We start from the raw sequence: 57,352 nt of genomic DNA, 5'->3' as shown, positions 1-57,352 counted from the left end.
TTGGTCACTTTGGTGGCATTGGCTATGCTTTGGCTGGTTTGGTTGGTAAGGGATTTAAGGGCAGCAAGTCTACAGAGGACCTTAAGTTCCCTAAGCGCCTTATCTTCTTGCGTGACACCACGGTTTCTATTTCTATCACCATGATGGTGCTGTTTGTAGTTATTACCGGCATCGCCGTTGCTAAGGGTATTCTTACCGCAGATCCCACTCAGTTTGCACACCTCAATGACCTGCTTAACGTTGGTACTGAGACTCACGTTAACTGGATTGTATGGGCTTTAACCGCAGGCATGAGCTTTGCCGGTGGCGTGTACATCATCTTGTCTGGCGTTCGTCTGATCGTGGGCGAGATAGTTCCTGCATTTAAGGGCATTGCCGAGAAGCTCGTTCCTGGTGCTATTCCTGCTATCGACTGCCCCGTTGCATATCCCTATGCTCCTAACGCAGTAATCATTGGTTTCTTGACCTCTTTTGTTGCGGGCATCGTTGGCCTTTTGGTGCTTACCGGCATCAACGGTGCTATTCCCGTAGCACTCATTCTTCCGGGTGTTGTACCTCACTTCTTCTGTGGCGCAACCGCAGGTGTCTTTGGCAACGCAGAAGGTGGCCTCAAGGGCTGCGTAGCCGGTGCTTTTGTACATGGTCTTCTCATCACTTTCTTGCCTGCAATTTGCATGCCTGTATTTACGGCGCTTGGCTTTACCTCCGCCACCTTCTCTGATGCCGACTTCTCTTGGATGGGCATTTTGTTTGGCAACGTAGCACAAAGCGTTCAGGGCACGGCGTTGATGATTATCTGCATTGCCGTATTCTGTGCGCCCATTGTGTATAACTTTGTTGCACCTAAGAAGGATGCTGCTCAGTAAGACAAGAACGCTGCTCAGTCAAAGAAAGATGCTGTTCAGCAGGAAAAATTGTTTGATGGTTCTATAATGAGTTAGCACGTTTGCCGGGGCACGCGGTCCCGGCAAACGATGTATTGTGTTGCACGTCTGCTCACACAAAGGAGTGAAGCATGAAGGTATCTAAGATTATGTGCGCCTGCGGTTCCGGTTTGGGCTCAAGCCTTATGGTAGAAATGAACATTCAGGATGTTCTTAAGAAGATGGGTATTGAAGGCATTTCTGTATCCCACTCCACTACCTCCGATGTAAAGCCTGGCGCTGCAGATTTGTTTGTTGTTGGTCGCGATCTGGCAGACTTTATCAAGGATGTTCCTGAGGAGCAGATTATTGTGCTGCAGAACATCATTGACAAGAACGAGCTGGAAGAGAAGCTTCGCGAGAAGAACATCGAGGCGTAAGCACACGGTCGCCCACAGCCAGTCTTGTAGTACACATGCGCTGTAGGGCACGTTCCTACGGCGCATTTATTTTGGAGATGTGCATGGATCAAAAAGAGTTTGATGAGCTTTCATTGTTTTGCGTAAAGCTTCGTAGAGATATTCTTCAGATGCTTATGGCCGTTGGTTCCGGCCATCTAGGCGGTTCTATGTCTATTGTTGAGCTTATGAGTGTGTTGTATGGCAAGCATTTGAGGTACGATGCGTCCAATCCGAGCTGGGAGGATCGTGACCGCGTCGTGCTTTCTAAAGGCCACGCTGGTCCCGCTTGGTATGCTACCTTGGCCGAGAAGGGATTTTTTGACACAGAGATGCTCCTTACCCTTAATCAGGGTGGGACCAAGCTGCCTTCTCATCCAGACCGCATCAAAACACCCGGTGTAGATATGACCACCGGCTCTCTTGGGCAGGGTACATCTACTGCAGCTGGTATTGCCACTGCTCTGCGCATGAAGGGCTCTGACAGGCGCGTATACCTCATTGTGGGGGACGGCGAGCTTAATGAAGGTCAGTGCTGGGAAGCCTTCCAATATATTGCAGCCAATAAGCTTAACAACTGCATTGTTATTGTCGATTGGAACAAGCGCCAGCTTGATGGGGCACTTGAAGAGGTCATACCGTCCTTTGACATTGCAAAGAAGCTGGAAGCCTTTGGGTTTGCAACACAGCAGGTTAATGGCCAGGATCTAAATGCTGTGGATGAAGCACTTACCCGTGCCGAGAATATCACAGGGTCGGCTGTAGCCATTGTTTTGGATACCGTTAAGGGTGCAGGCATTCCGTTTTTTGAGACCTATGCAGGTAACCACTCTGTGAAGTTTGCTGTTCCTGAGGTGAAACATGCTGCAGAAGAAGCGCTGGCTCAATACAAAAAAATTCTAGAGGGGAGTGAGGCCTAATGTTTAGTCTGGTTACAGATCGTGGTATGAACTCTCCTGAACTGAGAGCGGTTGTAGTAAATACACTGCAAGATCTTATGAAGACCAACGACGCTGTTGTGGCGCTTGAGGCAGATCTTGGCGGCGCCTCTGGCTTTACTAAGATTGCACAGTCAAATCCCAACCGCTTTGTTCAGTGCGGTATTTCTGAGGCCAATATGGTGGGTGTTGCCGCGGGCATGAGTACGCTTGGTTTTAAGCCTTTTATGCATTCGTTTGGCCCATTTGTATCTCGTCGCGTGTTTGACCAGGTGTTTTTATCGGGCGGATATGCGCATAACACGATTAATATTTACGGTTCTGATCCTGGATTTTGTGCCGGCACCAATGGCGGCACCCATACCACGTGGGAAGATGTTGCACTCATGCGTACCATTCCCGGCGCGGTGGTATGCGATGCCGCAGATGCAACGCAGCTGGATTGGATTATCCGCAGGTTTGCAGAGCTTGAGGGCGTGCATTATGTTCGCGCAAACCGCAAGGCAGTGCGCGATGTGTACGAGGCTGGTTCTACCTTTGAGCTGGGCAAGGGCAACATTGTGCGTAAAGGCAGCGATGTGCTTATCATTGCTGCAGGCCAGCTGGTAAGCGAAGCTCTGGACGTTGCGGAGACACTGGAGCAACAGGGCATTTCTGCAGAGGTTGTAGACATGTTTTGCATCAAGCCTTTGGATGAGAAGCTCGTGCTAAGTGAGGCTGCTGGCAAAAAAGCGGTGGTTACTTTTGAAAACCACGGAGTTATTGGTGGTTTGGGTGATGCTGTTGCGGCAGTCCTAGCAGAAAATGGCGTGGCTGTGCCCTTTAAACGTCATGGTGTGGTAGAGAGCTTTGGCCAAGTTGGCAGCCCTGATTACCTACAGAAGACGTTTAAGCTGACAGCAAATGATTTGCTCGATACCATTACGACCCTACTTGCATAGCTAGCTGTAGGAGCCCTGTTTATCTCATCTTTAATATACGTCTTGGAGTACACGTCCTAGAGTCGGTTGATCTTCCAGCTCTAGGACGTGTTGTATTGGATTGGCTTTAGGTAATGCAACTTTAGCCGTATTAATTCATGCAATCAGTTTTAGAACTCTATGTTATTGATTTTTGCGATTTCATCTGCAAGGCTTTCACTAATTACAATTTCGTCAAGTACTTCGTGCTTTAGAAGCGCGGTAGTGGGCAAAGCCTTTTCTTTATCGGAGGCAACTGCAAAGACACATCCAATATTTTTTAAATCAGATAAACTTAAGCCAATCATTTTATTGGCAATAGGGGATTCAGTGGCATGCATGTCCTTATCAAAGAAAGTGGTAAGAATATCTCCACACGCTCCCTCACGATTGAGATCCTTAAGATCGCCATTGCTTAAATAACCAAGGTCCAAATAATTTTTATTAGTAAAAGGATTGCCAATACCTACAACTGCAATATCTACCTTCTTTGCTTTGGTGAGAATTGTACGCACTAATTCACTGCGTATGAAGGCTTCTTTATCTTCAAGACTATCAGCCACTGCTGGTGCATAAAGGTATTCAGCTCTGCAATTTTGTTTTTGAGCAAGACGAAAGGCAAGAAGGTTTGAGTGAATTTCTATATCAAAAAATCCAGCCCCGCCAATCATGGGAATGACTGAAAGTTGAGGATTATTGTTATAGCTAAAGGCATCAATTACAGCTCGTAAAGAAGTTCCCCATCCAAGACCAATGCTTGAAACAGAAGGGAGCTTTGCCTCCAAAAGACGAGCGCCCAGTTCACCCACTGCCTCTTTAGGATTATTGATATTTCCATTAGTAGATACAATATGTATTTTTGTATGAGTAAACACTGCACTAAGCTTCCGCTTTTTATCAAGCGTGATTTTATCTGGATGTTGGATTCGTATTTCGACAATTCTTTCCTCTTTGGCTTCTGCAAGTAGACTGTTAACAGTAGGTCTAGAAATACCGAGTTCACGAGCAATATCAGTTTTTGTGCGATCTTCCTCATAGAACATCACAGCAATTTTTACGAGCAATTCGTCCCGATTGTACATCCCCCGACGCTCCTTTAAAGAAAATATCTTTTCTATATTTTACAAATGTAAAACCTTACTCCATTTGTAAAAAAATCCTTGTGAATGTAGTAGTTCGATGTTATTGTTTAATCATAACCGATAAAGAGGAGGACAATAATGGCAGTTGGAAAGGTACGTACAGTCTTAGGTGATATTGATCCTGAGCAAATGGGATATACCCTCTCGCACGAGCATATTTTGACGCATCCGCAAGGTGGTGGCGAGAAGGATAACGCCGATCATATTCTGGACAGTTTCCCCAAGGCACTTGAAATGCTAAATATTTTTAAAGCATCTGGTGGAGGCACCATAGTTGAGGCAACTCCTGAAACATGGGGACGTGACGTTCCTGGCTTGTACCTTGCATCTAAAACTACAGGCGTGCATGTGATTGCCTGTACTGGCTACATGAATCAGGACAGCGGTATGACCGAGAGAGAAGATCATCTTACTATTGATGATATTGCTGAGGTTGAGCACAAAGATATCACCGAGGGTATGGATGGTACGTTTGTTAAAGCTGGTTGGGTTAAATGTGGAACTTCTTACTGTCACATCACGCCTAATGAGGAGAAGGCTATTCGTGCTGGAGCACGGGTAGCAAAAGAAACTGGTGTTGTATTGCATTCTCACACCACAACCGGAACCATGGGTCTTGAAATTCTTGACATTCTTAAGGAAGAAAATTTTGATCCTAGCCGTATGATTCTTGCACACATTGATCGTTTCCCTGATCTGTGGTATCACCGTCGTCTTCTTGAGACTGGTTGCAACCTTATTTACGATGGACCTGGTAAAGCGAAGTATTATCCTGATCAACTTCGCGTTGATTTACTTAAGCAGCTCGTAGCTGATGGTTTTGAAGATCAGATTATGCTTTCCAACGACATGGGTCGTCGTTCTCATCATACCGTTTATGGTGGTGGACCTGGCTTTACCTTTATCAAAGAGAAATTTATTCCTCGCCTTATTGATGAAGGTCTTTCCCAAGAAGTTGTGGATAAGTTTATGTATAAGAATCCACAACGCGTTTACGCGATGATTAAATAGGTGGATATAATGCCAAAACTTCAAGCAGCTTTTGATTTGGTTGATCTTGATCAAGCCCTCGCTATTGCTACCACTATTGTAGATGCTGTTGACATCATTGAAGCGGGTACAGTGCTTGTGATTGAAAACGGTTTAGATAGTGTACGTAAATTGCGCGCCATGCTTCCAGAAGCAATCATTCTTGCCGATATCCGCATTATCAAAGCTGGTGGTAAGCTTGCAAAGATGGCTTATGAAGCAGGTGCAGATATTGTCACCATTATGAGTGATGCTACAAAGGATACGTTTGAAGCGGTATTAAATGAGAAGCAAGCTGTGCCTAATCGTGATGTATTCATTGAAATTAATGATAGATATACCGAAGAAGAGCTTGAGTACTGGCTTGAAATTGGCTTTACCAACATTATTTTTCATCGAGCAAGTGAAGTTGTTGCTGAGCACAAAGAGTGGTGTACACGCGATTTCGATGAAATTAATCGTCTAAATCATCTTGGGTTTTCAGTCTATGTGACTGGGGGTATCGAACCTGATGACATCGCGAAGTTTAGCGGTGTTTCGGTTGGTGGTTTTATTGTTGGTCGTTCCATTACACAGAATGAAGACCCCAGTAAAGCTGCCTGTAATTATGCCATACAGCTCAGCGAGAATTTCTCGTGTGAACCATGTGTACTCTAGGTATTTATGAAAAAGCGCTGCCTGCGCAGGATCTCAAGGCCAGTCTTGCGCAGGCACACGATATCGGGTTTTCATTTTGGGAGTTTTCTGTCGATCCCCAGAAAAAATCACGTCTTGACTGGACTGATCAGGAAATATCCCAGCTTTTACAGTTGTGTAATGAAACAAAAATGCCAATTTTTAATATGGTATTGAGTCTTCACCGGGATTTTCCCTTAGGTACAAATAATCAGCAACTGAGAGAATCCGCTGTTGTGATGCTCAAGAAAGCTATTGTACTTGCTTCAAAACTTAATATTCGCACGGTTCAGATTGCGGGCTACCTACAGCTTGAACAGGATGATACAGGTTCAATTACCAATTACATCATGAGCTTGCGAGAATGTATTAATGTTGCTGCTTCACGAGGGATTATCCTTGCGATAGAAAATATGGATAGAGACCTTGTGTCTACAGAGCAAATTCTTACCATCATTCGTGCAGTTGATAGTCCTTATCTGCAGGCATTTCTCGATGTAGGGAATTTTGTTGCAAATGGTCTTGATCCTATTTCTGAACTTCGCCTTGCTTTGCCACACCTTGTAGGTCTGCATCTTAAAGAGACGAAACCAAGGATGTATAGGCGTGTTGAGTATGGTGAGGGAGCAGTTAATTTTAAACGAATATTTCATCATCTAATATGCGCTGGTTACGATGGCTATTTCGGTGCAGAGATGTGGAATGACAACTGCGCAAACAGTATGGATAAGGTGGCTCAGTCTTTTGCTTATTTACAAAATCAACGAATGTAGTAGCTCATATTGCCATGCGTAGCATAGCAAATGCGCTGGCAGTATGTGTTGAAAGGAAAGTACGATGTTGCTTAGAGAACTTCGCACACAGGTATGTCAGGCGAATAAAGAGCTTAAGAATAATGGGCTTGTATTATGGACAAGCGGTAATGTGAGCGCTCGTGATCCTGAAACCGGTTATGTGGTTATTAAACCAAGCGGCGTACTTTTTGATGATCTGACGCCTGAGAAAATCGTGGTAATAGATCTGGAAGGCAAGGTCATTGATGGAGATATGAAGCCTTCTGTTGATACCCTGTCTCATCTTTATATTTATAAGCATCGCAGCGATATTAATGGTGTGGTGCATACCCACTCTCCCTATGCAACAAGTTTTGCAATTACCGGAGAGCCCCTCGAGATTTATACAACAACCTCTGCAGCGGTTTTTGGAGGACCCATTCCTGTATCTGATTTTGCCACGATTGGTGAAGAGGAGATTGGAAAAGAGGTTGTTGAAAAGATTGGTACTTCTACGGCAATTCTGATTAGAAATCATGGTGTGTTTACTATTGGCGAGAACTTTACGAAAGCACTTAAGAATGCTGTTGTACTCGAGGAAACTGCGCAGTCTGTACATTACGCCATGTGCCGACAGAAGATTGAACCCCTAACTTCCGAAACGATTCATAGAGGTTATCAAATCTATGAAGAAACATATGGTCAGCACCCTGTTCGCAATTTGCTCTAGAAAAGAGGTGAAATTATGTTCAAAGAACTCGTTCAAGCTGACGGTGTGGTAGTAAAAGAAGAAGCGGATGATTGGAAAGAAGCGGTACGGCATGCCTGTGCCCCTCTTGTTGCGCATGGATCGGTGCCTTGTGAATATTCAGATGAAGTAGTGAAATCTGTTGAGGAGCTTGGCCCCTATATCTTTTTAGCTCCACACATTGCTATGCCTCATGTGCAACTTGATGGAAAAACAGATCTCGATGTAGCAGTTTTAAAACTCAATCATCCTGTGGTGTATGACGATAACCACGAAGCCCAGCTCTTCGTAGCGTTTTCTGCTCGGGATGGACAATCTCATATAGAGATGATTCAAGAACTTGCAACCTTTCTTATTAAGGAAAAGAACGTTGATGCACTTTTAAAGGCAAAGTGCGAGAGCGATATCTATCAGTACATTAAGACCAATGGTTAAGGAATAACAAATGGAACTCTTAAATGCATTCCTAGATATATTTATCAATCAATTTCTTAGTCAGGCCCCCTTCCTTATGGGAATCATTTGCTTTATTGGCTATATAGCTCTTGGACGCAGTATTCCTACTGCAATTACTGGTTTCATTAAAGCATCTGTGGGCTTTATGATTCTTCAAGCAGGAACTGGTGGTCTCATTACTACCTTTAGTCCTATTCTTGAAGCCTTTAAAAACCGCTTTGGTATTGACGGAGCGGTAATGGATTCTTATGTAGCTCTATCTTCGGCTAATAGTGCCCTGGGAGATAAGATTGCTCTTGTAGGATATGCACTGCTTATTGGATTTGCTTGGAATTTAGTTTTGGTAGTCTTTTCAAAATATACTAAGCTTCGCGCAGTCCAAGTAACTGGTCATATCATGTTTGTCCAAAGTTCTATCTTGCTGTGGATGGTTTACCATACTCTAGGTGGCACTGACTGGCAAAATGTTCTTATTGCAGGTCTACTAATCGGAACATATTGGTCAGTCTTTGCAAATCTCACTTTAGATATCACCAACAAGGTAACCGATAATGCAAATTTTGCTATTGGTCATCAACAAATGCTCGGATTGTGGCTTGCAAGTAAGACCGCACCTATTATAGGTAATAAGCAAAAGTCTGTTGAGAATCTTAAGTTCCCTAGTTGGCTTTCTATGTTCAATGACAATGTGGTTGCTTCCACCCTTTTGATGACATTGTTCTTTGGAGCCATTATGGTGATTATTGGCCCTGATTATTTTGAGACCAAGCTTGCCTTCCCTCTATTTATTTATATGACTACTGCAAAATTTGCTGTCTTCCTTACCATTATTCTTACGGGCGTCAGGATGTTTGTGGCCGAATTGGTAGAATCTTTCCAGGGTATCTCTTCAAAGATTCTCCCTGGCTCTGTTCCTGCAGTAGATATCGCGACAATCTATGGTTTTGGTCACCCCAATGCAACCTTGCTAGGATTTAGTGTTGGTGCTTTAGGTCAGTTAGTCTCTCTGATTCTTCTTATTGTGACTGGCTCTCCTGTGTTCTTAATTCCTGGTTTTATTCCTATGTTCTTCGATAATGCAGGTATTGCAGTGTATGCAAATCACTTCGGTGGAATCCGAGCTGTTGTAATTACGACCTTTATTTCCGGATTAGTGCAGGTAGGTCTTGGATCCTTTACCTATGTGCTTTCGGGAATGTCTGGTGGTGTAATGGCAAACTTTGACTGGGTTACTGTCATTCCAGGCTTCATGCTGGTGATGAAGTATGGACATATCATCGGTACGGTTGTCTTAATTGCGCTCATGTTATTGATTCCTCAAATTCAGTTCCGTAATGAACAAAAAAAGGAAGTACAGGAATCATAACTTTATGTATCTGTAACTGGTGGAGAGGGGATTTATAATGTTAAAAGTTATTGCTGCATGTGGTAATGGTATGGGTTCCAGTCTCATGATTAAAATGAACATTGCTAATGCTTTTAAGGAACTTGGTATCCCTGCCCAGATTGATCATATGAGTGTTGGTGAGGCCAAAACAGCGGTTAATGGCTATGATGTAGTATTTGTTTCTAGGGCACTTGAGTCCAATTTTGATCATGTAACTCGGGCAAAAGTCATTGGGCTTAGGAATCTTTTATCAAAAGATGAGGTTGTGAGCCGCATTAAAGAGGATATCCTTCCTTCTCTCAAAAAAGACTAGGTAATTTTTATAACGTTCTAACCAGCATATACATCGTGTTGTGTTACACAGCTAATGGATGACAAGAGGGTATTGCCAGCTGTAAGCGATGCAATTAAAAATGTAAAGTAAGAATTATACAAATTGCCCTTTACACTGGCAGTCCCTCTCTTGTTGTAACTTTAGTTTTATAGGGTTTGGGGTTTATATACATGTCCAGCAATTATCGCGTTCCTTATAACCGAGTTTCTCGAAAGTTATAGATAGACTTGCAGGTAATTACTGGTTTTATAGGCATCCTCTTGATGTATGAACCACTCTTTTGATTCATATGGTTTAAAAGTTTGAGATAAATATGGGATGTTCAAATGAAATTCATTTGAGTAGTAAGGAATAGTCCAATTTTGCTGTACTACAGCTATTCGTATAGCAATCATTAGAAAACACTGGCATGTGTCTGTCATTTTTATTTTGCAAATTTAGGAGTAAAAAGAGCACCTAATAGACAATCTTTGGGATTTCTTTAGGTGGATTCTAGAGAAAGATTTGTGTTATTGGCAGCTATAAGAGTGATTCTTAATGTTTTTGAAGTCGGAATGTAACATAGGAGAATAGACTATGACAACAAAGTATGACAGTGACGAGTATCTAGCAAAGGTCCATGAATGGTGGTCTGCTGCTAATTATATTTCTGTAGGACAGATTTTTCTTAAAGAAAACCCTCTTCTTACGAGACCTCTTGTTAATACTGACATTAAAAGAAAACCTATTGGCCACTGGGGAACAATTCCTGCAGGAAACTTTGTATACGCACATCTTAACCGTGTTATTAATAAATACAATCTCAATATGTTTTACTTGGTTGGGCCTGGGCATGGTGGGCCTGTTATGAATACCAATGCTTATCTCGATGGCAGTTATACCCAGCTATATCCTGAGCTCACTCGAGATCTTGAAGGTATGCAGAAGTTCTTTAAGCAGTTTTCTTTTCCTGGTGGTATTGGTTCCCATGCGGCTCCTGAAACTCCCGGTTCTATCCATGAGGGTGGAGAGCTAGGTTACTCTTTATCGCATGCAGTGGGTGCTATTCTCGACAATCCAGATCTTATTGCTGTTCCTTTTATTGGTGATGGTGAGTCTGAGACCGGACCTCTTACGACCAGTTGGTTTGCCAATACCTTTATTAATCCGGTAAATGATGGTGCTGTACTTCCTATTATTAATCTCAATGGGGCTAAAATTTCTAATCCTACCATTCTGTCTCGTAAAAGCGATGAGGAGCTTACCGAGTACTATCGCGGCATGGGATGGTATCCATTGTTTGTTGAGGGCGATGATCCTGATAAGATGCATCGCTTAATGGCCAAGACACTTGATCATGCAATTGAGATAATCCGGGATATTCAAATGAATGCACGTGCTCAATCTGCTGACAGTGCTGTTATGGGACATTGGCCAGTGATCGTATTGCGTACGCCTAAAGGGTGGACTGGTCCTGAGAAGGTGGATGGTAAACAGTTGGTTGGAAGTTTCAGAGCCCACCAGATTCCACTTCCTGTAAGTGAGTATGATACTTCTACTATAGATATTCTTGAGACATGGATGAGATCCTACCACCCAGAAAAATTGTTCACTTCTGAGGGACGTTTGCGTGATGATTTGCTCGAGATCGCTCCACCAGATAATCTCAAGATGTCTTTAAATCCTGTAACCAGCGGGCATTCTGGATCTCCTGCTCTTGATCTTCCAGATTGGACTAAGTATTCGCAGAGCATAGAGATTCCTGGAGGGTCTAATGCACAGGATATGATTGAATTTGGTGGATATATACGTGATCTTATTAAGAGTAATCCCTCTTCGTTCCGTATATTTGGGCCCGATGAGACCGCTTCGAATCGTCTTCAAAAAATATTCGAGACCACGAACCGTCAGTGGCTTGAACCTACAAACCCACTAACTGATGAGTTTGTGGCCCCTGCTGGTCGCGTGATTGATAGTCAGCTCTCTGAGCATCAAAATCAAGGCTTCTTAGAGGGTTATGTTCTTACTGGTCGTCATGGTTTCTATGCGAGCTACGAATCCTTTGTAAGAATTACAGATTCTATGCTTACGCAGCATTTTAAGTGGTTACGTAAGTCAAGTGAAATTTCTTGGCGTAAGCCCATTCCTTCTCTAAATATCATTGCTGCTTCAACAGTATTTCAGCAGGATCACAATGGGTATACGCATCAAGATCCTGGTGTAGTGACGCATCTGGCAGAAAAGACTCCAGAGTTTATTCGTGAATATTTTCCTGCAGACACCAATAGTCTTTTAGCAACTATGGATAAGGTTTTTAAATCTGAGCACAAAATTAATGTAATTGTTGCATCTAAGCAGGTGCGTCCACAGTTCTTTACCGTTGCTGAATCTAAAACTCTTGTTGAGACAGGTTATAAGGTTATCGATTGGGCATCAACGGTTGGTGAGAATGAAGCACCTGATGTGGTAATCGTTTCTTGCGGTACCGAACCTACGATTGAAGCTTTAGCTACAGTGAATGTGCTTCATGATCAATACCCTGAGATGAAGATTCGCTTCGTAAATGTGGTTGATCTCTTAAAACTTCGTCACCCGGATGTAGATCCTCGTGGCATTGATGATGAGACCTTCAACCATATCTTCACGGTGGATAAACCTATTATCTTTGCTTTCCATGCATATGAAGGTTTGATCCGAGACATTTTTTATAAGCGTACTAATCGTAATCTGCATATTCACGGTTATCGTGAAGAAGGAGATATTACGACTCCTTTTGATATGCGTGTGATGAGTGAAATGGATAGATTCCACATGGCGCGTGAAGCTGCAATACTTGTTTATGGTAATGAGGCCCAGGCTTTTGTTGACAAACTTGAGACTACTCTTGCTTATCATACTCAGTATACGCAGGAGTATGGCTCTGATATTCCTGAAGTTGAGAATTGGAAATGGACTCCACTTACAGCTTCAAAGTAAATATTCATTGTTGTAAGTGCGGGTATTCATAAGGCTGAGATCGGCAAAAAAGAGACTAAGACTTCTTAGGGAACTTTAGCTGCATAAAGTTCCCTTTAAGCTTTAGCTTAAAAACATCACTGTTGAAGTGGTGGATATAAAAAGGGAGCATGGACAAAACCCCGCGCCCAAACCGCCCTGCTCGCTTAAAGTGTGACGATAAACGAAATCGTTTGGCCCTTGTACGAGACGGAAATCTTGCCGTGAAGGATGTCTACGAGGTTGCTTGCCATGGAAAGCCCAATGCCAAACCCTGAAACCTCGCTACTTCTCGAAGGATCTTCTCGATAGAAGCGGTCAAAAGAGCGACTGTAATCCATGCCTTTACCTGCGGCGTAGGTGTTGGATACCTTAAGACGCGTGTGCCTGAGCACGGGGCTTTGTAGGGAAACAGAAATTTCGCCGTTTGGATCACAGTACTTGTTTGCGTTGTCAATCAGAATAGTAACCAGCTCATAGAGGGCTTTGTCTTCACCCTGTACGCTAATGTTGGGGTCGATAACAAGCGTGAGCGTTTTGTTGTCTTTTTGGATCAGCGAGGTAAAGTCTCGCGCTACGCGTGAGGTTATATCCGAAAAATCGCAGGTATTGAGCTTGATGTCGGGGTGTTCCTCAAGCTTTGCAAGACTTACCATCCTGTTGATAAGTTCCACCATCCGTTGCGTCTGCTCTTTAGTGGACTTGGTCCATTCCGTTTCTCCCGATATCATTTCTTCCAGTTCGGTGTTGGCTGAAATGATGGCCAGCGGGGTTTTGAGCTCGTGCCCCGCATTGGCAATGAAAGTCTTTTGTTTCTCGGCATTTTTAACGTACGGCTTGATGGCAATACCGGAGAAAATCGAAATTACAATCAGGAAAAAGATGATGCTGTAAAGGGTCATATACAGCGAGAGCGTAAGCAGCGTAGACTGGCTTGTTTCAAACAGTGATGCATCAATGAGCACTACAAGCGTCAGAGATCCAACCTGCTTTTTTGGTAGGAATACAGGATGGACTGATAGCGGATGCTGCCAGATTCTTGGTCGGTAGGGATACGTTCGAGAATATCGGGAAGAGCATTGTTTTTGATAGATGGGTCGTGTGACACATCAGATGAGACTATTTCGTTGTCTTCGTTGTAGTAAAAGTGAAAGTAGTGAAGATTTGAGGGCGATATCCTGTTGAGGTGGATATCGTTGAGGTGCTGTTCAATTTTGGAGCTGCTGGCTCGAGAGAGAATATCTTCTATAAGAATGTTGCTTACGGAGTCCAGTTCTCCCTGTCCTTGCAGGTAGTTGACCGAGTTAACAACGCCTACAAACGCAACCAGGATGATCGTGACCGCAATGGAAGCAACAACAATAAATTGAAACCGCAGCTTACGAAATATGTGCTTACTCCGTTGGTATCAGTCTGTATGACCTGTTTTCTTCTCCCTCAATGCAGACGTGTGCCTGAATCGATTTGAGCTTTTGACGCAGGTAGGAAATGTAAATGTAGACGTAGCCCTCATCAAATTCTTCATCGTGGAGCCGCGAACAGAGGTGTTGGTAGATCTCTGTAGTTGACAGGTTCTTGTCTGCATTGGTCATGAGAAATTCCAAAAGCAGGCATTCTTTTCCGGAAAGACGCATGGAGTTTTGAGCCTGCATCTCCTGATCTGCCACGTTGAGGGTGAGGTTGCCTAACGATAAGACATTTTGAGCATAGCTCTCAAACCTGCGCTCCAGTGATGCCAAGCGGGCGAGAAGTTCTTTGAGGGAGATGGGTTTGCTCAGATAATCGTCGGCGCCGTTTTCCAGACCAGTTATCTTGTCCTCTAGCTCTCCAAGGGCGGTAAGCATGATGATATAAGTCTTGTTGCCGCGCGCACGAATTTCTGCTACGGCTTCCAAACCGCTTTTGACAGGCATCATGACGTCAAAAATCATCACATCAAAGGCCTCTTCTTGGGCTTTTGTCACGGCGTCCGCGCCATTGAATACGGTAACAACCTGATAGCCATGATGTGTTAAGGCCGTTGCATAAGCGTGAGAAAGTGGCAGCTCGTCTTCGGCGAGAAGTATTTTCATGGGTTACCCCTGGCTTTCCTGAATGAGGTTTCTAATCGTCTGCATGGTGAGGTCACACGAGGCAAGCTCGTCGGCGCAGCGCTTAAGCTCTTTGACAATGCGTTCGGTGTTGTGGATATCGTGCTTGTACTTTAGTTGGTGTTCTAAGCTTGCCCAGCTATCCATCGTAATGGTGCGGAGTTGAATTTCGGCAAAATACGTGCCGGGCACATTTCCCAAGCAATCGGCAGCATCAACGCTTACTTCAACAATGAGGTGATATGAGCGATAGCCGTTGGGTTTTGCTTGAGTAACAAAGTCCTTCTCGTTGTATACAACAACGCCGTCAAGCGGGCGGATAAACTCAACCAACGTATAGATATCATCGACAAAACCGCAGACGATGCGAATGCCAACGCTGTCCTTAATGTCTTTGAGGGCAGATACCTCAGTGGGGGCAAGACCTTTTCGCTGGCATTTGTCCAGCATGCTTGTCTCTGATTTGATGCGACAGTGCAGATGCTCGTAAAGAGAAAAGCCAGTTTCCTCCTCATGCCTGGCGTTTTTAGCTTCGATTTTCTCGACAAGCAAAGACAAAACGTCCTGTAAGACGGGTTCAAAGCTTCCGTATATGCTCATCCAAAGTCTTTCCTAATAAAGCCTTTCGATAGTCCGGAAGTTCTATTTTAGCCTATTGTGACAGCGAGAAAAAACAATAAGGCCGTAAGTCATTGTTAGCCTACGGCCCAAGATAGAGTCGTGTTAGAAATCGCGTTTAGCAAAGCGCTTGGCGAGCCAGCTCCAAACAGCCCATAATGCCCTGTTTACCCTCAAGACTGTTGTGCACAATGTAGCTATCCATATCTTGAAGCTCGGGAGTCTTAATAAACCCACCCAAATAAGGCAACACCTTGTCTCTGGAAAGTTCAATTAAATTTGAATTGTCTGCAACGCCACCACCGATAATGATTTTTTGTGGCGAGTAGCACAGAATGTACGTAGCAAGAGCTTGTGCAAGATACTCTGAAAGCAACTCCACCGTTTCTGGCTCATTTTCCAGATGCTTTGCTCGTGTTGCACCAATGCGCAAGGCAACGCTTGGCCCGGCTACCAGGGCTTCTAGGCAGCTTTTATGGTAGGGACAATTGCTCTGATTCCCAATGGGGTCATCAGGATTTTTAGGAATAAGAATGTGCCCCGCCTCAGGATGAAGCATGCCATGCAAAAGTTGTCCACCGATAAGAACGCCCGCTCCTATTCCGGTGCCAATGGTTAGATATACAACGTTATCGAGATTTTTAGCACAGCCAAACGTTGTCTCACCAAGGCAGGCAACATTAACGTCGGTGTCATACCCACAGGGAACATTGAGCTGTGATGTGAACGTGCCTACAAAATCAAAGTGTTTCCAAGCAACCTTAGGCGAGTCAAGAATCTGACCGTACTGAGGGGAGTTGGGGTTAACGATGGTTGGCCCAAAACAGCCAGCTCCCAGAGCTGAAATATGTTTATCTTTAAACCAGTTTAGTATCTGAGGAATCGTTTCTTCAGGAGTGGTAGTTGGTAGGGAAATAGACTCAACAATAGTGCCGTCCGCATACCCTGTAGCGAGCACCATTTTAGTGCCACCAGCTTCTAAGGCACCAAGAAGTAGCTTATCCATCAGAGCAAATCCTTTCCTTGAGTGTTGCAGTTTTTATTGTACAACGAAACAAATAAGCATGACCTGCTAAGTAGTTCCATCAAACAAAAGATCGTTCAAGGTGTATATCTGATGGCTTTAGCATATTCGTTTAAATTGCAATTTCTCTTCAATTATTACAGAGAAGAGCAATTTTAATGCACTGTTTAATAATTACTGAATAGATGAATCACTTAACCGTTCATACCAAAAAATAGACCATTTAGCGACGTTGTATTTATCTTCTAGAGAGAAGGTTGTTTCATATAATTAAAAGTAATGAAACAAAGATGCACAATGAACGAAACAACCTTCTGAATTAGGAGAGTTAGGTGGCTGGTTTCAGTGACACAGATTTTGATATAACACGTGTGATAGACAAAAACCTTATTGCGCTTAATCTAGAGGCTAAAGATAAGGAAGACATGCTTCGACAGCTTATTTCCTTACTTGATGAGCACGGTAGGTTAAACAACCTCGAGGAATTCTATGCCGATGTACTATGGCGTGAGAAAGAGGGCCAAACGGGAATTGGTCTAGGTGTCGCTATTCCTCACGGAAAGTCTTCAAGCGTTAACCAAACTTCTCTTGCTATTGGAACTACCGCTAATCCCATTGTGTGGGAGTCGATAGATGATAAGCCTGTCTCGATAGTAATTTTATTTGCAGTAACCCAGGCTGATTCAGATACGGTGCATTTAAAGCTTTTGCAGCATGTTGCTAAATTATTGGTATATGAAAGCTTTATTGAAAAGCTTTATGCAGTTAAGACAGCAAATGAAATGCTCGAGCTTTTGCAATCAAATCCTGACGACTATAGCGACTAATACAAAGCTAAGACAAGCAAAGCCAGTGTAACAAGATGGCTGAGAGTTCGTACAAACAAGATGGTTTAGGTCCAGTAGTGAGGAGAGTCAATTATGAAATTGGTAGCTGTGTGTGCCTGTACTTCCGGGATTGCTCATACGTACTTGGCAAAGGGAAAGCTTCAAAAAGCCGCAGAGTCTTTGGGCCATGAAATTCATATCGAAACCCAAGGCACTATTGGAGTTGAGGATGAGCTTACGCCCGAGCAGATCGCAGAGGCGGATGCCGTGATTCTTGCTGTTGATATCAAGGTTGATACATCGCGTTTTAAGGACAAGCGAGTGATGGAGGTGCCTACAGGTTTAGTACTTAAGGCTTCAAAGCAAATCATTAACAAGATCGAGGAAAGTTTGAAGTAAGCACAATGCAATAAAACTCTTGGAAGGGGAGTTGGTATGAAAAAAGTACTGAATGACATCAAAAAACATGTCCTTACCGCAATCTCATACCTTTTACCATTGGTAGTAGCTTCTGGTCTGCTCATTGCAATTGGCAATTTGTGCGGTGGCAGCGTTATGAAGTCACTGGATGATCTTACTGTGCCAAGTGCTCTTACCTCGCTTGGTGTGCTGGGCATGGGGCTTATCCCATCCTTTATTGGCGGCTATATTGCCTACTCCATTGCTGATCGACCTGGTATTGCACCTGGTTTCCTCATGGGTCAAATCGCATCCTTTTTAAACGCAGGCTTTTTGGGCGGTTTAATTGGCGGTTTGGTTGTTGGCTATATTGCTTTAGCTATCGAGAAGAACGTCAAGGTTCCTAAATGGGCAGAAGCTTTGATGCCTATGATGATTGTTCCTACGCTTTCCACCATTCTTGCAGGACTGATCATGTATTTCATCCTTGGTGGTCCTATTATGGCTCTCACTGCTGCGCTTACCGCGTTTATTAAGGGTCTTGATCAAAGTCAGAAGCTTACCTATGGCTTTATCCTGGGATGTATTCAGCATCTTGACTACGGAGGTGCCATCTCTAAGGTTCCCAATTTGATTTGTGATGGCATGATGGCCGATGGCATCTATGGTCCCGAGGCTGTTAAGGTTTTGGGTTCTATGGTTCCTCCTTTTGGCGTGGCCATCGCGCTGCTTCTTTCCAAAGCTGTTAAAAAGCCTATTTTCAAGCTTTCTGAGGTGGAAAACGTTAAAATTGCTTTCCCCATGGGTGTGTGCATGATTACCGAAGGCGTCATTCCCATTGCAATGAATGACCTTATTCGCACCGTTTTTTGTACGGCACTTGGTGATGGTGTCTGTGGTGCCATTGCGTTTTCCATGGGCGTAGAAAGCCAGGTTCCTTCAGGCGGTGTGTTTGTAATTCCGGCAATGGCAAATCCTCTGTGGGCAGTCATTGCACTACTGGCTGGTTCTTGTGTTACCGCGGTTCTTCTCGTTCTTCTCAAGAAGCCCTTAACCGCAGAAGAGCAAAATGACCTGGATCTTCCTGAGGATGACACCGAGCAGGAAGTTGATCTGTCCTCCTTCTCTCTTTCGTAAGAAGTTTTCTGGGGGCGAGGAAAACCCTTGCCCCTTTATTAACGCGTAGCTAGGTAGTAAGAAAGGAAGCGCGATGTATCAATCCATGAAAGGAATGCTTGAAAAAGCAAACCGTGAGGGATATGCAGTAATGGCGATTAACGCCTTTAATCTCGAAACGGCACGTGGAATCATTACTGCGGCGGAGCACATGAATGCCCCAATCATCATTGATTTATTACAAGATCATGTGATGTCGTATTTTGATTGCGACATTCTAACCAAGCCCCTTATTAAGATGGCACAAGATTCTCCTGTTCCCGTGGCTATCAATCTGGATCATGGACATGACATTGCGCATCTCAAGCGTTGTCTTCATGAGGGATTTTCCAGTGTTATGTGCGATGCATCCGCTTTGCCTACCGTAGAAAATATCAAAATTACCCGTACTATCGTTGAACTGGCACAATGCTACGGCGCATCGGTAGAGGCAGAAGTGGGGAATATGGGCGTTTCTGTAGGAGAAAATGCTCATTTTACCGATGCCGACATGTATACGGATCCAGATGTTGCTATTGACTTTATTGCACAAACGGGTGTTGATGCTCTGGCAGTAAGTTACGGATCTACTCATGGTGATTATCCTGAAGGTTATGTTCCCACCTTCCATTTTGATATTGTCAAAAAGATTAAGGATGCAACAGGCGCCGCATTGGTTTTGCACGGTGGTTCAGGCGCGGGTGAAAAAAATATACGTCTGTCTGTTGAAGCTGGTATTAACAAAATTAATGTTGGAACGGACTACATGATTGCCCAGCGTAGTTTTGTTGCTGATGCTCTTTCCAAAAATCCCCAATACGATTGGCCTCAGCTGGTACAGGATAGTTGGGCAGCAGGTGTAGATACGATTAAACGATATATCGAACTTTCTGGTTCTGCTCATAAGGCTTTTTAACCGCTCCGAGCAGCGGTTCTTAACGGCTGTTTTATTGACGATTTACAACGACGGTTACTCACGTTACAGGAGGAATATCGATGCTTCTTAATATGAATCAAATGCTTGACCTTGCTAAAGAAAAGCACTTTGCCGTGGGCGCTTTTAATGTGTCTGAGTCAAATCTTTTTCGCACTGTGGTAGAGGCGGCGGAAGAAAACGACGCTCCCGCAATCATTGCCATTCATCCCACCGAACTTGACTACTGCAAGGATGATTTTATCAAGTATGTGATCGCACGTTGCTCCAACAGTCCGGTTCCCTTTGTGATCCATATGGATCATGGTGACAGTATTCAAAGCATCATGCGTGCAGTGCATTGCGGTTTTACTTCTGTCATGATTGATGGATCTTTACTTCCCTTTGATGAGAATATCGAGAAAACCGCTGAGGTAGTGCGGTATTGTCACATGGTAAACGTTTCTGTAGAAGGCGAGCTTGGTACTATTGGAAATACCGGTACCACTATTGAGGGGGGCATAACTGAAGTCAAGTATACTGATCCAGCCGATGCCGAAACCTTTGTAGAGAAAACCGGTGTTGATACACTTGCCGTTGCTATTGGAACCTGCCACGGCTTGTATCCAAAGGGTGTGACGCCTAAGCTGCGCATGGATGTGCTTGAAGGCATTACTGCCCGTGTAGACATTCCTCTTGTTTTGCATGGCGGCTCTGGTAATCCAGATTCTGAAGTTGCAGAAGCCGTAAAGCTCGGCATCCAAAAGGTTAATATCTCCTCTGATTACAAACATGCCTTTTTTGCTAAGGCTCGTGAGATTCTTTCACAAGAAAATTCTGGTTGGGATCCTAATACGCTTTTCCCTGAGTGCATTGAGGCCGGTAAAGCCGTTATCAAGGAGAAGATGGAGCTCTTTGGATCTGTTGGTGCTGCAAAGTATTATCGCGATGCCAACGTTAAGCAATGGCGTCAAAATTTGAATTAATTTTTTGCGTGCGCAGAGCATACAATATACTTTTAGGAGGCGCTTCCTGCGCCTCCTAGTGGTTAGACTGGTAAAAATGAGGCTCACACATAAGGCCAATATCAGTGGGGAAGTAATTGTGCAACCAAAGGGAAGCGTCATTAATGAAATTTGTTCCTATTATGATCAGCTGAGCAATAGTGAACAAGCCATTGCAGATTTTGTAATGGCCAACAGCAACGAGGTCCCATCCATGACTACTCGTGAGATTGCTTTGGCTACCAAAACCTCTGCGGCAACGGTTTCTCGCTTTGCACGCCGCCTTGGGTATAAGAGTTATCTTGACCTTTGTGTTGCTATTTCTATTGATGAAGAAAGCGGTATGGGTGACAGAACCTCCAATCGCATTTCTATCGATAAACCCCGTGCTGCTCTGGAGACAGTTTTAGTTGCAAAGCATCGTGAGCTTTCGGATACGATTCGTTTGCTTGAGGTAAACGAGCTGGTAAAAGCCGTGGATCTTGTCAAAAAATCCGACACAATTGAGTTTGCTGCGGTAGGAAATTCTGTTCCAGCAGCACAGTCTGCATCATTTTTATTTGCTCAAGTTGGGTTGCGCAGTTCTTGTGCGCCAACCACAGAAGCAATGATGCTATCTACCTTATCTATTACATGTTCTGACCTGCTTATCTTTATTTCTAAATCAGGGCATTCAAAGCGTCTGAACAAGATGATGGATAATGCCATGGAATCCAAGACGCCTACCATTGTTATTACCAACAGGCCGGATTCTCCGCTGGCTAAACGCGCCACCTGTGTGTTGCATGCTGCAACACGTGATAAGATGCTTAATAGCGAAATTCCTTTTTCGCATAATTCTATTAACTTTATTGTTGAGACACTCTTTTTACTGCTCTGTTCCGACATGCCAAATATTAGTAGGCATACTAACCTTATTTGGCAGTCCCTTGGTGAGGATAAGGGGAGCGATAAAGAGCTGATTTAACGGAGCCACTAACAGGCTGCTAAAAAGGATTGCCCTGAGAGCTAATCGATACGTGTGCTAATCAGCAAACCGGTCGAACTATAAAGTGCTTTCCTGCCAAAGCAGGTCGCAGGGGAGCACTTTTTGTATAGGTGTTGCTTCTACGTCTTCCATCAAAGTGAACAGCATTTGACAAGCCTCAAATCCCTCTTGCCTAACGGGTTCCAAAATGGTGGAAATGGATGGCTTGGTAAGGTTACTCCATTCCTGGTTATTTATGCCAAGCAGTCCGATCTTCTCGGGAATGAGATGGTGAAGCGGAGTAAGCGCTTTAAATGTTTTGCCAAGCATCCACTGGTGTGGGGTAAATATAAGCGTTTTCTTAGATGGTGTAATTGCTTGTTGCAACTGCCTGGTAAGCTGCTCTTCTGTAGGGGTAGTGTGTGTAACCTTGATAGACGTGTAGCTAAAATTATGGGCGGAAACGGCATTGATAAAGCCCTGTACACGCTCGGCGCGCGTGCGATTATTGGCGGCAAACAAAGGTGTTTCTGCGCTATCAGCATGAAGGATAATAAAAGAGGTATATCCCGTTTCTATACAGTGGCTTACTGCCGAGTAAACGCCTTCATAGAGGTTTGTTTTAATCCAGGATGCGTTAAAGTCGTAGAGCTGTGTGTCGTAAAACACCACCTTTTTACCTGCGGCTTCTATGCGCTTGTGGACTTTCATAAACTGAGAAGTTGGTTGAACAATAAAACCATCCACGCCAAGAGAGAGCATCTTTTCGACATACATTGATTCAACTTCAGATTGAAAATTCGTGTTGCACAAAATGGTTTGATACCGGTGCTGTGCCGCGACTTCTTCTATGCCATTAATGAGCTGCCCGCTCCACGCATTTGTATTATCAAGAATCAAAACGGCAATAACGCCGGTGCGCGCCTCTTTAGAGGAAAGCATGCGCGATTGTGCGTTGGGCACATAGCCCGTTGCGACAATAGCCTGTTCAATCTTTTTTCGTGTTTTGTCGCTCATACGGTCATATTGCCCATTTATGCAATATGACACCGTAGCTGTGGAAGTCCCAGCAAGCTTTGCTATGTCAGAAATAGTTACTCGGTGACGGGACATGGTACTCCTTTGGACTGAGCCAAAACAACTTGAGCCGATCAAAACAATAGCCCTTAGGATACTAGAAAGGGCAAAGGATTCCATTTACAGAAAATCTAAATTTTATCTTGACTTTTATTCATGATAACGAATCTCAATAAAAACTGCTTGGTTAAACGTTTAACAAAACAAGGTAATAAATATCGCTTTACCTGCGCTTACAGAATAATTCTTGTGCTAAAAAAATCTCAAATCTAGACTGAGAATTACTAAAGAAGGTTCATTTATGCACCGGTAAGCAAAGTCAAGAGCGGTGTGTGAATGAGGGTGAACGGTATAGCAAGAGGAACAAAAAAGGAGGGGACCTTGAGATGAAGATTGTTGCGGTAACAGCTTGCACCGTTGGCATTGCCCACACCTTCATGGCACAAAAGGCCATTGAAGACGAGTGTGAGAAGCGCGGCTTTGAGTACAAGGTAGAAACTCAGGGCGGATATGGTGCTGATAACGAGTTGGATGATGACGATATTGAGTCTGCTGATGGAGTGCTGCTTGCTGTTGACGTAGGCATTGAGGGTGACGAGCGCTTTGACGATAAGCGCGATGAGGGGCGTGTGTTAACCGTTGGTTCTGCCAACGTTATTCGCGACGCCGCTGCTGTTATCGATAGTTTGCTTGAGCAAATTGGTGAGTAAGAGATCACGTTTTATTGGTATTGGTCGTTTTTGTGAGAGGAACAAAATGGCTGAGGGAACAAATGACAAGAACAAGAAGGGGTTGTTCGATAACCTGGGCAAAGAGCTGCTCAAATCCTTTAATACAGGTGTTTCGTATTTTATCCCCATCGTTGTTGTAGGCGGCGTTTTTCTAGCGTTTTCACTGGCATCTGGTAAGGCAGGTGCCGATGGCATGGAGGTTACCAATCCCTTCATGCAAAATCTCAACCTGATTGGTATGGCCGGCATCAAGATGATGATCCCGGTCATGACGGCTTACATTGCATACTCGCTGGCTGGTAAGCCTGCTTTGGCACCGGGCTTTGTGATGGGATATTTGGTCAATAATCCCGTTTCTGTTAATGGCACTGATGTTTCCACGGGCTTTTTGGGCGGTATGATCTTAGCCATCTGTGTTGGCTATTGGGTAAAGTGGATGAAGACCTGGCAGGTGAGTGATGTTATTCGCACCATTATGCCTATCTTGATCATCCCTATTTTGACGTCTTTGGTATGGGGCCTGCTGTATATCTATGTTCTGGCATTGCCGCTTGCCGCATTTATGGGTTGGCTTACTGATCTGCTTACCGGCTTGCAGGGTGGCTCTGCGGTAGTACTTGGCCTGGTTATTGGTCTTATGACCGCCTTTGATATGGGTGGTCCTGTTAATAAGACGGCATCAACCTTTACCTTGGCTCTTATGACCACTGGCGTATATGGTCCTAACGGTGCTTTCCGTGTAGCAGTAGCAATTCCTCCTCTGGCTTGTGGTGTTGCAGCTCTTGTTGCCCGCAACAAGTTTGATGATACTGATCGTCAGATGGGTATTTCTGCAATCTTCATGGGCTGCATTGGTATTACCGAAGGCGCAATCCCCTTTGCGGTAAAGGACCTGGGTCGTACACTTCCTGGCATTATGATTGGCTCTGCTGTTGGCGCTGCTTTGGCTATGATCCAGGGTATCGAGTGCTTTGTTCCTCACGGCGGCTTTATTGTTGCTCTTGCTACCAATAACATTGCCTTGTTCTGCCTTGACATTGTTATCGGTACGCTTGTTGGCGCCGCCATTATGATTGCCATGAAACCTGTTATGCAAAATAAGGATAAGTAATGGTATCCAAGGAAGCGCTTAGGCCCGCTACCTGCGCGCTTCCTTCCCCCTTATGCCGTGCTGAGCGACTCTGCGCAATCCGTCTATTGGGATTTTTACTACAACCGCTAAAGTTCGCTCAGTACGGTTTGTTTACTAAAACGTGCTTACTAAAGCACACCTACTAGTTAAGAATGGAAGTACGTGAATGGAAAAGCTCCCTATCAAGAAGTACGTTGAAGGTATGCTCAAGTTGCAGGATGGCGGCAGCTCGTCCACCATGCTTGGTATTGGGCCTATGTCTCCTAACCTGCTACAGGCATCATTCGAGCTTGCGCAGGAGCATGATTTCCCCCTGATGTTTATTGCAAGTCGTAACCAAGTTGATGCAGATGAGTTTGGTGCTGGCTATGTAAACGGCTGGGATCAGGAGCGTTTTGCTGCGGATATCAAGGAGGTTGCCGATAAGGTCGGCTTTGATGGCATGTACTATCTTTGCCGCGATCACGGTGGCCCCTGGCAGCGCGATGAAGAGCGCAATGCTCATTTGCCCGAAGACGAGGCTATGGCAAAAGCAAAGGCTTCCTATCTAGCAGATATTAAGGCTGGATTTGACCTGCTTATGATTGACCCTACCAAAGATCCTTTTGTTATCGGTAAGGTCATTCCTCTGGATCTTGTTGAGCGCCGCACAGTAGAGCTTATCGAATACTGTGAGGAGCAGCGCAAGGCACTTGGCTTGCCCGAGATTGGTTATGAGGTAGGTACAGAAGAAACCAATGGTGGCTTAACCTCTGCCGATAAGTACGAGGAATTTATCGAGTATCTGCAGGTGGAGTTGGCAAAGCGTGGTCTTCCTATGCCCACCTTTATTGTTGGACAAACGGGTACTCTTACGCGTTACACCGATCAGGTTGGTCATTACGACTTCCAAAATGCACGAGCTCTTTCCAAGATGGCCAAGCGTTATGGCGTAGGCCTTAAAGAGCACAATGCGGACTACATGGATGATGTAACCCTGCTTGAGCATATTCCTGCACGTGTTACTGCCTCCAATGTTGCTCCTCAGTATGGTACAGAAGAGACACGTGCCTATCTTAATCTGTGTGCCGTACAGGACATTCTGGTGAAGGAGGGACTGTGTGACACACCCTCTGACCTTAAAAAGGTTTTGCTTGTAAAGGCAATTAAGACTGAACGTTGGCGTAAATGGATGGTTGGCGAGCAAACCAAACTTCAGGTAGAAGACATTCTTTCCGATGAAGAATTGTCTCTAAAAATTCTGGATATCTCGGGGCACTACGTATTTAATGACGTTGAGGTCAAGGCAGAGATTGAGAAGTTGTACACTAACCTTGAAGCCGCTGGCATTGATGGACAGCGTTATGTAGTAGATCACATTAAGCGTCCTATTCGTCAGTATGTGGAGTGTTTGAACCTCGAATCTTTGACCTCGCGTGTAGTTGCTGCGCTTAAGGACTAGGCTTTCGAGTAGTTCAGTGAAGCTTGAGCGGCTGGCATACGCTGGCCGTTCTTTTTTAGGGAGGTACCTGTGGAAAAGTTTGTAAGCTCCAAGCAAGTATTTGTAAACGTCGATGTGGATACGCGTGAGAAGGCCCTTGAGTTTATCTCCCAAAAGGGTGCCGAGCTGGGCTACGGCGATGCTGATGCCGTTTATAAAGCATTTATGGCTCGTGAGAATGAGGGCGCAACCGGCATGGAAAATGGCTTTGCCGTTCCCCATGCAAAGAGCGACGTTATTAACAAGGCAGGTCTCTTGCTGGTAAAGCTTGCAGCTCCTGTGGAGTGGCCTTCCTTTGACGATAAGCCCGTAGATGTTGCATTGGCTCTGTTGGTTCCTGGTCTTGAGGCTGGCACTACGCATCTGAAGCTTTTGTCCAAGGCTGCTGTTATGCTTATGGATGAAAACTTCCGCAATTCGGTGCATGCAAGTGATGACCCAGAAGTTTTGGCAGAGCTTATCAATGCCGGTCTTGAGGGCTAGTAACTAACCAGGGATGACTGTTGAGGTTGGTTGCTAAAGCTTTTGGGGGAGGCTTGGGGCTTGGGAGCTTCTTGCCAAGGGCTTCTCGTGAGGGTCTCACCAAGGGACTACGTAATTGCGGCATGCTGGGATTACCCAGATGCCTGGAAAAAGGAGAATAACGCATGAAGTTTTTTATCGATACCGCTGATCTAAATGATATTGAAGAGGCTGCAAGCTGGGGTATTTTGAGTGGCGTAACCACTAATCCTAGCCTGTATGCTCGTACGGGTGGCAAGCTGGCAGATTTTGAGGACCATATGGTCAAGATCTGCAAGATTGTTGGTGAAGACATCCCTGTTTCCGCCGAGTCCACAGCAGAGACCACGGAGGACATGATTGCCGAGGGTGTACGCTTGGCCGCTTTGGCTCCTAATATTGTTGTAAAGCTTCCTATTTGTGAGGCATCTCTGCCTGCAACGCATGAGCTGGCTAAGCGTGGTGTTCGTGTAAACATGACGCTGATCTTCTCGGCAACGCAAGCTTTGTTGGCTGCCCGCGCTGGTGCGCGCTACATTTCACCCTTTGTTGGTCGTTTTGACGACATTGCAGACGACGGCTTGGCCCAGCTGGAGACCATCGTAGATGCTGTTAAGAACTACGACTATGGCTACTGGGAGCAGGAGGGTGGCCCCGAGATCATTACGGCTTCTGTGCGTACGCCCAACCATGTAACCCAGGCTGCACTTATGGCTGCCGATATTGCAACCGTGCCGTTTGCCGCTCTTAAGAAGTGCGTACACCATCCTCTTACCGACAAGGGCCTTGAAGGCTTTGCTGCTGACTGGGCTAAGGTTGTTGCTCAGGCCTAATGCCTCAGCTTTATTGCGCAGGTTTTATTGCATAGACTTAAAGGTAGTTCGGATGTAGGAAGGTTTGAGGAGAAAAGCAATTCATGGAAATTCTTGAGTTACAAAAGATTGCCAATGAGATTCGCAAGAGCATCATTGTTGGTGTTCATGCGGCTAAATCTGGCCACCCAGGTGGGTCGCTGTCTGCTACAGAAATCTTTACCTACCTGTACTTTGTAGAGATGAATGTTGACCCTGCACACCCACAGGATCCCAAGCGTGACCGCTTTGTTCTGTCCAAGGGTCATTGCGCACCTGGTTTATATGCCACCTTGGCGCAAAAGGGATTTTTTGACAAGGAGCAGCTCACTACGCTGCGCCACGTGGATTCCATGCTGCAGGGTCACCCCAATATGCACGACACGCCTGGTGTAGATATGTCTACGGGTTCTTTGGGCCAGGGCATTTCTGCCGCCGTTGGCATGGCAACATCTGCCAAGCTGTACGGCGATGATTTTCACGTCTATGCCCTGATGGGCGACGGTGAGATTGAAGAGGGTCAGGTGTGGGAGGCCGCTATGTTTGCCGGCAACCACAAGTTGGACAACCTGACCGTTATTGTGGATAACAACAATCTCCAAATTGACGGTGCTGTTACTGAGGTAAATCCACCCTATCCCATTGACGAGAAGTTCCGCTCATTTAACTTCCACGTTATTAACGTAGCTGATGGCAATGACTTTGAGCAGCTCCAGGCTGCCTTCGAAGAGGCGCATACCGCGCACGATATGCCCGTTGCCATTGTCTGCAAAACGATCAAGGGCAAGGGCGTCTCGTACATGGAGAACCAGGTAGGATGGCACGGTAAGGCGCCTAATGACGAGCAGTACGAGCAGGCTTTGCTTGAGCTAGAAAAGATTGGAGAGCAGCTGTGAGCGATGTAAAGAAGATTGCTACACGCGACAGCTACGGCAATGCTTTGGTGGAGCTTGGTCGTGAGCATGAAGATATTGTTGTGCTGGATGCAGACTTGGCTGCCGCTACTAAGACCGGCATGTTTAAAGCGGCGTTTCCCGAGCGTTTTCTTAATGCGGGCATTGCCGAGTGTAACCTTATGGGTCTAGCTGCGGGCATTGCTACTACAGGTAAGGTTCCTTTTGCAAGTACCTTTGCTATGTTTGCTGCAGGTCGTGCGTTTGAGCAGATTCGCAACTCCATTGGGTACCCGCATCTTAACGTAAAGATTGGTGCTACCCACGCCGGCATTTCTGTTGGCGAGGACGGCGCTACCCATCAGTGCAACGAGGATATTGCACTCATGCGTACCATTCCAGGTATGGTTGTTATGACGCCTGCGGATGACGTAGAGGCTCGCGCTATGGTTCGCGCTGCATATGAGCACGAGGGTCCTGTGTACATGCGCTTTGGCCGTTTGGCTGCGCCGGTGTTTAATGATCCTAGCACCTACCAGTTTGAGCTGGGTCGTGGTATTACCCTGCGCGAGGGTAGCGATGTAACCATTATTGCTACTGGTCTTATGGTAAGTGCTGCTCTGGAGGCTGCTGCGTCACTTGCTGAGAAGGGCATTGATGCTGAAGTCATTAACATCCACACCATCAAACCTTTGGACGAAGAACTGGTGGTTGCTTCTGCTGCTAAGACCGGTAAGGTGGTAACGGTGGAGGAGCATTCCATTCTTGGTGGCTTGGGAGCTGCTGTTGCAGAGTGCTTGGGCGAGAAACAGCCAACGCGCATGCATCGTATGGGCATTCATGATGTATTTGGTGAGTCTGGTCCTGCTTTGGAGCTGCTTGCTAAGTACGGTTTGGATGCTGCGGGCATTGAGCGTGAAGTCAGTGCGTTTGTAGGATAGCCTATCAGGCATAATAGAGTAATGCCCCTACAAATGGGTTGCTACGACTGCTAGAGATTTCTAGCAGTCGTTTTTTATGCGTGTAATACGTCAGAGCGTTATTATTTCGACTATTTTTAATATTGAAAGAAAAATTATTCGATTCTCATCAAAATAAAAACAAATTTCTTGTATATTTATGGCTGTAAGAAAATAATTTCTTTTCATGTGGACTACTTAAGAAAAAGTGTTGATTAGTCGAGAAGAAAGGGGCTAGTATATGCAGATTGGTCTTGTTGGTCTTGGGAAGATGGGCCATAACTTAGCTCTGAACCTCAAGGATAAAGGACACGAGATTATCGGCTTTGACCTTTCGGAGGAAGCGCGTGAAGACGCTCGGCAAAACGATATTACCGTGGTCACAAGTCTTTCCGAGCAAATCAGTTTGCTTGCAGCCCCTCGCGTCCTATGGCTTATGGTTCCTTCAGGCTCAGCTACACAGGCAACTGTTGATGAGGCGCTGAGTTTGCTTGAACCGGGTGACGTGCTTATCGATGCTGGAAATTCCAATTACAAGGACTCCATGCGTCACGGTGATGCTTGCGCTAAGAAAGAAATCGGCTTTCTTGATGTTGGTACCTCGGGTGGTACCTCGGGTGCCCGTTATGGTGCCTGCCTTATGATAGGCGGTGACCGTGAGGTTTATGACTTTCTTGCTGAGGTTTTTGACCAAGTGTCCTGTGAAGATGGCTGTGCTTATGTAGGGCCGGCCGGCGCAGGTCATTTTATGAAGATGGTCCACAACGGTATTGAGTACGGAATGATGGAGGCGATTGGAGAGGGCTTTGCCATCATGCGCAAGGCGCCTTTTGACTATGATCTTGCCGTCGTTGCAAAGAACTGGAATCACGGTTCCGTTGTTCGCTCTTGGCTTATGGAACTTGCCGAAATGCAGCTGGTAGAGCATCCGGACCTTGCAGATATTAAGGGTATTGTTGCGGCATCAGGTGAAGCCAAGTGGACTGTTGAGGCTGCCCTTAATGAGGAAGTTCCGGCACCGGTTATTGCACAGGCACTCTTTGAGCGTAATGCCTCACAAATGAACGAGGAGAACTTCTCCAACAAGATGGTCTCTGCTCTGCGCAATGGCTTTGGTGGACATGCCATCGTGAGTAAGTAAGGGGATGTTATGGATACAGAGGCTCTTATTAGGCCCGAAGATATCCAGATTGGTATTGAGGCGCTTGACTGGGAAGACGCACTTAAGAAGGCTGCCACACCACTCATTGCTCAAGGTCATATCGAACCCGCCTATGTTGAGAGCATGATTCAAGCAGTAAAAGATCTTGGACCTTATATCGTTCTCGCGCCAGGCTTTGCACTTGGCCATGCTAGACCAAGTGGCGCAGTCCATCGGGCTTGCGTCTCTCTTGCCACGCTCAAGACTCCTATTACTTTTGGGAGTAAACAGAATGACCCTGTTGACGTAGTTATGATTCTTGCTGCTGTTGATGATACGTCACATATTGAACTTCTTCAAAAGCTTGTGCTCTTCCTTAACCAGAAGGGGAGTTTTGATATTTTGCGTTCAGCTAGAAGTGCGCAGGATGTTTGTGCAATTACCAAAGCAATTAATGGAAAGGGGTAAGGCAAATGGATGTGCTCAATTTCCTTGTATATCAGGTTCTTACAAACCAGACAATCTTTATTGGCTTAATTGCCTTGGGAGGACTACTTCTCCAAAAAAAGGAGCTCCCTCATGTCATTGATGGAGTTGTCAAGACGGTGGCAGGTCTTTTGGTTCTGTCTTCTGGAGCGGGCATTATCTTTCAATCGCTGTCCCAGGTAGTTACTGCCTTGAATGAAAGCATGGGTGTTGCGGGAACACTTCCCATCAATGATGCCGCTGGCGCTATGGTCTTGTCGCTTGAAGGCTACGGCAGAAACGCAGTACTGATTTTCCTCTTTGCCTTCTTGCTGCATCTGGTGCTAGTGCGCCTTGTTCCTGGCAAGGATTTTAAGAATGTATATCTGACAGCACACCTAGCTCTATTCCATGCCTGCTTTATGGCGGTTACGCTTCCTGTGGTTCTTGATACTACTAACAATGTAGTGATTATTGCTGTGGCTACGGTGCTGAATGCTGCATACTATACCTTCTCGCCAGCTATTACCCGAAAGCTTTCTCGCGAGTGGACCAAGGATGCCATTACCCTTGGTTTCATGGATCAGGTTGGTTCTCTTATTGCACATTTTGTGGGTAAGTTTGTAGGTAATCCAGAGGAGGATGCTGATAAGCTCAAGCTCCCCAAGTGGGCATCAATGTTTCGTGATAATACAGTTGTTCTGTTCTTCTTAATGCCCATTATTTTTGTTGGTATGGGTCTTGCGGTTGGCAGAGATGGTATTCAAGCTCTTGCTGGCACTGGCCCTGATGCTACCAACTGGATTATCTGGCTCATCATTCAAGGTTGGACATTTACTGCTGGCATTATCATTTTGCTGCAAGGTGTCCGCATGTTCGTTGGCTCTATTGTGCCTGCGTTTAAGGGAATCTCCGACAAGTTCCTTCCAAGTGCCGTACCTGCGCTTGATGCTCCAACCTTCTTTCCCTATTCACCTATGGGCGGTATGTTTGGCTTCCTTGGGTCATCTGTGGGTGCAATCGTAGTTTGCTTGCTTACTATCGTCTGCCATGCTCCGGTTATTGTCTTTCCTTCTCCAATCATTATGTACTTTGATGGCAACGTTATGGGTGTCTTTGGCAACAAGGCTGGCGGATGGAAAGGTGCTATCGCCGCAGGCCTTGTTACCGGCGCTATTACTTCTGCTGCAGCAATCCTCTTCTATCCAATTACGGGCACAATGTTTGGTTCTGGTGTTACCTGGTCCAACATTGACTACGCCCTCGTGTGGATGCCTGTGATGTACATACTCAAGTTCCTTCGTGGCCTGATTATGGGCTTCTAAGTAATGGTTTCTTTGGAGGTAAGCACCATGAAGATTTGTGCGGTTTGCGGTTTTGGAGTTGGCTCAAGCGTCATTGCCAAGATGAATATTGAAAGCATCCTTTCTCAGGAAGGAAAGGGTGATATTGAGGTGGAAACCGTTGACCTTGGAAGTGTAATGGGTGTTGATGCTGACGTCTTCTTTACCACTCATGAGCTATTTGACAATTTTCCAGACGAGCTCAAGCCTAAAACCGTAGTTTTGGACAATTTTGTTGACCTGGATTCAATTAAGGAAAAGCTCGACATGAAGTTGTCAGAATTTGGCGTTTAGCATGGCTTAGGATGTGGTGAGAAGTCTCTCTGTAGACGTTATTTGAGGAGTCAAAGGTGTCAGACATCGAGAGAATTACGAGACAAACTTGGATTGATGAGACCTTCCCTGTTTGGGGAACGTGGATGAATGAGGAGATTGAACGTACGAAGGTTATACTGGGGACGTTTGATATGTGGTGGCTTGGCAACATGGGAGTCTGGATCAAAAGCGAGGGCCAAACCAATGTTGCCATCGACCTATGGTGCGGAACAGGTAAGTGTACGCACGATCTTCCTCCTATGGGTCCAAGGCATCAGTTTGCTCGTATTGCCGGAGCAAGGATTCCACAGCCTAATCTGCGGCTTTCTCCAATAGTCTTTGATCCTTTTGCTATCCGTGATTTGGATGCTCTTCTCGTCACACACATCCATCACGATCATCTGGACAAAAACGTTGCTGCTGCAGTGCTTAAGGGAGTTGAGAAGGACATACCTTTTATAGGCCCACAGTATGTTGTTGATCAGTGGATCTCTTGGGGTGTACCTAAAAGTCGCTGTGTGGTTATGGTTCCCGGTAATGTTCTTTCTGTTGGTGACATGACTATTGAAGCGATTGAGTCTTTTGATAGGACAGTCCTTGTCACTGACTGTCCCGGAGAGCCTGTGCCACCTGATGATAAGGTGCCGTCTATGGATGAGCGTTCGATTGGTTACCTTATCACCACCCCAGCGGGGAGCGTATATCATGGTGGAGACTCGCACTTCTCGGTTGGATTTGCTGAACAGGGTAAACGTTTTGATATTGACGTGGCTCTTCTTGCTTTTGGTGAGAATCCTGTTGGTATACAAGACAAGATGACGTCTTCTGACATCCTGCGTGCTGCCGAATGCCTTAATGCAAAGGTAGTAATCCCGCTGCATTGGGATGCATGGACCAACACACTTGCCGATCCTCGAGAAATTGTGCGACTCTGGCAGGATCGCCGCGAGCTGTTGGGGTATCGTTTCCGGCCAATGGTCTGGCTTCCTGGTGGTAGATATACCTATCCTACGGATGCAACAAAGACCGAGTACTTCTACGATCGGGGATTTCCAGATATCTTTGAAAAACCAACGAACCTTCCGTATCCGTCGTTTCTGTAATTGAGGAAAAAGATCGCCTTCCTGCTTTTATTGGGTTTAGCTCCTTCGGGTGGTTGAGATAACCTCGCGAACTTCTTCTAATGAGCGACTTGCTGCACTCTCGTCAGAGAACATAACGATGGTATAGAGTGTATCGACAAGAGCAAGCTGAGAAATTCTTGAGGCTAGAGACTCGGAGCGGTAGGCGGTCTCCTCAGCGATGGTTACAAGACATGCGTCAGCAAGGGATGCGAGCGGAGAACTGGGATTGCTGGTGATGACAATGGTGGATGCTCCAACCTCACAAAGCTTCTCGGCAATTTGAATAGTTTGGAGATCGCGCCCAGAATGTGAGATGAGAAGTGCACAATCTTCCTCATTAGAGCGTGAAGCACGCATAAGTTGTAGATGGAAGTCTGCGTCATAAGCTACGCGCTTTGGCGTGCGCAAAAATTTATGGTAGGCATCCGCTGCTACTACAGAGCTTCCACCCATACCATAGAAGGTAAGCTGTGCGCATTTCTCGATAAGCCCCGCTGCGCGTGTAATATCCTGGTCAGACAGGAGTTCTCTTGTGTCCGTGAGTGATCGAATGCTGGATTCAAAGACCGTTTCTGCCATCTGTGTTGGTGTTGACTTGCGCGTTATATGTTCATGAATGGAGATTTCAGGATCAAATCCTTCCGCCGCAAGCGCTCCGCGGAAGTCTCTAAATCCTTCAAAGCCCAGCTTTCGAGTAAACTTGAAGACTGTTGAATCAGCCATGCCTAGCGTTTGCGCAATCTGACTGATAGTCATTTTTGATGTGGTGTGCGGATTTGCGAGGAGGAACTCTGCCAGTTGGCGTTCTTTCTCCGAGAAAGATGCCTCCAATGCACGAACCCTTACTCTGATGGTCTGACTAGCCATAACATCCCCTAAATTGTTGAGTCAAATTGAGTATATTCAAAAAAAGTTCGATATTTTTTATATTTCCGAGAAAATATACAGAAAGCAAGGCGGGAGAATTTTATCTCTTCCCGCTTGCTTTTTTGTATTGATTTCGCTGCTACAATAGAGAGTCATGCAAGAAGGGAGGGGCTTGTACATGGCGGACGAGAATCACGATCTTCTCGATAGTCTTATTGACATTCAAAGTGATTGGAACGCCGTGTCCAATCCGCTGGATACCGTGCTGGGGATGCTTTCTGCAGATCCCGAGCAGGCCAAGCCGTTTAATCCAGGGGATTACAAGTTTCGCCCGCGCGCTAATACCATCCCGTGCACGCGCTGTATGACCAAGGACGAGGGCACGTGTTCTGCCTGCATAGACGTGTGTCCCGTGAACGCCATTACCATTGATACGAGTGCAATTCATGTGTCCGATGCCTGCCGCAAGTGCGGTCTGTGTATTGCGGCCTGTCCCACGGATGCATTTACGGATTCTCACCATTCTGCGCGGCAGCTGTACGACGAGATTGCTACTGCCTGCTCATCTCACGAGATGTGCTATATAACCTGCACGCGTGCGCTCAAGCGTAAGCCAGAGGCCAATGAGATTTTGTTGCCATGTGTAGGCGCGGTTCCCACTGAGGTGTGGTTTTCTATTTTGGTTGACTATCCCAACGTGAGCGTATATTTACCGGAAGGCGTTTGCGACAAGTGCCAAACCACCACAGGTGAGGCTTGCTATACAAAATTTATTGGTCGTGCAGAGGAGCTGACGGGTCGCTCGGTTGGTCTGGAGACTCAGGCGCGCGCCCTTAACCATGCAAAGAAGCGCAGCTATGAGCGTAGGCAGTTTGTCAATAATGCTATGCAAGTGGGTCAAAATGTACTGGCAGTAAGCAATCCTGTTCTGGCGAGTGCACAGGCGGTTCAGCGCAAGCTGCAAGCACACGGCAGGCAAATCAACGAGCTACAAAACTCGTTGGAGCGCATTGCAGGGTCTTCTACCTCGGCACGGCGCAAGCGTACGATTGTGCAAAAGCGACAGCTGCTGTTAAGCGCTCTGCAGGATCATCCGCGCCTGGCCGACCGCTTTGAGCCTCAAGTTGCGGTGTGTGACAACACAAAGTGCACCTCTTGTGGGCTGTGCGTGGATGTGTGCCCTACGCATTGTGTGGATTTGGATCCACGTGGTCATGTAACCGTTGAGCCCATTTACTGTATGGACTGCAGTGCTTGTACTCGTGCGTGTCCAACCAATGCGCTGTTTATGGAGCCGTATGATCCGGCGTTGTTGGTGGTTAAAGATGAAACCGCCAAACGTGCAGAAGAGGCTCTTGAGCGCCAGAAGGCAGAGCTTGCGCGCCTGAAGGAACAGGGCAAGCAGCAGCTTATGCGCGGTCTAGCTGCACTTGAATCCCATGGTGAAAACGGCCAGATTACCGCCCAAGGCATTGGTGCGGCCATCAAGGCAGTTACGACGTTTGATGCTCCTGCCGAGAAGAACGACGCGGTGGGGGAGACGTCGGCGACGATGGCTACCTTGACGGCGACGACGGCGGCGACGGAAGCAGCGGCGGCAGCCACGGCATCGGAGGCAGTCACCGATCAGCCGCTCGACAAACCCGCGCCAGCGCCTGCATCTGCCCCCATGGCACCTCCAGTATTTGTGGCCACCCAGCGTGCAGCTCAAATGGAGGAAGCAGCTTCTGATACCATTGCATATCAGCAAGATGCTGCAGAGGACGCTGCGGAGGAAGAAGAGCCTTGTGTGCATAAGCTTGCTCCAAGCGGACGGACTTCTCTGCAGGCGATACAAGTTGTACCGTCAGTATCGTAATCTTGCACCTGTGGCCGGACGCTTTGTAAGAGCGCACGCCACAAGACTGTGTTACGAAAATGCGTACCGTAAGAACGCACACTAGAAGAACAAACGTTAAGGAAAGGTAAGGACATGTCCCTGTCCATCGGAATTGTTGGTCTTCCTAATGTTGGCAAGTCTACCCTGTTTACCGCGCTTACGCGCAAGGGGGGTCTTGCGGCAAATTATCCGTTTGCAACAATCGATCCTAATGTGGGCATTGTGGATGTACCGGATCCTCGTTTGGCCGAGCTGGCAAAGATCGTCAACCCTGGTCGTATTGTGCCGGCAACCGTTGAGTTTGTGGACATTGCTGGTTTGGTAAAGGGCGCCAACGCAGGCGAGGGCCTGGGCAATCAGTTTCTAGCCAATATCCGCGAGACGGACGCTATTTGTCAGGTGGTTCGCTACTTTGGTGATCCCGACGTTGTCCATGTAGAGGGTCGCGTGGATCCCGCTTCTGACGTGGAGATTATCAACACAGAGCTCATCTTGGCCGACCTTGCCTCGCTGGAAAAAGCGCTCCCCAAGATTGAAAAAGAAGCAAAGCGCGATAAGGACGTGTTGCCTAAGCTTGCTATTGGCCGCAAGCTGGAGGCCTGGCTCAATGAAGGCAATCGTGCAGCAACCATGGACATGACCGATGATGAGCGCGCGGCGGCTTATGACCTCTTCCTGCTTACCATGAAGCCCGTGCTCTACGTGGCAAATGTGGATGAAGATGGTTTGGGCAAAGAGCTTGCGACCCTTGATGGGCAGCAACCCATTGCAGTGTGCGCTGAGGTTGAGGCAGAACTTGCAGACCTTGACCCTGCAGAAGCAGAGGAATATCTGGAGTCTTTGGGTCTCGAGAAGAGCGGGCTGGAGACACTTGCTCAGGCTGCCTATAAACTTCTTGGCCTGCAGAGCTACTTTACAGCGGGAGAGATGGAAGTTAAGGCTTGGACCATTCCCATTGGCGCCAAGGCTCCGCAGGCAGCTGGTGTAATCCACTCTGACTTTGAGCGCGGCTTCATTAAAGCGGAAGTTGCGAGCTACGAAGACTACGTTGCCCTTGGCGGCGAGGCTGGTTGCAAGGCAGCTGGTAAGTTGCGCATGGAGGGCAAGGAATACGTCGTTGCGGATGGCGACGTCATGCATTTCCGCTTTAACGTCTAAGGGCAGGCTCTAAACTCCTCAGAGCTTATCAAGAGGCTTATCGAGAAACCCATTCAAAAGTTTATACACTTGGTGGTCACGGCTGGTTTCATGTGGCCGATTGGCTGGTTGCAGCCAATCGGGACTGTTGATAGCACGTGCCAGCCTGCCAGCCCGTAAGCCCGCAAGCCTTGCCTACCTAGCTGCCCGCCTGCTTATCAACCAACCAACCTACCTACCCGTTGGATTTATCGGCACCCACAATGAGAATCACGTCGTAGCTGGTATCGTACGAGCCATTGTTCTTCATAACCTGGATGTCGCCACCCAAAGCCTTGTTAACGGCGTTGGCGCGCGCCTCGTGATCACCGTTATACACAATGAGCGTGTTGGAATAGCTGCTCTTGGCGGTGTCTGCGACGGCATCAAAGCCTTGGTTGGACAGAGATTGACTAATTCTGCCAGCAAGACCATTTACACCAGCGGCGTTAAGGACATGCACCGTGCCAGAATACTCAGTTTCACCTGTTGTAGAGCTGCTCTTGTTGTCCTTGGAACTGTTGTTTGCAGTGCCGCCGCTACTGGGGCTATTGCTAATGCCGCCTGTGACGCCGGCCAAACCCTTAGTGGGGTTATCGTCCTCACTCTCGTAGGGGGAGAGACCCTGGTCAACGCGCTGCATCATCTTTTTCCACTCGGCGGTGTTGCAAATCTCGTACCAGGTTTGGTTTACGTACTTGGAGGTAGTAGGCTCCATGCCGTGGTAAATGTCCGTAGAGGTGTTAAGCCCGCGCAGCGAGGTGGCCAGGCCAATAATAGAGTTCACGTCCATATCGGTAGTAACGGAACCAGAAAGCTTAGCAACAACGGTAGCCATGGAAACGGGGTCAAGCTGCAGGATCTTCTTGCCAATGGCAGAGATGACCATGCGCTGATTGGCGGCACGATACATGTCGCCGTCGCCGTAGGCATCGTAGGCATGGCGCGCGCGGCACAACACCAAGGCCTGCTCGCCGTTAAGGGTTTGCTGACCGGCTTCTATTACCTTGCCGGTTCCCTTTGAGTCATCCACCTTGATGGGCACGTTAACGTCAATGCCGCCAATGGTATCAACCACAGAGACAAAGTTATCAAAGTCAATATCTGCATAGTGGGAGATGGGAACGCCGGCAAATTTTGAAATGACCTCGGTGGCATAGCTGGCACCGCCTATAGCGTACGCAGCATTGATCTTTTGCTTACCATTTTTGCCCAGGTCAACAAGGGTGTCTCGGTGGATGGACACCAGCGTCACTTTTTTGTTTTTGGGGTCAATGCGCGCCAGCATAATGGAGTCAGAGCGGTAAGCATGTTCGTCCGCGCCGTATTGCTTGCTGTTGACGCGGTCTTGATCCTTGTCTACGCCGAGCAGCAAAATATAGAAGGGGTCGCCCGCTTCGGTTATATGCAGTTGGTTGAGAAGCGCGTTATCAATACCGGCGCGCAGGCTGGCGTTAATGCCGCTAATGTACACCAGAGCAACAATGACAAGTGCAGCGAGCGTAGTGCCAAAAGCAGCGCCAATACCTTTGAGGAGGGACTTTCGAGAACGTTTTTTGCGCAAGGACGTGTACCGATCGAGTGCAGCGGCACCGCGTGAGATTGCATGAGACGCATCCGAAGATGCTAATTCCTTCTCGATCTTCTCGGCATGCTTGGTTTTACGAGACACGCGAGCTCCTTACGTTAGGGTATGTCGTGCGACTTTCGCGATTATGCTGTGCTGTGTCGCCTCATTGCCATAATTCATCTATCATAACGAGTATAAAGGTTCAGCGGGATGAGGACTGTAATTCCGTCATCTTGTCACATAGCACGCGCAAAAACTCATGCAAATCGGAGGAACGTTAATGTCACAGAGCACAAAGGTAAGCAGTCATTCAGGTACAGATCAGCTCGTAGCCGTGCTTGATTTTGGTGCACAGTATGGTCAGCTGATCGCGCGTCGCGTACGTGACCTGCACGTGTACTCAGAAATTGTCCCCTGTGATATTAGTGCGGCAGAGCTTGCGGACCTGCATCCGTCTGCCATTATCCTGTCCGGCGGTCCTGCCTCCGTGTATGCCGAGGATGCACCAGATATGGATCCGGCCATCTTTGATATGGGTCTGCCTATTTTGGGCTTTTGCTATGGCGAGCAAATCATGGCTAAGGTGCTTGGCGGCACGGTTGCTCACACCGAGAAGGGCGAGTATGGTCCTGCAACACTAACCCGTGAGGGTGAATCGCGCCTGTTGGAGGGTACGCCCACCGATGCTCAAACGGTTTGGATGAGCCACCGCGATGCAGTAAGCCAGCTGCCCGAGGGCTTTGTGGTAACGGCAAGCACACAGACCTGCCCCGTTGCTGCGTATGAGAACGCAGATCGTATGCTGTTTGCAACTCAGTTCCACCCCGAGGTGCGCCACACGCAGTACGGAACCACCATGCTGTCCAACTTCCTGTTTAAGATTTGCGGCCTTGAGGCCAATTGGACCATGGATAACGTTATTGAAACCAAGGTGGCAGAAATCCGTTCTCAAATTGGGGACGACAAGGTCATTCTGGCGCTTTCTGGTGGTGTGGACTCTGCTGTAACGGCAGCGTTGGTTCACCGCGCGGTGGGTGATCAGCTGACCTGCGTGTTTGTCAACCATGGCATGTTGCGCAAAGGCGAGCCGGAAAGCGTAGAGAAGATCTTTACGCAGCAGTTCAACATTCCTCTGGCGCACGTTCACGCGCAGGAGCGCTATGCGCGCCTATTGGCCGGCGTGACCGACCCCGAGAAGAAGCGCAAAATTATTGGCCGTGAGTTTTGGAAGGTCTTCTTTGAGGAGGCCCAAAAGCTGGATGGCGTAAAGTTCCTTGCTCAGGGCACCATTTATCCCGACATCATTGAGTCTGGAGCGCGCAAGACGGGCGGCAAGGCGTCCACTATCAAGAGCCACCACAATCTAATTCCCTTCCCCGAAGGCGTGCGCTTTGATTTGGTAGAGCCTCTGGATCACTTCTTTAAGGATGAAGTCCGCGCGTTGGGTAGTGCCCTTGGTCTGCCCGATACGATGGTGTATCGCCAGCCGTTCCCCGGTCCTGGCCTGGCTATTCGTATCATTGGAGAGATTACTGCCGAGAAGCTCAACGTGCTCAAGGACGCCGATCTTATCGTGAGGGAAGAGCTGGATGCGTACAACCAGCGCCTGTTTGAGCAGACGGGGGAGCGCAACTCCGAGCATGCGTGCTGGCAATATTTTGCTGTGCTGCCCGATATCCGTTCTGTTGGTGTTATGGGCGACGAGCGCACCTATGGTCGCACTATTATTTTGCGCGCTGTGGAGTCCAGCGACGCCATGACAGCGGATTGGGCAAAGCTGCCGTATGACGTGTTGGGCCGCATTTCTGGTCGTGTGGTGAGCGAGGTTGAAGGCATCAACCGCGTGGTCTACGACATTACGCCCAAGCCGCCTGCAACGATTGAGTGGGAGTAGGCCGATAGGGCTCTGACCTGCGATTTTGAGTGCCGCACTGTGCCGCTGAGTTTCGTTTCGTATGCGACTCACGGCAAAGCCGCCAGCGACGGCGGTGAGTAAATACGATAACCGAGCCTCCGTTCCAGTGCTGGGACGGAGGCTTTTTCTTTGCCGTTTTACTCCCTTTTACCTGCGATTTCGCCATTTACTCCCCGTGTTTCAAGACGGCAAGGCACTGGGCGGTATTCGGAGGATTGGGAGTAAGGATTTATCCCAAGTGAGTGGACGCGCGATTTTTGTCCCCGAGGGCGAAACGGGGCCGTTTCGGGGCCCGTGAAACTCAAATCGAACTCAATGGGCTTTTCGGCGGTCTCCGCACGGCGTTTCCCCAGGTGGTTAATGGGGAGTAAAGAATCTTGCTGCCTCAATGAAAACGGGAGTAACCAGGGGAAATGCCGCGACGTACTGCTGCGTGCCGCCATATAAGCCACCGTGTTATTTACTCCCCACGTACGCTGGAAATGCCTTGGCATGCAATGGGGAGTAAAAACTCAGCGTACGCAGGGGCGAGCAGGCGACGACCACCGCCTGGTCTGCATCTAGATTCGATTGCGTTGGTTGTGAAACGCGGAGAACCGTTACAGCGAGGCTTTCCAGTCCTCGTACTCTTCGGCGTCGATCATGCCGTTCTCGAGCTGTGCGCGCTTCTCTGCCCAGAGCTCGATCGCCATCGCGGTTTTGGGTGCATGCGGCGCCTTAGGATTCAGGGAGAGTCCCGTGCCGTCGGCCGTGGGCACGATGCCGAAGGAGTCCTCTAACCGCACAAGCAGCGACATGAGGTCGCCCGCGGTCTCGACGCCGTAATCCTTGAGGGCGTTGACGGACACGCCTAGTGCTGCGGCGATGGATTCGAGCAGCTCGGGCTTCACGGCGCGGATGCCGCTCTCGTAGTGGCGCACGGCCCCCTCGGTCAGACCGACCGCCTCGGCGAGCTGCGCCTGCGTCATGCCGCGCAACTTGCGGTGCCGCCTTATGTTTTCGCCTACGGACATGCGCCCTCCTCTTGGAATTACGTACCCGCATATCTTATCAGCGTACGCAAATGTACGCAATTCTATTGACAGTACGGATGCGTACGTTTACTCTCAATCTGTAAACCGTACATATCCGTACGCTATTGACTGGAGGAGCCATGGACGAGAAGGTGGCGAAGACGCCGAGGCCGCACATGCTGGACGTCGACGAGGTCGCGGAGCTGCTGAGGATCAAGAAAGGAAGCGCCTACGAGGTGATCAGGAAGATAAACGCTGAGCAGGAGGCGCGCGGGCGCGTGGTGATCCGTGGGCGCGTTAGAAGCGATGTCTTCGACGCCCTGTACTTCCCGGAGGTGGACTGACATGCCCGTGTACAAGGACGACAACAACGGCACGTTCTACGTGCAGTGCTACTACCGCGACGCCCGCGGCTCGAAGCGCCACAAGACGAAGCGCGGCTTCTCCTCCGAGGTGGAGGCCGCAGTGTGGGAGGGCCAGTTCAAGAGCCTTAACGGCGGGGCCATGGACATGACGTTCTCCGAGTTCGTCGAGGTGTACGCCTCCGAGGTGAGGCCGCGCATACGCGAGCACACGTGGATCACCAAGGAGTACATCATCAACGACAAGCTCGTGCCGTTCTTCGGGGACATGCGCATGTGCGACGTGAGGCCGATCGACGTCATCAGGTGGCAAAACGAGCTCACCGAACACCGGGACGCCGGTGGGAAGCCCTGGGCGCCGACGTATCTGCGCACGGTGAACAACCAGCTCAACGCCATCTTCAACCACGCCGAGCGCTACTACGGCCTCACCGACAACCCGGTGCGCAGGGTCGACAAGATAGGCTCGAAGAAGGGCGGCGAGATGCAGTTCTGGACCAAGGACGAGTACCTGAGGTTCAGCGAGGCCGTCATGGACAAGCCGCTCTCGTTCCACGCCTTCGAGCTGCTCTACTGGACGGGCATCCGCTGCGGCGAGCTCCTGGCGCTCACTCCGTCCGACTTCATGCTGGAGAGCTCGCGGCTGCGCATCAACAAGTCGTACCAGAGCCTCCACGGCGTGGACACCGTGACCGACCCCAAGACGCCAAAGTCGGTGCGCACGATCGTCATGCCCGCCTTCCTGCGCGACGAGATGGCGGACTTCATCGAGATGCGCGACGACGTTGCACCCGACGAGCGCCTATTTGCCGTGACCAAGCACTTCCTGGCCCATGAGATGGAACGCGGGTGCAAGGCGTCGTGCGTGAAACGCATCCGCATACACGATATACGCCACAGCCATGTGAGCCTGCTGATCGAGATGGGCTTCTCCGCGCTGGCCATCGCCGAGCGCATGGGCCACGAGGCGGTGGACATCACCTACCGCTACGCGCATCTGTTCCCGACGAAGCAGGACGAGATGGCCGCCGCGCTCGACGGAGCGAGGGGGTAAGCAAGATGCCGTGCGAGAACAGCGCCCGCAAGCGCAGCAAGACGATGGCGTTCCGCTGCACGCCCGAGGAGCACAAGCTCATATGCGAGATGGCCGCCTGGAGCGGCATGCTCAGGCAGGACTACATCATCGCTAAGCTCACCGATACCCAGGTTGAGGTGAGGCCCTCCGTGAGCGTTCAGAAGGCGTTGAAGGACTCGATGGCGGAATTGGCCAAGGAGGTACGGCTGGCGGCCTCCTACGGCGAACTGAGCGATTCCCTGCAGCAGAGGGTTGAGCTCGTGGTGAAGTTCTTCCTGGCGCTCGGCGAGCCTGTTGACGCACCAGTAGAGGATGAAGCGCAAATGAAAGCGCCCTCGGCTGCACCGAAGACGCCTGAAGCCGGCTCCGATGGCGACACGAGCATCTTCGGGATGGGGCGCGGGTAGCGGCACGTTTGAAACCACCACGCGAAACGAATGGCCCTTTTCTCGTTTCTATTCAAGTCAGCTCTTGAGTATTTTCGATGACTTAGATCGCTTCAGCCTTCCGTTGTTTTCAAGGCCGCTCCGTCTCTCTTGCTATTCGGGTTACTAATCGAATAGCAAGAGCTGGCGGGTGGGTCTTGTCAGTGCCACATAGAGATTTTCTTTCGAGTAGGCCTTCTGATCTGAAGCCTTGGCAACAGCTACGCTGTCAAACTCGAGGCCTTTAATCAGAAGCACACGTGAAATCTTGAACGCGATTGGGCTTGACGTTCGAAATCGGTCGCTTGCCTTGACACGTTCAAAAATGGTCGTTGGATCTTCTCCTGTGGCTAAGTGTGTCCCAATGGCGAACGTAACGTCATTCCAGGCCTCTCGTCTGACAAGATGAGACCCGCAACATTTGCGGATGGAATCGCAGGCTTCCTTGAACCTCCCTCCACTGAAATCATAAGACGCAAACTGCAGTTTCTTAAGCATGGGAGCATAGTTCTTGCGCGCGTTCGTGGACATGTATCGGTCGAGCGGTCTGCCTTCTTGTAACGCGGAGAGAACTGGCTTATCAAGAACTTTCGAAAGAGATGAGTGACAATGAAGAGTGAACTCGGAAAACCATTTCGCCTTCGCCCCTGAATTGCCCTGAATGGGGAAAGACGACAACTGCTCTCTTGCGAACCTCCCTTCCACTTCCTCAACAAGCTCAAACGAACCAGCCAAGCGCTTCGACAGGTTTTCGGAATAAGCCAACGGAAGGTTGGGGCACAGTACTGCGGCGCTTCCGCATTTGCTCCGCATTGTGTATGCGTTATGGATTAGCTCCGATTGGGATTGGCCCGATGTGATATGTCTCACGTTGGGAATACCAAGCGTTTCGAAGTCCAAGCTCCTGCCAGCCATCAATTCTGGTCTTACGTATTCCAACAGCCACCTCCCTAAGTCGGGATTGGTCGTTTCCCAACGGTGGGGCTTAGGGTCAACGATTCCAATCGGGGCGAAAGAGGGCTCAACGTCCAGCTGCCAATCGGGAAATTGCTGGTGTCGGAAATTGAAGATGCGCTGCAGCCTGTCACCGAAAACGGCAACTGATCCGATTACATCGCGTAGGGCAATCGCAAGGCGATGCTGAGGCATATCACAGTCCTGATATTCATCTATGAGGATCAAGGAATAACTGGCCGATAAGACGGATGCAAACGCATCGCACGAGCATAGCTTTGCAGCTCCCATGACGCATCGGCTGTAATAATCAGGAGCGGTGCGCTCGATTTGGATATTGATTCCCGACAGAAGCGGATATGCACGTGAGACCTTCTCCGCCCAAGAACATATGGTTGCTACAGAGCATGCCGATTGATTAACTCCAAAACGACGAAGGCGGTTCTTGATGACGGTAACTCCCGCATTGGTATGGGTTAGGATCAGCGTTCTCTTCCCAAGATTGTCGGCAAGGCTCGCTACTGCGGCAATCAGCTGGGTCTTCCCCGTTCCAGCTGGCAGTTCGATGGAGCAGGGAGTTCCTAAGAGAATGCCAGATGCTAGCTCTTTGGTTGTGTTGTCTAAAACGTCCATTACTTCTCCGCTGGAAACGTATTTAGCAACTCATAAAAAGTCCTATACAAAGCAGATTGAACGAACCGTTCGTTTTCTAAAGCTGAGGAAATCAGCCATTCACCGAGCGCAATACTGGCAGGAATACTCTTGAACCAGCCTTTTCGCTTTCCGCTTTTTCTTGTAGATGAGACAACTAGAGCCTTTCTCACATCTTCTTCCGGTTGAGCACTCCATAGCTTTTCAGGCGAGAAAGGGTCGAAGGGGTCAAGATCATTGCGGGCAAAATCATCATTAATGCGTTCACGAGGAACTATCTCCTCATCGATCAAAAGGGCAAGAAGCTTGGAAATCAGCTCCTTATCCAACGCGTCGAATAACGCGTTTTCGGTTGACCAGCCGTCGGGCCATGAGAAAACCTGCACGCCAGATTGCTCGGCTCCTTCGAGTTTGGCGTTCGTTGCGGAATCGTCTGAATCCACAAGTAGAGCGACTCTGTATCCAAGGCCAGCAAAGTTCTGCGCTTTTGAAACCGCGTCGGACCCTCCGCCTCCTTGGCATAAGCATGTTCCAAGGGCAGCTAACGTAGGCTTACCTTGAAAGCGGGCCCTACCATCGCGATAGGCTGCAAATGCTCGATAGAGCCCTTCTTCGGTCTGACCCTCCACAACGACGATCGAACGGGCCAAAAATGGAGATGGGCTCGATCTATGGAGCCCTTCCAACTCCTCCGGCACAAAAACGCAGCTGGAATCTCCGCCTCGATTTGACAATATTGCGATTTCTGAAGCAGCGCAGCTTTCTACCGCATTGCTCGAGTGCGTGGTAAGGAAAACCTGCGAAATAGCCGCGTCTGCTTTCAGGGTTTCGATTAACCCGATAACACGGTGCGGTTCTAGCCCGCTCTCCACCTCATCGACTAAAAGCGTCGAGCTACCGATGGCGCCGAGCTTCTGTATTGCAAGACTCGTGAGCCGGCGAGTACCTAGTCCATAACGGTGGACGGGGACGCTTCCCGAATATAGGGCGAGCGAACCATAGCCGTCGCCTCTCGATGTATCGAGCCCTGGAACCATATTTGAATAACTCGCAGCGCCAAAAGCTTGCGCACCAGCCCTGATGTCGTCCAGTACACAGGCAAAATCATCTGGCATAGAAATGCTGCCCAATGCTTCTCGAGCGGCCTGGGTGGCGCCCTTCATGGCCGCTTCTGCTCCATCAGTGCCCCGCGACACCTTGCCTAGCGCCGAATTGCGCGACCAGCGAAGATGGGCGTCAACTCGTTCGTCAAGTTTGGATACGCCAAGTTTTCTTCTTGCGGAAGATTTAAATGCCGCAAGAGTTCCATCGGAACGAACAATCGACCACGTTGGCTCGAAATCAACATTGATTGAAAGCTCGACAACGAGGCACTGCTCACACCCGTCAAACGGTTCAGGAACAACCTTCCCGTCTTCAGAGATGCCCTGTAAGTAGAGCCCACAAGAGTCAATGGCCATTAGATCATCTGGAAGGTCGGTCAGGAGCGCGGTGATAACAATCGGCTTAGATTCGTCACTGTAATCGCTGAACGAAATAGGAAGGTTCCATCTGTCTCCAAGAAGCCAATCGAGTGCGTCTAGCACAGTCGTCTTTCCTGAATCGCCCGCACCTATAATGCATATAAGCTTCTTATCGGCCGGAATCGACCAGTTGAGTTTTTTGATTCCTCGAAAATTGTCGATTCTTAGGTTCCGGATAATCAAATCAATCCCCTTCGATAGATTTGGCGTTGGCCGCTTGGCTCCAATCGCGCACTGCGTGCTCGAGCGGGCCGCTACCCCTCGATATGGCGACATCCCAATGCTCGCAGTTGAGCAGAAGGAGTCGGTTCATGAACTCGGTGCCCGAAAAATCGAGTCTCGCAAACGGCGGAAATAGAGGGCCATTTGAAAAGACCGCAGCATACTCACTGCTCAGCGGCATATACGCGAGACGGAAATCATACGAGTCGTCCTCGGGTCCGATGATGAACATGGGCATCGACGCCGTGACGAACCCTGAGCCGACGGGTGCCCTAAGGATGGAGAAGCGCTTCTCAAGAAAAGTCTTTCGAATACGATTAACCGGCACATTATCATCGTTGGAGAAGAGCATGGTTGCGGCGGCGGCAAGCTCGACTACCGCTTGGGAATCCCCGCGCCAACCCGACCAATCGAGCAAGCCGAACTCATAGGGTGTCAGATGAACGTTTCTGAGCAGCTCTTCGGCAGCCTCGCGTGACCATTTTTGTCGGTATGCATGCTGATAGGATGGCGGACAATGATGTTTGCTGCCAGCTCGCAAACGGCGGCTTTCCCATCAGAATACCCTTCGCCTTCGGGCTGCCCTTCTTTCTGGCGTTCCAAAAAGCGATCATAAAGCGGTGCAATGCGGTTCTCGAACTCGGATAGCTTAACCTCGATGAGGTTCTGCGCATAGAATCTGTCTGTCGCATCGCCTGCCGCATCAGCATGCACGACTTCATAAAGATCGCGCATGCTGCAGAGGTTCTCGCAATTCGTGCGGAAGAAGGAGCTCTTCTGCCTGCTGTAAGCATGAAGTTGCCCAGAGGAATCCGCGAAATGGCGCAGGTAGAACTGCGGCACCCAGTGCTGCTTTCGCGTCATCTTTCCGGGCAGCTTCGACATCTCTAAGCCTTCACCGCCTCGTATTGGTAGGTCGTGCGCACGTTGTAGTGGAAGTCGCTTCCAAGATCCAGAGCCTCGAAGTGCTTCTTGGCGCAGCCGATCTTGATTTTCTCCGCGTCACGCAGGGCGGGTTCGCCGTTCTTGCCGCCCTTGGTCTCGGTCACGAAGTACACGCGGCGTTCGCCGTCGGCCTCCTCGACATACGCCCAGTCAGGGTTGTAGCTGCCAAGCGGCGTGTCAATCTTAAACGCCGAAGGGAGCTTGGCGAACACGAGCACCTCCTCCTGCTTGTCGAGAGCCTCGGCAAAGGAGCGCTCGACCCCCGCCGAGTCGTAGACCACGTAGTTGTACAGGCTCTTGCTCGCCATGTCCGGCTTCCATGCGTTCTGCCCGAGGTAGGCCGTGTAGTCGTCGAGCTCGAGGTCGCGCATGGTGTACCACTCGTCCTCAGGAAGGCGCACGTACTTGATGCCCTGGGCGATGAGGTCGTTCTTCACGCGGTTTATCTTGTCACCTACCTGCGCCAGGAAGGTCGCGGGGTCGACCTCGAACTCGTCGAAGCGGCTGCAGCCCTCGAGGATTGCCTTGATGGTGCCACGGGTGAGCCCAACGGCGTCCTGCAGCTCGGCGATGGGATCGGGAAGGTCGAATTTCACCTTTCCCAAAACGGAAACGACGGAGGTGCCCGTGCCCTCGGCGCTCACGCCCGCATCATCTATGTCCAGCGAGGCGCGCTCGCTCGTCACCTGGGGCGGGCGCACGGCGAGCATGCCGTCGACCGCCTCGATGGAACGCTCGATGAGCTTGCCGGAGTCGACCTCGACCTGGAAGCGCGTGCGCTGGCGGATGCGATCCCACAGGGCCTGGAACGCCGGGTCGAGCGTGACGTCCTTCTGCAGCTCGACCGAGACCTCCTTGGCCTTGTCGCGGATCTGGACCCTCTGGGACTTGTGGATTATGATCGCCTCGACCTGCTCCTTCGCCGGCTCGAGTTCGGCGGGGAGCTCCACCTTGCCCTCCTCGGCCGCCGCCTTCAACTCGGGCGTCACCGCGCCCTTGCCGTCGACCATGCCGGTCGCGACGAGGTGGTCATAGACCTGTTTCGACTTCTCGTAGCCCAGGCGCTTCTCGACGCCCTCGGGGGTCTTGACCGTGACCTTCGTGAAGCTCTCCGGGGTGATGACGCCGAACTTGAAGTCCTCCGCCTCGAGCTCCTTCTGCAGGCCGTTGGCGAAGTCGTCGTAGCTCTCGTTGGCGATGACGGTGAGCACGTTCGCCTCGGGGTCGTACAGGCGCTCGCCGTCCTGGTTCACGCACAGGCGCAGGCCGCGGCCGATCTTCTGGCGCTTGGTAAGGTTGTCCTTGGTCTCGACGAGCGTGCAGATCTGGAACACGTTGGGGTTGTCCCAGCCCTCCTTGAGCGCGGAGTGGCTGAAGACGAACGAGACGTCCTTGTCGGCGTCCTTGCCGTCCGGGAAGGAGATGAGCGTCTCCTTCTTCTGCATGATGAGCTCGAAGGCCCCAGCGTCGTCGGCGGTGCCGGCGGCTCCCTTGGAGTCCTTGAACTTGCCCTTCTTGTCCTTGGCGAAATAGCCCTGGTGCACGGCATGTGGGTCGCGCGCCAGCGGGGCGCCGACGGCCTCGTAGCACTCGAGCCAGGTACCCTTGCCGATTCCCGCCGCCTTGGCGACTCGCCTGGGCGCCTTCGAGTTCAGGGCCCCGGCGTACTCCTCCTCGAACATCTGGGCGTACAAGCCTCCGTGGACCTCGGGCTCGTAGACGCGGTAGCGGTCGACGCGGTCGATGAAGAAGAGCGAGAGCACCTTCACGCCGCGCGGCCACAGCTCGAACTGGCGGGCCAGGTGGTCCTCGATGGTGCGGCGGATCTGCGCGCGCTTGACGACCTCCTCGTTGACGTCGCCCAATGCCTCACCCAGCTCGAGCACCTCGCCGTTCTGGAACTCTATGAACTCGTCGCCCTCCGCGGCGCCGATGTTGTTGACGACCCAACCGTTCTCGTAGTCGCTGTTCTCGCGACTCTTCTGGTAGAGGTCCGCGCCGGTCTTCACAGTGACAGTCTTTCGCTTCTGCGTGCCGTCAGCCTGCCGCTCATCGATGGACACCTTGGCTGAGAACGGGTTCGACTTGACGGACTCGAGCCTCACGTACGCGCCGTTGAGGTTCGCCTCGGCCTTGATCGAGTCGACGCAGATACCCTTCACCAGGTGGCGCTCGAAGGCGTCGACCGGCGTGAGGCGGTAAATCATGTTGTAGGCCTGCTTGTGCGTGGCCGAATAGCGCAGCACGAACAGCGGGCTCAGGCTCTTGATGGCGGCTTTCGCTTGCTTGGTGTTGTCAACGCTCTGGGGCTCGTCGATGATGACGACGGGCTTGCAGGCGCTCACGAGCTCACGCGGGCTGAAGCCGCCGGTGAGCCTCTCGCTGGGACGGTGGAAGAGGTTGCCCTCCTTCGCGGTGCCGTCCTTCTCGAGGCCCTTGTTGAACGCATCGATGTTGATGACCATGACCTGGATGGAGCTCGACGTGGCGAAGTTGCCCACCGGCCCCATATCTTTCGAGTCGTACACGAAGTAGTCGAGAGGCGTGCGGTCGTAGAGCGTCTCGAAGTGCTTGCGCGTGGTCTGGAAGCTCTTAAGGACGCCCTCGCGGATGGCCACACTTGGCACGACGATGACGAACTTGGTGATGCCGTAGCGGCGGTTCAGCTCGTAGATGGAGCGGATGTACACATAGGTCTTGCCGGTGCCCGTCTCCATCTCGACGGTGAAGTCGCGCAGGCGTCCGTCGGTGAGGACGTCGGTTGCCGGGAGGCAGCCCTCTTCCTGCACGGAGTGCAGGTTGTCGAGGAGCTGGCCGGGTGCCACGCGGAGCTCGTTGCCGTGGCCAACCATGAGCTCGCCGATTGCCGTCTGGCCTTTGCGGCCGGAATCGGCGGAGAATACGCTGCAGGCGAATTGCTGTCCACGGAACAGGTCGCAGGTAGCCTCGATGGCCTCCAGCTGGTGCTGCTGATCAGATGAGAACTTGAACTCGAGTGCCGCCATGCTAGACCGTCCTCAATTCGATCTCGTAGCCCATGCGCTCGCCAGCGTGCTTGAAGATCTGCACGGCGTTGAGCTTGAGGGTGTCGTCGAGGACGGAGTCGAGGATGAGAACGCGTCTGGGCTCCATGTCGGCGATGGCCTCGAGCGCCTCGATGATGAGGCCTCGGGACATGCAGCAGACGAGCTCGTCGCACGCGACGGACCAGATGGGATAGCCCGCGGCGTCGAATTTCTCTACGGGCAACGTGAGCTCGAGGCCCCATTTGAGCATCATCTCAAAGACGATGTCCATATCGGAGCGATCGGGCTTGACCACGTCGAAGAGGAGCTGACCGGGCTCGGGCTTCTCAATACCGGAATTATCGAGCTTGAACACACGGAAGCCGATGTCGGGAAGCTGCTTGGGTTCCTCGCCAAGCTTGAGTTGACGGCTGGATTCCTCTAGCTCGGTTTTGATTTTGTCGCCTGCGCGGCGGATGCGTCCTTCGCCTATGTCGCAGAGAGTCTCATACCCGTCCTTGTAGGCGTCGCGTTTCGGGTCACAAGGCTCTGGAAGCTGGACAAGGATAAACCTATAGCGTTCATCTTTTCCAAGCTCCTGCAGGAACATGGCATGGGCGGTCGATGCTGAGCCTGAAAAGAAATCAAGAACAATATCACCAGTGCTTAGATTCGCGAGGGTTATCAGGCGCTGAAGTAGTTTCGTCGGTTTCGGTCCATCGAAATAGCCCTTTCCGTCAAATAGAGATACGAGCTCCTTGGCGCCTTCCTGACTGTGACCAACTTCTTTGTAAAACATGATTGAAGTTGGAGCCATTCCATCATATTTGAGCTCTGTTAGGAAACGCTTGATGCAAGGGACGCTGTCGCCGTTTGGGCCAAACCAAATGCGGTTATCCTGGAGTCTCTCGCGAAACGCGTTTCGCGAGAGCCTCCAGCAGCGTCCTGCTGGAGGCTCTACAACACGCCCCGAGGGCGTTGTGATTGGATAGTCGGAATCTGGGCTGTAAGTCTTTACACTGAGGTCGCTTGGCTTCCAAACGCCTCGAGGGTCGTTGTCTGGATTCTTGTAGCGGGCGTTTGCCTCGTCTGTCCTAGGCAGGCGTCCAATCACAAAGCGCTCAATGGATTTGGCGTATACGAGAACATAATCATGGCTATTTGAAACGTATTTGGCGTCATTCTTGGGTGAGTAAGCTCGTTCCCAGATTAGCTGAGAAACGAAATTTGCCTCTCCAAACACCTCGTCACAGAGGATGCGCAAATTGCGGTCTTCGTTATCGTCAATCGAGATGAAAATGACGCCATCGTCGGTTAGGAGCTCTCGAGCCAGTCTCAACCTAGGGTACATCATCGAGCACCAGTCGCTATGGTAGCGGCCACTTGTGTCGGCGTTGGACTGGCCGGCGAGTCCCGCCTGCTCCTTATAGTTATCGATAGAGTTGCCGAAATTGTCCTTGTAGACAAAGTCGTGGCCCGTGTTGTACGGGGGGTCGATGTAGATCATCTTGACCTTGCCGTGATAGCCGCGCTGCAGGAGCTTCAGCACCTCAAGGTTGTCGCCCTCGATGTAGATGTTGTCGGAGTCGAAAGAGCCGTCCTCGCCGTCGCGGCTACGGCTCTTTTCAATGCAAGGCCGAAGCGTTGCCGAGCTCGGGATTTGCGACTGGCGGATGGCGTCGGCCTTGCCTGGCCACGTGAACGCATAGCGCTCCTGGCCCTCGTCGACCTCGTCGCCAAGCTCCAGCCTCAGTTTGTCGAAGTCGATTCCGCCTTCAGTGAATACCTCCGGCATTAATTCCTTGAGCTTGTTCAGGCGGTCGTCTATCAGGTTTTCCGATCCAAGGTCAACCTTCTCGATGTCAGCCATTGCAGATCTCCTTTATCTCATCGGCGACCACTCTTAGGCGTCGCTCCTCTTCCTTCATTTCCATCCTCAGCTTTGCGGACTCGTTGAGCGTTATGTCTTTCGACCGTCGCTGCTCCTTCAATCCTTTGATGGAGGCTCCCAACTCATCGTAGCGCGATGCGAGGACAATCAGCTTCCCCCGGTCCTGAGCGGGGCATATGGGGTAGAATCCCAGACCGCTGATCGCGCGGGACAGTTTCACAGTGCGCGACAGGTCGAGCAGGTACTCCCAGAGGTCGCCCTGCGAGAGCAGCCCAAATGCCAGCGCGCCTAGGAAGTCCGCGTATTCCGGACGGTCAGGATCGAACGCGCCCGTCGACTCGATCCGGTCGACGACCGTCGCGCCCTGCTCGGCCTGGCTCTTCCGCGTGAGGGCGACCGATACGCATGCGCGGCCGCCCGCCTCGATCAGGAGTACCGTCGGGTTCGGGAAGCACTTGTGCACGAGTTCCGCCACCTCCGCCACCGCCATGGTCCCGGCCGCCAGCTCGCAGCGTAGGAAGACGATGCTCTGCACGTTGCGCTCATCGTCCTCGTACGGCGGGATGCGCGTCGTGGACTTCTGGACCGTGGCGAAGTGCTCGAGGCGCGCGACCTTGTCGAGCCTTCTCTGCTCGGCCTTGGTGAGCATGGCCTGCTTGACGAGAACCGTCTTAGGGATGCGGCGGAATCCGGCGAGCGCCGCTTCGGGCAAGCGCAGGATGTCGTTCCAGTCGACGCCGCTCATCGCAGCACCGCGAAACATACCAGCGAGTAGTCGTTGAAGCCCATGACAGTGCCGCTGCCGACCTCGCCCAGGCTGAACAGGCTCTCGATGCCCTTGTCCTGCTGCGTTCCGGTGATGGCCGCCACCACGTCGTCGAGCAGGTCGGTGTAGGCGTCCATCCTCGTCCCGTCGCGGGTCTCGCGGTTGAACTCACGGCATAGCTCGGCGATGGGCTCGGGGTGTCCCGAGCAGACGGCGCGCATGATGTCGAGTGCAGGCTTGGGCTGCGTGTGCTTCGTCATGACCTCGCCGTCGCCCGACACGTACACCACGTAGTACGGGAAGACGGGGTTCGTGTCCCTGGGGTCGTTGCCCTCGTCGTTCTGCTTGAGGCAGAAGACCACCCCCGGCTTCACGTCTCCGCGAAGCTCGTCGGGGATGGGGGCCACGGCGTGCAGGCCCGCCGGCGAGTTCTCCAGCGCGCCGGGATGTTCCTTGGCGTAGCGCTGAAGCTCCACGCGGAAGTCGTCGAAGGCGAAGTCCGTGATCGAGATGCCGCCCGAGATGTCCTCGAGGTCGAGCACCTCGCTCTTGAGCTGTTGGAGCTGCTGGCGGCGGTACTTGAGGTCGTTCATCTCGCCGTTGCCCTTCGCCTCCAGCACGTTCTCCTCGCCGGTGGCCGACGCGTCGAGCAGCGCCATGCGGCCCTTCACGCGGCCCTCCAGCTGGATGTACTCGTCGAGCGCGATGTCCGGCCAGAAGTTGACCAGCTGGATCTGCGCGTTCTTCGAGCCCAGGCGGTCGATGCGGCCGAAGCGCTGGATGATGCGCACCGGATTCCAGTGGATGTCGTAGTTCACCAGGCAGTCGCAGTCCTGCAGGTTCTGGCCCTCGGAGATGCAGTCCGTCGCGAAGACGACGTCGATCTCGCCGAGTGCTCTCTGGCTTTCTGGTAGCTCCTTGGAGACGGGAGAGAACCTCGCGAGGATGTTCTCGAAGGTGGTCCGAGGGAGCTTCAGCGAGTAGGTACGGTTGGAGCTGCCCGCAACCTCGGCGCACTCGATGCCGAGCTCGCGCTTCAACCAGGGAGCCAGCTGCTCGAAGAGGTACGCAGTCGTGTCGGCGAACGCGCTGAACACCAGCACCTTGCGGTTGCCGGGGTTGTACGGCTCGCTGACCTTGCCGGCGATGAAGTCGCGCAGCTTCACGAGCTTGGCGTCGCGCTCGGGCGTCACCGCATCGGCGTAGGCGAGCAGGGCGCGGAGCACCTGTATGTCGAAGTCGAGGTCCTGGCCCAGGCGCAGGGCGTCGACGTCTCGCAGGTCGACGCGCACCTTGCCGCCGGCCTCGAACTCCTCGGCATCGTCGTCGTCGAATCCGTCCTCGAGGCCCTCGGTGCCGTAAGCTACTCCCGAGGCGTCGGCGTCGAGCCTCGCGCGCAGGTCGACGCAGCCGTCGAGGATGCGGCGCAGCGTGATGCGGAAGCTGTTCACGGAGGACTCCATGCGCTTGAGGACGTTGATGCGCATGAGGTTGGCCACCGCCGTCGTGCGGTGGACCTGGCTCTCGAAGTCCTTGCCCCACGTGTCCCCGTAGCGGTCCTCGTACTTGCGGCGCTGGTCGGCGCGCACGTACGAGAGCACCTGGTACTGGGCGAACGTGAGCTGCGCGATCATGTCGTTGAGCTCCGCGATCGGCGGCAGCTCGCCGTCCAGGTCGATGGGCGTCTGGAACGACAGGGGCGGCCGGCGCGCCGGGAAGGTCCCGCTCGCGGCGCCGTAGTACTTCGTGATGTGCTTGCGGCTTCGCGCGATGGTCAGCACGTCGAGCAGCTTGAAGTAGTCGGCGTTCACCGCGTTCACGAAGCTCTCGGTCGTGCGCTCGGAGTCGGAGAGCTTGCTCCACTCGTTGAACCTCTGCTGGGCGACGCGCGTCACGTGGGTGATCGACGGGATGCCGTCGGTATCGGCGAGGTACGCGTCGTCACCCTCGGTGATGAGCTCGATCTGGTTTCGCAGGTCGAGCAGGCGGTTGTTCACCGGGGTGGCGGAGAGCATGAGCACCTTGGTGCGCTGGCCCGACTTGATGACGTCCTCGATCAGGCGCGTGTAGCGGTCGGTCTTGTCCGCGTCGGTGCTCTTGTTCCTGAAGTTGTGGCTCTCGTCGATGACGAGGAGGTCGAAGTGCCCCCAGCGCAGGTGCTCGAGGTCCACCTCGCCGCTCATGCCGTGGTAGCGCGACAGGTCGGTATGGTTGAGCACCGTGTAGCTGAAACGGTCGTCCGCCAGCGGGTTGCGGTCGTCGTTGTCCTGGGTCCACAGGGTCCAGTTATCCCGCAGGCGCTTCGGGCACAGCACGAGGATGCGGTCGTTGCGCTCCTGGTAGTACTTCATGACGGCGAGCGCCTCGTAGGTCTTGCCCAGGCCCACAGAGTCGGCGATGATGCAGCCCTTGTACTTCTCCAGCTTGCGGATGGCGCCCACGACTGCGTCCTTCTGGAAGTCGTAGAGCTTGTTCCAGACCACGGACTCCTCGAACTTGAGGCCGGGGCGGATGCCGTTGTCCTCGTCGTCCTCCATGAAGTCACGGAAAAGGTGGTAGAGCGTTAGGAAGTACACGAACTCGGGCGGGTTCTCGCGGTAGAGCGTCTCGACCTGGGCGGCCACCTGCGCGGTGACCTCCTCGACCATGGCGGGGTTGTCCCAGACCGACTCGAACATCATCTTGAGGCCGACTGCCTCGGTCGCGTTCTCGAAATGGCTCACGCAGGTTACGGTTCCCGGGCGGCGCTCGTAGCCGAGGCCCTCCTGCGTGAAGTTCGCGGCGGCGCCCATGAAGGCGTGGTCGTCGCCGGAGGGGTTCTCCACCACGTACGTGCCGCCCGGCTGAATGGCGCCGGACGTCTTGGCGGACTTGAAGATACCCTTCTCGCGGATCCATTCGGCGCATTCGCGGGCGAGCGCGCGCTGGTTGAGGTTGTTGCGCAGCGTGAGCTCGAGCCCCGAGCCGCCGACGCCGACCTCGCGCGCACGGCGGGCGACCTCGAACTCGCGCGGCTCCTTCGAGTCGGCCATGCGCTTGATGAAGGTGGGCTCGCTGAACAGGAAGCGCACCTCGTCGACCTTGGAGAGCTCCTCCTTGAGCTCCCCGTAGGCGAACACGGTGAAATACGAGCTGATTATCGACAGCTTCGCGCCGTCGTCGATGGATTCGCCGAGGGCGTCTCCCAGGCGCTCGGCTCCGACGTTGTTTAGCGACTTCACGCCTCTATGCCCCCTTCTTCGCGAGCTCTTCGATCATGCACGTGCGAACGAAGGCGGAGAAGCTCATGCCACGGAGAGTGGCCTCCTCCTTTGCCGCGTCGCGCAGAGTGTCGGGAATGCGCAGGGTCACGGAGACTTGATCGCCGTT

General features: G+C 50.3%; 54 protein-coding genes (2 of these 54 cut by a window edge). 36 read left to right on the top strand and 18 right to left on the bottom strand.

Annotated features, from left to right (window positions below; translation table 11 throughout):
• From HMPREF1091_RS07545 to HMPREF1091_RS07530, 4 genes are all read left to right on the top strand, one after another.
• A protein-coding gene (locus HMPREF1091_RS07545; protein ID WP_002564216.1) for a PTS ascorbate transporter subunit IIC crosses the window boundary here: on the top strand, positions 1–866 show its 3' portion. 544 nt of this gene lie to the left of the window's left edge; 866 of the gene's 1,410 nt are visible here — the last part of the coding sequence; its start codon lies off the left edge, out of view; its stop codon occupies positions 864–866.
• A 149-nt stretch (positions 867–1,015) separates the two neighbouring features.
• Positions 1,016–1,303 (top strand): PTS sugar transporter subunit IIB, encoded by a 288-nt coding sequence (locus tag HMPREF1091_RS07540; protein ID WP_002564215.1) that lies wholly within the window; start codon positions 1,016–1,018, stop codon positions 1,301–1,303.
• A gap of 83 nt (positions 1,304–1,386) precedes the next feature.
• The gene (locus HMPREF1091_RS07535) at positions 1,387–2,241 is read left to right on the top strand and encodes a transketolase (RefSeq protein ID WP_002564214.1); all 855 of its coding nucleotides are present in this window, start codon (positions 1,387–1,389) and stop codon (positions 2,239–2,241) included.
• Complete coding sequence (locus HMPREF1091_RS07530) at positions 2,241–3,200, top strand: transketolase family protein (RefSeq protein ID WP_002564213.1); 960 nt, start codon at positions 2,241–2,243, stop codon at positions 3,198–3,200. The genes HMPREF1091_RS07535 and HMPREF1091_RS07530 overlap by 1 nt, the downstream gene beginning before the upstream one ends.
• 149 nt (positions 3,201–3,349) lie before the next feature.
• Here HMPREF1091_RS07530 and HMPREF1091_RS07525 read toward each other — a convergent pair whose 3' ends face one another.
• Positions 3,350–4,300: a sugar-binding transcriptional regulator gene (locus tag HMPREF1091_RS07525; RefSeq protein WP_002564212.1), complete on the bottom strand. Its 951-nt coding sequence runs from the start codon at positions 4,298–4,300 to the stop codon at positions 3,350–3,352.
• Between the two features lie 138 nt (positions 4,301–4,438).
• Between HMPREF1091_RS07525 and HMPREF1091_RS07520 the strand changes: the two genes are divergently transcribed.
• The 8 genes from HMPREF1091_RS07520 to HMPREF1091_RS07485 all read left to right on the top strand — a co-directional run bounded on the left by HMPREF1091_RS07520 (position 4,439) and on the right by HMPREF1091_RS07485 (position 12,717).
• Complete coding sequence (locus HMPREF1091_RS07520) at positions 4,439–5,371, top strand: phosphotriesterase family protein (RefSeq protein ID WP_002564211.1); 933 nt, start codon at positions 4,439–4,441, stop codon at positions 5,369–5,371.
• Between the two features lie 9 nt (positions 5,372–5,380).
• A complete protein-coding gene (locus HMPREF1091_RS07515) occupies positions 5,381–6,046 on the top strand; it encodes an orotidine 5'-phosphate decarboxylase / HUMPS family protein (protein ID WP_002564210.1) in 666 nt (221 codons plus the stop codon).
• A complete protein-coding gene (locus HMPREF1091_RS07510) occupies positions 6,034–6,837 on the top strand; it encodes an L-ribulose-5-phosphate 3-epimerase (RefSeq protein WP_002564209.1) in 804 nt (267 codons plus the stop codon). Before HMPREF1091_RS07515 ends, HMPREF1091_RS07510 begins: the two co-directional genes overlap by 13 nt.
• A 64-nt stretch (positions 6,838–6,901) precedes the next feature.
• The gene (locus tag HMPREF1091_RS07505) at positions 6,902–7,567 is read left to right on the top strand and encodes an L-ribulose-5-phosphate 4-epimerase (protein ID WP_002564208.1); all 666 of its coding nucleotides are present in this window, start codon (positions 6,902–6,904) and stop codon (positions 7,565–7,567) included.
• 15 nt (positions 7,568–7,582) lie between these two features.
• Positions 7,583–8,020, top strand: a complete 438-nt coding sequence (locus HMPREF1091_RS07500; protein ID WP_002564207.1) for a PTS sugar transporter subunit IIA — start codon at positions 7,583–7,585, stop codon at positions 8,018–8,020.
• 10 nt (positions 8,021–8,030) lie between these two features.
• Positions 8,031–9,407, top strand: coding sequence for a PTS ascorbate transporter subunit IIC (locus HMPREF1091_RS07495; protein WP_002564206.1), 1,377 nt, complete (start codon positions 8,031–8,033; stop codon positions 9,405–9,407).
• 37 nt (positions 9,408–9,444) lie between these two features.
• Positions 9,445–9,741: a PTS sugar transporter subunit IIB gene (locus HMPREF1091_RS07490; protein WP_002564205.1), complete on the top strand. Its 297-nt coding sequence runs from the start codon at positions 9,445–9,447 to the stop codon at positions 9,739–9,741.
• Between the two features lie 597 nt (positions 9,742–10,338).
• The gene (locus tag HMPREF1091_RS07485; RefSeq protein ID WP_002564204.1) at positions 10,339–12,717 is read left to right on the top strand and encodes a phosphoketolase family protein; all 2,379 of its coding nucleotides are present in this window, start codon (positions 10,339–10,341) and stop codon (positions 12,715–12,717) included.
• 185 nt (positions 12,718–12,902) lie between these two features.
• On the opposite strand, the gene HMPREF1091_RS07480 is transcribed toward HMPREF1091_RS07485, so the two are convergent.
• The 4 genes from HMPREF1091_RS07480 to HMPREF1091_RS07465 form a co-directional block, all read right to left on the bottom strand.
• Positions 12,903–13,700, bottom strand: coding sequence for a sensor histidine kinase (locus HMPREF1091_RS07480; RefSeq protein WP_002564203.1), 798 nt, complete (start codon positions 13,698–13,700; stop codon positions 12,903–12,905).
• A 429-nt stretch (positions 13,701–14,129) separates the two neighbouring features.
• On the bottom strand, positions 14,130–14,807 hold the full coding sequence (locus tag HMPREF1091_RS07475; protein ID WP_002564202.1) for a response regulator transcription factor: 678 nt from the start codon (positions 14,805–14,807) through the stop codon (positions 14,130–14,132).
• A 3-nt stretch (positions 14,808–14,810) separates the two neighbouring features.
• On the bottom strand, positions 14,811–15,425 hold the full coding sequence (locus tag HMPREF1091_RS07470; protein WP_002564201.1) for a GTP pyrophosphokinase: 615 nt from the start codon (positions 15,423–15,425) through the stop codon (positions 14,811–14,813).
• Positions 15,426–15,561: 136 nt separating this feature from the next.
• Entirely contained in the window at positions 15,562–16,449 is an 888-nt protein-coding gene (locus HMPREF1091_RS07465) for an ROK family protein (RefSeq protein ID WP_002564200.1), read from the bottom strand.
• Between the two features lie 350 nt (positions 16,450–16,799).
• On the opposite strand from HMPREF1091_RS07465, the gene HMPREF1091_RS07460 reads away from it, so the two are divergent.
• The 6 genes from HMPREF1091_RS07460 to HMPREF1091_RS07435 all read left to right on the top strand — a co-directional run bounded on the left by HMPREF1091_RS07460 (position 16,800) and on the right by HMPREF1091_RS07435 (position 21,732).
• Entirely contained in the window at positions 16,800–17,294 is a 495-nt protein-coding gene (locus tag HMPREF1091_RS07460) for a PTS sugar transporter subunit IIA (RefSeq protein WP_002564199.1), read from the top strand.
• Positions 17,295–17,387: 93 nt separating this feature from the next.
• Positions 17,388–17,693 (top strand): PTS fructose transporter subunit IIB, encoded by a 306-nt coding sequence (locus HMPREF1091_RS07455; RefSeq protein WP_002564198.1) that lies wholly within the window; start codon positions 17,388–17,390, stop codon positions 17,691–17,693.
• Positions 17,694–17,729: 36 nt separating this feature from the next.
• A complete protein-coding gene (locus tag HMPREF1091_RS07450) occupies positions 17,730–18,830 on the top strand; it encodes a PTS fructose transporter subunit IIC (protein ID WP_002564197.1) in 1,101 nt (366 codons plus the stop codon).
• 73 nt (positions 18,831–18,903) lie between these two features.
• Positions 18,904–19,764: a class II fructose-bisphosphate aldolase gene (locus HMPREF1091_RS07445; protein WP_002564196.1), complete on the top strand. Its 861-nt coding sequence runs from the start codon at positions 18,904–18,906 to the stop codon at positions 19,762–19,764.
• Between the two features lie 80 nt (positions 19,765–19,844).
• Complete coding sequence (locus tag HMPREF1091_RS07440) at positions 19,845–20,747, top strand: ketose-bisphosphate aldolase (protein ID WP_002564195.1); 903 nt, start codon at positions 19,845–19,847, stop codon at positions 20,745–20,747.
• A 118-nt stretch (positions 20,748–20,865) separates the two neighbouring features.
• Positions 20,866–21,732, top strand: coding sequence for a MurR/RpiR family transcriptional regulator (locus HMPREF1091_RS07435; RefSeq protein ID WP_002564194.1), 867 nt, complete (start codon positions 20,866–20,868; stop codon positions 21,730–21,732).
• 78 nt (positions 21,733–21,810) lie between these two features.
• On the opposite strand, the gene HMPREF1091_RS07430 is transcribed toward HMPREF1091_RS07435, so the two are convergent.
• Positions 21,811–22,845 carry a LacI family DNA-binding transcriptional regulator gene (locus HMPREF1091_RS07430; RefSeq protein WP_002564193.1) on the bottom strand — a complete coding sequence of 345 codons (1,035 nt, stop codon included), beginning with the start codon at positions 22,843–22,845 and terminating at the stop codon, positions 21,811–21,813.
• Between the two features lie 350 nt (positions 22,846–23,195).
• Here HMPREF1091_RS07430 and HMPREF1091_RS07425 point away from each other — a divergent pair, with 350 nt between their 5' ends.
• The 12 genes from HMPREF1091_RS07425 (at position 23,196) to ulaG (ending at position 33,723) form a co-directional block, all read left to right on the top strand.
• The gene (locus tag HMPREF1091_RS07425) at positions 23,196–23,519 is read left to right on the top strand and encodes a PTS fructose transporter subunit IIB (protein ID WP_002564192.1); all 324 of its coding nucleotides are present in this window, start codon (positions 23,196–23,198) and stop codon (positions 23,517–23,519) included.
• 46 nt (positions 23,520–23,565) lie between these two features.
• On the top strand, positions 23,566–24,651 hold the full coding sequence (locus tag HMPREF1091_RS07420; protein ID WP_002564191.1) for a PTS fructose transporter subunit IIC: 1,086 nt from the start codon (positions 23,566–23,568) through the stop codon (positions 24,649–24,651).
• A 187-nt stretch (positions 24,652–24,838) separates the two neighbouring features.
• Positions 24,839–26,113, top strand: a complete 1,275-nt coding sequence (locus HMPREF1091_RS07415) for a class II D-tagatose-bisphosphate aldolase non-catalytic subunit (protein WP_002564190.1) — start codon at positions 24,839–24,841, stop codon at positions 26,111–26,113.
• A gap of 69 nt (positions 26,114–26,182) precedes the next feature.
• Positions 26,183–26,635 carry a PTS sugar transporter subunit IIA gene (locus tag HMPREF1091_RS07410; protein ID WP_002564189.1) on the top strand — a complete coding sequence of 151 codons (453 nt, stop codon included), beginning with the start codon at positions 26,183–26,185 and terminating at the stop codon, positions 26,633–26,635.
• A gap of 164 nt (positions 26,636–26,799) precedes the next feature.
• Positions 26,800–27,486, top strand: a complete 687-nt coding sequence (locus HMPREF1091_RS07405) for a transaldolase family protein (RefSeq protein ID WP_002564188.1) — start codon at positions 26,800–26,802, stop codon at positions 27,484–27,486.
• Between the two features lie 83 nt (positions 27,487–27,569).
• The gene (locus tag HMPREF1091_RS07400; RefSeq protein WP_002564187.1) at positions 27,570–28,400 is read left to right on the top strand and encodes a transketolase; all 831 of its coding nucleotides are present in this window, start codon (positions 27,570–27,572) and stop codon (positions 28,398–28,400) included.
• Positions 28,397–29,338: a transketolase family protein gene (locus HMPREF1091_RS07395; protein ID WP_002564186.1), complete on the top strand. Its 942-nt coding sequence runs from the start codon at positions 28,397–28,399 to the stop codon at positions 29,336–29,338. The genes HMPREF1091_RS07400 and HMPREF1091_RS07395 overlap by 4 nt, the downstream gene beginning before the upstream one ends.
• Before the next feature lie 259 nt (positions 29,339–29,597).
• Positions 29,598–30,497 (top strand): phosphogluconate dehydrogenase (NAD(+)-dependent, decarboxylating), encoded by a 900-nt coding sequence (gnd, locus tag HMPREF1091_RS07390; protein ID WP_002564185.1) that lies wholly within the window; start codon positions 29,598–29,600, stop codon positions 30,495–30,497.
• 9 nt (positions 30,498–30,506) lie between these two features.
• Complete coding sequence (locus HMPREF1091_RS07385) at positions 30,507–30,965, top strand: PTS sugar transporter subunit IIA (RefSeq protein ID WP_002564184.1); 459 nt, start codon at positions 30,507–30,509, stop codon at positions 30,963–30,965.
• A 5-nt stretch (positions 30,966–30,970) separates the two neighbouring features.
• Positions 30,971–32,287: a PTS transporter subunit IIC gene (locus HMPREF1091_RS07380; RefSeq protein WP_002564183.1), complete on the top strand. Its 1,317-nt coding sequence runs from the start codon at positions 30,971–30,973 to the stop codon at positions 32,285–32,287.
• Positions 32,288–32,290: 3 nt separating this feature from the next.
• Entirely contained in the window at positions 32,291–32,599 is a 309-nt protein-coding gene (locus HMPREF1091_RS07375) for a PTS sugar transporter subunit IIB (protein ID WP_021736005.1), read from the top strand.
• 56 nt (positions 32,600–32,655) lie between these two features.
• Complete coding sequence (gene ulaG / locus HMPREF1091_RS07370) at positions 32,656–33,723, top strand: L-ascorbate 6-phosphate lactonase (RefSeq protein ID WP_002564181.1); 1,068 nt, start codon at positions 32,656–32,658, stop codon at positions 33,721–33,723.
• A gap of 36 nt (positions 33,724–33,759) precedes the next feature.
• On the opposite strand, the gene HMPREF1091_RS07365 is transcribed toward ulaG, so the two are convergent.
• Positions 33,760–34,611 (bottom strand): MurR/RpiR family transcriptional regulator, encoded by an 852-nt coding sequence (locus tag HMPREF1091_RS07365; protein ID WP_002564180.1) that lies wholly within the window; start codon positions 34,609–34,611, stop codon positions 33,760–33,762.
• Between the two features lie 178 nt (positions 34,612–34,789).
• On the opposite strand from HMPREF1091_RS07365, the gene HMPREF1091_RS07360 reads away from it, so the two are divergent.
• Both HMPREF1091_RS07360 and ychF read left to right on the top strand, forming a co-directional pair.
• Positions 34,790–36,469 (top strand): 4Fe-4S binding protein, encoded by a 1,680-nt coding sequence (locus tag HMPREF1091_RS07360; RefSeq protein WP_002564179.1) that lies wholly within the window; start codon positions 34,790–34,792, stop codon positions 36,467–36,469.
• A gap of 114 nt (positions 36,470–36,583) precedes the next feature.
• Positions 36,584–37,648 carry a redox-regulated ATPase YchF gene (gene ychF, locus HMPREF1091_RS07355; RefSeq protein WP_002564178.1) on the top strand — a complete coding sequence of 355 codons (1,065 nt, stop codon included), beginning with the start codon at positions 36,584–36,586 and terminating at the stop codon, positions 37,646–37,648.
• A gap of 214 nt (positions 37,649–37,862) precedes the next feature.
• Here the strand turns inward: ychF and HMPREF1091_RS07350 are convergent, their stop codons facing one another.
• A complete protein-coding gene (locus tag HMPREF1091_RS07350) occupies positions 37,863–39,338 on the bottom strand; it encodes an LCP family protein (RefSeq protein ID WP_002564177.1) in 1,476 nt (491 codons plus the stop codon).
• 178 nt (positions 39,339–39,516) lie between these two features.
• Here HMPREF1091_RS07350 and guaA point away from each other — a divergent pair, with 178 nt between their 5' ends.
• Positions 39,517–41,130 (top strand): glutamine-hydrolyzing GMP synthase, encoded by a 1,614-nt coding sequence (guaA, locus tag HMPREF1091_RS07345; RefSeq protein WP_002564176.1) that lies wholly within the window; start codon positions 39,517–39,519, stop codon positions 41,128–41,130.
• Positions 41,131–41,750: 620 nt separating this feature from the next.
• Here guaA and HMPREF1091_RS07340 read toward each other — a convergent pair.
• Positions 41,751–42,164 carry a helix-turn-helix domain-containing protein gene (locus tag HMPREF1091_RS07340; RefSeq protein ID WP_002564175.1) on the bottom strand — a complete coding sequence of 138 codons (414 nt, stop codon included), beginning with the start codon at positions 42,162–42,164 and terminating at the stop codon, positions 41,751–41,753.
• Between the two features lie 140 nt (positions 42,165–42,304).
• Here HMPREF1091_RS07340 and HMPREF1091_RS07335 point away from each other — a divergent pair, with 140 nt between their 5' ends.
• From HMPREF1091_RS07335 to HMPREF1091_RS07325, 3 genes are read left to right on the top strand one after another with little or no spacing between them, the layout of a single operon-like run.
• Positions 42,305–42,508 (top strand): hypothetical protein, encoded by a 204-nt coding sequence (locus tag HMPREF1091_RS07335; protein ID WP_002564174.1) that lies wholly within the window; start codon positions 42,305–42,307, stop codon positions 42,506–42,508.
• 1 nt (position 42,509) lies between these two features.
• Positions 42,510–43,580 carry a site-specific integrase gene (locus tag HMPREF1091_RS07330; RefSeq protein WP_002564173.1) on the top strand — a complete coding sequence of 357 codons (1,071 nt, stop codon included), beginning with the start codon at positions 42,510–42,512 and terminating at the stop codon, positions 43,578–43,580.
• Positions 43,581–43,585: 5 nt separating this feature from the next.
• Positions 43,586–44,008 (top strand): plasmid mobilization protein, encoded by a 423-nt coding sequence (locus HMPREF1091_RS07325; RefSeq protein ID WP_002564172.1) that lies wholly within the window; start codon positions 43,586–43,588, stop codon positions 44,006–44,008.
• A gap of 144 nt (positions 44,009–44,152) precedes the next feature.
• Here HMPREF1091_RS07325 and HMPREF1091_RS07320 read toward each other — a convergent pair whose 3' ends face one another.
• The 9 genes in view from HMPREF1091_RS07320 to HMPREF1091_RS07280 are tightly spaced (at most 17 nt apart) and all read right to left on the bottom strand, a layout consistent with a single transcriptional unit that may run on beyond the window.
• Positions 44,153–45,613, bottom strand: a complete 1,461-nt coding sequence (locus HMPREF1091_RS07320; protein WP_002564171.1) for a UvrD-helicase domain-containing protein — start codon at positions 45,611–45,613, stop codon at positions 44,153–44,155.
• The gene (locus tag HMPREF1091_RS07315; RefSeq protein ID WP_035424262.1) at positions 45,613–47,337 is read right to left on the bottom strand and encodes an ATP-dependent nuclease; all 1,725 of its coding nucleotides are present in this window, start codon (positions 47,335–47,337) and stop codon (positions 45,613–45,615) included. The genes HMPREF1091_RS07320 and HMPREF1091_RS07315 overlap by 1 nt, the downstream gene beginning before the upstream one ends.
• A gap of 1 nt (position 47,338) precedes the next feature.
• Positions 47,339–47,794 carry a hypothetical protein gene (locus HMPREF1091_RS08355; RefSeq protein WP_035424260.1) on the bottom strand — a complete coding sequence of 152 codons (456 nt, stop codon included), beginning with the start codon at positions 47,792–47,794 and terminating at the stop codon, positions 47,339–47,341.
• Between the two features lie 17 nt (positions 47,795–47,811).
• Positions 47,812–48,261, bottom strand: a complete 450-nt coding sequence (locus tag HMPREF1091_RS07305; protein ID WP_035424258.1) for a DUF4238 domain-containing protein — start codon at positions 48,259–48,261, stop codon at positions 47,812–47,814.
• A 2-nt stretch (positions 48,262–48,263) separates the two neighbouring features.
• Positions 48,264–51,326: a type III restriction-modification system endonuclease gene (locus HMPREF1091_RS07300; RefSeq protein ID WP_002564168.1), complete on the bottom strand. Its 3,063-nt coding sequence runs from the start codon at positions 51,324–51,326 to the stop codon at positions 48,264–48,266.
• A 1-nt stretch (position 51,327) separates the two neighbouring features.
• Positions 51,328–53,196, bottom strand: a complete 1,869-nt coding sequence (locus HMPREF1091_RS07295; protein WP_002564167.1) for a site-specific DNA-methyltransferase — start codon at positions 53,194–53,196, stop codon at positions 51,328–51,330.
• Complete coding sequence (locus HMPREF1091_RS07290) at positions 53,189–53,962, bottom strand: DUF4391 domain-containing protein (protein WP_002564166.1); 774 nt, start codon at positions 53,960–53,962, stop codon at positions 53,189–53,191. The genes HMPREF1091_RS07295 and HMPREF1091_RS07290 overlap by 8 nt, the downstream gene beginning before the upstream one ends.
• Positions 53,959–57,204, bottom strand: coding sequence for a helicase-related protein (locus HMPREF1091_RS07285; RefSeq protein ID WP_002564165.1), 3,246 nt, complete (start codon positions 57,202–57,204; stop codon positions 53,959–53,961). The genes HMPREF1091_RS07290 and HMPREF1091_RS07285 overlap by 4 nt, the downstream gene beginning before the upstream one ends.
• A 4-nt stretch (positions 57,205–57,208) precedes the next feature.
• On the bottom strand, positions 57,209–57,352 hold the 3' portion of the coding sequence (locus HMPREF1091_RS07280) for a YlcI/YnfO family protein (protein ID WP_002564164.1). Its footprint extends 69 nt past the window's final position; the window shows 144 of its 213 coding nt (coding positions 70–213); the start codon falls outside the window, past its right edge; the stop codon is at positions 57,209–57,211.

Source organism: Atopobium minutum 10063974, assembly GCF_000364325.1.
Lineage (GTDB): Bacteria > Actinomycetota > Coriobacteriia > Coriobacteriales > Atopobiaceae > Atopobium > Atopobium minutum.
The sequence above is the reverse complement of the archived record's forward strand: the minus strand, read 5'-3'. Positions and strand labels throughout refer to the sequence as shown.

Excerpts from the sequence above, each read along its gene's own strand:
- HMPREF1091_RS07540 (WP_002564215.1), top strand. The coding sequence starts at position 1,016 with ATGAAGGTATCTAAGATTATGTGCGCCTGCGGTTCCGGTTTGGGCTCA.
- HMPREF1091_RS07535 (WP_002564214.1), top strand. The coding sequence starts at position 1,387 with ATGGATCAAAAAGAGTTTGATGAGCTTTCATTGTTTTGCGTAAAGCTT.
- HMPREF1091_RS07530 (WP_002564213.1), top strand. The coding sequence starts at position 2,241 with ATGTTTAGTCTGGTTACAGATCGTGGTATGAACTCTCCTGAACTGAGA.
- HMPREF1091_RS07525 (WP_002564212.1), bottom strand. The coding sequence starts at position 4,300 with ATGTACAATCGGGACGAATTGCTCGTAAAAATTGCTGTGATGTTCTAT.
- HMPREF1091_RS07520 (WP_002564211.1), top strand. The coding sequence starts at position 4,439 with ATGGCAGTTGGAAAGGTACGTACAGTCTTAGGTGATATTGATCCTGAG.
- HMPREF1091_RS07515 (WP_002564210.1), top strand. The coding sequence starts at position 5,381 with ATGCCAAAACTTCAAGCAGCTTTTGATTTGGTTGATCTTGATCAAGCC.
- HMPREF1091_RS07510 (WP_002564209.1), top strand. The coding sequence starts at position 6,034 with ATGTGTACTCTAGGTATTTATGAAAAAGCGCTGCCTGCGCAGGATCTC.
- HMPREF1091_RS07505 (WP_002564208.1), top strand. The coding sequence starts at position 6,902 with ATGTTGCTTAGAGAACTTCGCACACAGGTATGTCAGGCGAATAAAGAG.
- HMPREF1091_RS07500 (WP_002564207.1), top strand. The coding sequence starts at position 7,583 with ATGTTCAAAGAACTCGTTCAAGCTGACGGTGTGGTAGTAAAAGAAGAA.
- HMPREF1091_RS07495 (WP_002564206.1), top strand. The coding sequence starts at position 8,031 with ATGGAACTCTTAAATGCATTCCTAGATATATTTATCAATCAATTTCTT.
- HMPREF1091_RS07490 (WP_002564205.1), top strand. The coding sequence starts at position 9,445 with ATGTTAAAAGTTATTGCTGCATGTGGTAATGGTATGGGTTCCAGTCTC.
- HMPREF1091_RS07485 (WP_002564204.1), top strand. The coding sequence starts at position 10,339 with ATGACAACAAAGTATGACAGTGACGAGTATCTAGCAAAGGTCCATGAA.
- HMPREF1091_RS07475 (WP_002564202.1), bottom strand. The coding sequence starts at position 14,807 with ATGAAAATACTTCTCGCCGAAGACGAGCTGCCACTTTCTCACGCTTAT.
- HMPREF1091_RS07470 (WP_002564201.1), bottom strand. The coding sequence starts at position 15,425 with ATGAGCATATACGGAAGCTTTGAACCCGTCTTACAGGACGTTTTGTCT.
- HMPREF1091_RS07465 (WP_002564200.1), bottom strand. The coding sequence starts at position 16,449 with ATGGATAAGCTACTTCTTGGTGCCTTAGAAGCTGGTGGCACTAAAATG.
- HMPREF1091_RS07455 (WP_002564198.1), top strand. The coding sequence starts at position 17,388 with ATGAAATTGGTAGCTGTGTGTGCCTGTACTTCCGGGATTGCTCATACG.
- HMPREF1091_RS07450 (WP_002564197.1), top strand. The coding sequence starts at position 17,730 with ATGAAAAAAGTACTGAATGACATCAAAAAACATGTCCTTACCGCAATC.
- HMPREF1091_RS07445 (WP_002564196.1), top strand. The coding sequence starts at position 18,904 with ATGTATCAATCCATGAAAGGAATGCTTGAAAAAGCAAACCGTGAGGGA.
- HMPREF1091_RS07440 (WP_002564195.1), top strand. The coding sequence starts at position 19,845 with ATGCTTCTTAATATGAATCAAATGCTTGACCTTGCTAAAGAAAAGCAC.
- HMPREF1091_RS07430 (WP_002564193.1), bottom strand. The coding sequence starts at position 22,845 with ATGTCCCGTCACCGAGTAACTATTTCTGACATAGCAAAGCTTGCTGGG.
- HMPREF1091_RS07425 (WP_002564192.1), top strand. The coding sequence starts at position 23,196 with ATGAAGATTGTTGCGGTAACAGCTTGCACCGTTGGCATTGCCCACACC.
- HMPREF1091_RS07420 (WP_002564191.1), top strand. The coding sequence starts at position 23,566 with ATGGCTGAGGGAACAAATGACAAGAACAAGAAGGGGTTGTTCGATAAC.
- HMPREF1091_RS07415 (WP_002564190.1), top strand. The coding sequence starts at position 24,839 with ATGGAAAAGCTCCCTATCAAGAAGTACGTTGAAGGTATGCTCAAGTTG.
- HMPREF1091_RS07405 (WP_002564188.1), top strand. The coding sequence starts at position 26,800 with ATGAAGTTTTTTATCGATACCGCTGATCTAAATGATATTGAAGAGGCT.
- HMPREF1091_RS07400 (WP_002564187.1), top strand. The coding sequence starts at position 27,570 with ATGGAAATTCTTGAGTTACAAAAGATTGCCAATGAGATTCGCAAGAGC.
- gnd (WP_002564185.1), top strand. The coding sequence starts at position 29,598 with ATGCAGATTGGTCTTGTTGGTCTTGGGAAGATGGGCCATAACTTAGCT.
- HMPREF1091_RS07385 (WP_002564184.1), top strand. The coding sequence starts at position 30,507 with ATGGATACAGAGGCTCTTATTAGGCCCGAAGATATCCAGATTGGTATT.
- HMPREF1091_RS07380 (WP_002564183.1), top strand. The coding sequence starts at position 30,971 with ATGGATGTGCTCAATTTCCTTGTATATCAGGTTCTTACAAACCAGACA.
- HMPREF1091_RS07375 (WP_021736005.1), top strand. The coding sequence starts at position 32,291 with ATGGTTTCTTTGGAGGTAAGCACCATGAAGATTTGTGCGGTTTGCGGT.
- HMPREF1091_RS07365 (WP_002564180.1), bottom strand. The coding sequence starts at position 34,611 with ATGGCTAGTCAGACCATCAGAGTAAGGGTTCGTGCATTGGAGGCATCT.
- HMPREF1091_RS07360 (WP_002564179.1), top strand. The coding sequence starts at position 34,790 with ATGGCGGACGAGAATCACGATCTTCTCGATAGTCTTATTGACATTCAA.
- ychF (WP_002564178.1), top strand. The coding sequence starts at position 36,584 with ATGTCCCTGTCCATCGGAATTGTTGGTCTTCCTAATGTTGGCAAGTCT.
- guaA (WP_002564176.1), top strand. The coding sequence starts at position 39,517 with ATGTCACAGAGCACAAAGGTAAGCAGTCATTCAGGTACAGATCAGCTC.
- HMPREF1091_RS07340 (WP_002564175.1), bottom strand. The coding sequence starts at position 42,164 with ATGTCCGTAGGCGAAAACATAAGGCGGCACCGCAAGTTGCGCGGCATG.
- HMPREF1091_RS07335 (WP_002564174.1), top strand. The coding sequence starts at position 42,305 with ATGGACGAGAAGGTGGCGAAGACGCCGAGGCCGCACATGCTGGACGTC.
- HMPREF1091_RS07330 (WP_002564173.1), top strand. The coding sequence starts at position 42,510 with ATGCCCGTGTACAAGGACGACAACAACGGCACGTTCTACGTGCAGTGC.
- HMPREF1091_RS07325 (WP_002564172.1), top strand. The coding sequence starts at position 43,586 with ATGCCGTGCGAGAACAGCGCCCGCAAGCGCAGCAAGACGATGGCGTTC.
- HMPREF1091_RS07320 (WP_002564171.1), bottom strand. The coding sequence starts at position 45,613 with ATGGACGTTTTAGACAACACAACCAAAGAGCTAGCATCTGGCATTCTC.
- HMPREF1091_RS07305 (WP_035424258.1), bottom strand. The coding sequence starts at position 48,261 with ATGTCGAAGCTGCCCGGAAAGATGACGCGAAAGCAGCACTGGGTGCCG.
- HMPREF1091_RS07300 (WP_002564168.1), bottom strand. The coding sequence starts at position 51,326 with ATGGCGGCACTCGAGTTCAAGTTCTCATCTGATCAGCAGCACCAGCTG.
- HMPREF1091_RS07295 (WP_002564167.1), bottom strand. The coding sequence starts at position 53,196 with ATGGCTGACATCGAGAAGGTTGACCTTGGATCGGAAAACCTGATAGAC.
- HMPREF1091_RS07290 (WP_002564166.1), bottom strand. The coding sequence starts at position 53,962 with ATGAGCGGCGTCGACTGGAACGACATCCTGCGCTTGCCCGAAGCGGCG.